The sequence below is a fragment of the Vibrio sp. 1180_3 genome, assembly GCF_029478545.1.
Lineage (GTDB): Bacteria > Pseudomonadota > Gammaproteobacteria > Enterobacterales > Vibrionaceae > Vibrio > Vibrio aestuarianus.
Window position 1 is genome coordinate 1 of record NZ_SJFM01000014.1, and the last position, 56837, is coordinate 56837.

At 43.3% G+C, this 56837-nt stretch carries 62 protein-coding genes and 1 pseudogene (1 of these 63 running past the window's edge); 43 read left to right on the forward strand and 20 right to left on the reverse strand.

Going from position 1 to position 56837, the window contains the following annotated elements:
* Positions 1–114: 114 nt before the first annotated feature.
* The 5 genes and pseudogenes from EYW48_RS10350 to EYW48_RS10370 all read right to left on the reverse strand — a co-directional run bounded on the left by EYW48_RS10350 (position 115) and on the right by EYW48_RS10370 (position 4529).
* Positions 115–633 (reverse strand): hypothetical protein, encoded by a 519-nt coding sequence (locus EYW48_RS10350; protein WP_277432382.1) that lies wholly within the window; start codon positions 631–633, stop codon positions 115–117.
* Between the two features lie 299 nt (positions 634–932).
* Positions 933–2150, reverse strand: a complete 1218-nt coding sequence (locus EYW48_RS10355; protein WP_277432383.1) for a hypothetical protein — start codon at positions 2148–2150, stop codon at positions 933–935.
* Complete coding sequence (locus EYW48_RS10360) at positions 2140–3546, reverse strand: site-specific integrase (protein ID WP_277432384.1); 1407 nt, start codon at positions 3544–3546, stop codon at positions 2140–2142. The genes EYW48_RS10355 and EYW48_RS10360 overlap by 11 nt, the downstream gene beginning before the upstream one ends.
* Positions 3547–3624: 78 nt before the next feature.
* Positions 3625–3969, reverse strand: a pseudogene (gene bcp, locus EYW48_RS10365) (thioredoxin-dependent thiol peroxidase); the annotation flags it as partial.
* Between the two features lie 17 nt (positions 3970–3986).
* Positions 3987–4529, reverse strand: coding sequence for a glycine cleavage system protein R (locus tag EYW48_RS10370; RefSeq protein WP_261926932.1), 543 nt, complete (start codon positions 4527–4529; stop codon positions 3987–3989).
* Between the two features lie 283 nt (positions 4530–4812).
* On the opposite strand from EYW48_RS10370, the gene dapA reads away from it, so the two are divergent.
* Both dapA and bamC read left to right on the forward strand, forming a co-directional pair.
* Positions 4813–5691, forward strand: coding sequence for a 4-hydroxy-tetrahydrodipicolinate synthase (gene dapA / locus EYW48_RS10375; RefSeq protein ID WP_261926931.1), 879 nt, complete (start codon positions 4813–4815; stop codon positions 5689–5691).
* 52 nt (positions 5692–5743) lie between these two features.
* Complete coding sequence (gene bamC / locus EYW48_RS10380; protein WP_053311879.1) at positions 5744–6763, forward strand: outer membrane protein assembly factor BamC; 1020 nt, start codon at positions 5744–5746, stop codon at positions 6761–6763.
* A gap of 38 nt (positions 6764–6801) precedes the next feature.
* Here the strand turns inward: bamC and EYW48_RS10385 are convergent, their stop codons facing one another.
* From EYW48_RS10385 to EYW48_RS10400, 4 genes are read right to left on the reverse strand one after another with little or no spacing between them, the layout of a single operon-like run.
* A complete protein-coding gene (locus EYW48_RS10385; RefSeq protein ID WP_080996419.1) occupies positions 6802–6975 on the reverse strand; it encodes a DUF2897 family protein in 174 nt (57 codons plus the stop codon).
* 1 nt (position 6976) lies between these two features.
* Positions 6977–7660 (reverse strand): M15 family metallopeptidase, encoded by a 684-nt coding sequence (locus EYW48_RS10390; protein WP_261917483.1) that lies wholly within the window; start codon positions 7658–7660, stop codon positions 6977–6979.
* 3 nt (positions 7661–7663) lie between these two features.
* Positions 7664–8797 carry a succinyl-diaminopimelate desuccinylase gene (gene dapE, locus EYW48_RS10395; protein WP_053311877.1) on the reverse strand — a complete coding sequence of 378 codons (1134 nt, stop codon included), beginning with the start codon at positions 8795–8797 and terminating at the stop codon, positions 7664–7666.
* Positions 8798–8813: 16 nt separating this feature from the next.
* On the reverse strand, positions 8814–9161 hold the full coding sequence (locus tag EYW48_RS10400; protein ID WP_053311876.1) for an ArsC family reductase: 348 nt from the start codon (positions 9159–9161) through the stop codon (positions 8814–8816).
* Positions 9162–9364: 203 nt separating this feature from the next.
* Between EYW48_RS10400 and EYW48_RS10405 the strand changes: the two genes are divergently transcribed.
* A complete protein-coding gene (locus EYW48_RS10405; RefSeq protein WP_053311875.1) occupies positions 9365–9652 on the forward strand; it encodes a helix-turn-helix domain-containing protein in 288 nt (95 codons plus the stop codon).
* Between the two features lie 40 nt (positions 9653–9692).
* Here the strand turns inward: EYW48_RS10405 and EYW48_RS10410 are convergent, their stop codons facing one another.
* Positions 9693–10025: a DUF4156 domain-containing protein gene (locus tag EYW48_RS10410; RefSeq protein WP_309221707.1), complete on the reverse strand. Its 333-nt coding sequence runs from the start codon at positions 10023–10025 to the stop codon at positions 9693–9695.
* Positions 10026–10030: 5 nt separating this feature from the next.
* Complete coding sequence (locus EYW48_RS10415) at positions 10031–10375, reverse strand: DUF2956 domain-containing protein (RefSeq protein WP_053311873.1); 345 nt, start codon at positions 10373–10375, stop codon at positions 10031–10033.
* A 365-nt stretch (positions 10376–10740) separates the two neighbouring features.
* Between EYW48_RS10415 and EYW48_RS10420 the strand changes: the two genes are divergently transcribed.
* From EYW48_RS10420 to flhB, 27 genes are all read left to right on the forward strand, one after another.
* The gene (locus tag EYW48_RS10420) at positions 10741–11205 is read left to right on the forward strand and encodes a DUF2919 domain-containing protein (protein ID WP_053311872.1); all 465 of its coding nucleotides are present in this window, start codon (positions 10741–10743) and stop codon (positions 11203–11205) included.
* 63 nt (positions 11206–11268) lie between these two features.
* Entirely contained in the window at positions 11269–12171 is a 903-nt protein-coding gene (locus EYW48_RS10425; protein ID WP_053311871.1) for a Dyp-type peroxidase, read from the forward strand.
* 137 nt (positions 12172–12308) lie between these two features.
* Positions 12309–13442, forward strand: a complete 1134-nt coding sequence (locus tag EYW48_RS10430; RefSeq protein ID WP_261926928.1) for a flagellin — start codon at positions 12309–12311, stop codon at positions 13440–13442.
* Between the two features lie 243 nt (positions 13443–13685).
* Positions 13686–14831, forward strand: a complete 1146-nt coding sequence (locus EYW48_RS10435) for a flagellin (protein WP_274679525.1) — start codon at positions 13686–13688, stop codon at positions 14829–14831.
* 296 nt (positions 14832–15127) lie between these two features.
* Positions 15128–16258, forward strand: a complete 1131-nt coding sequence (locus tag EYW48_RS10440) for a flagellin (protein ID WP_168780574.1) — start codon at positions 15128–15130, stop codon at positions 16256–16258.
* A gap of 74 nt (positions 16259–16332) precedes the next feature.
* Positions 16333–16761 carry a flagellar protein FlaG gene (gene flaG, locus EYW48_RS10445; RefSeq protein WP_168521433.1) on the forward strand — a complete coding sequence of 143 codons (429 nt, stop codon included), beginning with the start codon at positions 16333–16335 and terminating at the stop codon, positions 16759–16761.
* Positions 16762–16783: 22 nt separating this feature from the next.
* Entirely contained in the window at positions 16784–18766 is a 1983-nt protein-coding gene (fliD, locus tag EYW48_RS10450; protein ID WP_277432385.1) for a flagellar filament capping protein FliD, read from the forward strand.
* 1 nt (position 18767) lies between these two features.
* On the forward strand, positions 18768–19073 hold the full coding sequence (locus EYW48_RS10455; RefSeq protein WP_277432386.1) for a flagellar protein FliT: 306 nt from the start codon (positions 18768–18770) through the stop codon (positions 19071–19073).
* Between the two features lie 10 nt (positions 19074–19083).
* The gene (fliS, locus tag EYW48_RS10460) at positions 19084–19494 is read left to right on the forward strand and encodes a flagellar export chaperone FliS (RefSeq protein ID WP_176245498.1); all 411 of its coding nucleotides are present in this window, start codon (positions 19084–19086) and stop codon (positions 19492–19494) included.
* 236 nt (positions 19495–19730) lie between these two features.
* Positions 19731–21197: a sigma-54 dependent transcriptional regulator gene (locus EYW48_RS10465; RefSeq protein ID WP_277432387.1), complete on the forward strand. Its 1467-nt coding sequence runs from the start codon at positions 19731–19733 to the stop codon at positions 21195–21197.
* A 130-nt stretch (positions 21198–21327) separates the two neighbouring features.
* Positions 21328–22383 carry an ATP-binding protein gene (locus EYW48_RS10470; protein ID WP_053311862.1) on the forward strand — a complete coding sequence of 352 codons (1056 nt, stop codon included), beginning with the start codon at positions 21328–21330 and terminating at the stop codon, positions 22381–22383.
* 2 nt (positions 22384–22385) lie between these two features.
* Entirely contained in the window at positions 22386–23795 is a 1410-nt protein-coding gene (locus EYW48_RS10475; RefSeq protein ID WP_171980674.1) for a sigma-54 dependent transcriptional regulator, read from the forward strand.
* A gap of 81 nt (positions 23796–23876) precedes the next feature.
* Complete coding sequence (gene fliE, locus EYW48_RS10480; protein WP_053311860.1) at positions 23877–24188, forward strand: flagellar hook-basal body complex protein FliE; 312 nt, start codon at positions 23877–23879, stop codon at positions 24186–24188.
* 15 nt (positions 24189–24203) lie between these two features.
* A complete protein-coding gene (gene fliF / locus EYW48_RS10485) occupies positions 24204–25946 on the forward strand; it encodes a flagellar basal-body MS-ring/collar protein FliF (protein ID WP_053311859.1) in 1743 nt (580 codons plus the stop codon).
* Positions 25939–26997 carry a flagellar motor switch protein FliG gene (gene fliG / locus EYW48_RS10490; RefSeq protein WP_053311858.1) on the forward strand — a complete coding sequence of 353 codons (1059 nt, stop codon included), beginning with the start codon at positions 25939–25941 and terminating at the stop codon, positions 26995–26997. Before fliF ends, fliG begins: the two co-directional genes overlap by 8 nt.
* Positions 26998–27027: 30 nt before the next feature.
* A complete protein-coding gene (fliH, locus tag EYW48_RS10495) occupies positions 27028–27831 on the forward strand; it encodes a flagellar assembly protein FliH (RefSeq protein ID WP_171980675.1) in 804 nt (267 codons plus the stop codon).
* Entirely contained in the window at positions 27831–29153 is a 1323-nt protein-coding gene (gene fliI / locus EYW48_RS10500; RefSeq protein ID WP_053311856.1) for a flagellar protein export ATPase FliI, read from the forward strand. Before fliH ends, fliI begins: the two co-directional genes overlap by 1 nt.
* A gap of 6 nt (positions 29154–29159) precedes the next feature.
* Positions 29160–29612 carry a flagellar export protein FliJ gene (gene fliJ, locus EYW48_RS10505; protein ID WP_053311855.1) on the forward strand — a complete coding sequence of 151 codons (453 nt, stop codon included), beginning with the start codon at positions 29160–29162 and terminating at the stop codon, positions 29610–29612.
* Between the two features lie 130 nt (positions 29613–29742).
* Positions 29743–31638, forward strand: a complete 1896-nt coding sequence (locus EYW48_RS10510) for a flagellar hook-length control protein FliK (RefSeq protein WP_277432388.1) — start codon at positions 29743–29745, stop codon at positions 31636–31638.
* Between the two features lie 32 nt (positions 31639–31670).
* The gene (fliL, locus tag EYW48_RS10515; RefSeq protein WP_172532325.1) at positions 31671–32168 is read left to right on the forward strand and encodes a flagellar basal body-associated protein FliL; all 498 of its coding nucleotides are present in this window, start codon (positions 31671–31673) and stop codon (positions 32166–32168) included.
* A gap of 7 nt (positions 32169–32175) precedes the next feature.
* Positions 32176–33234 (forward strand): flagellar motor switch protein FliM, encoded by a 1059-nt coding sequence (gene fliM, locus EYW48_RS10520; RefSeq protein ID WP_168780575.1) that lies wholly within the window; start codon positions 32176–32178, stop codon positions 33232–33234.
* Positions 33235–33248: 14 nt separating this feature from the next.
* Positions 33249–33659 carry a flagellar motor switch protein FliN gene (gene fliN, locus EYW48_RS10525; RefSeq protein ID WP_053311852.1) on the forward strand — a complete coding sequence of 137 codons (411 nt, stop codon included), beginning with the start codon at positions 33249–33251 and terminating at the stop codon, positions 33657–33659.
* 33 nt (positions 33660–33692) lie between these two features.
* Positions 33693–34073 (forward strand): flagellar biosynthetic protein FliO, encoded by a 381-nt coding sequence (gene fliO / locus EYW48_RS10530; RefSeq protein ID WP_053311851.1) that lies wholly within the window; start codon positions 33693–33695, stop codon positions 34071–34073.
* Positions 34074–34107: 34 nt separating this feature from the next.
* Positions 34108–34956 (forward strand): flagellar type III secretion system pore protein FliP, encoded by an 849-nt coding sequence (gene fliP / locus EYW48_RS10535; protein WP_171375476.1) that lies wholly within the window; start codon positions 34108–34110, stop codon positions 34954–34956.
* A gap of 11 nt (positions 34957–34967) precedes the next feature.
* On the forward strand, positions 34968–35237 hold the full coding sequence (gene fliQ, locus EYW48_RS10540; RefSeq protein ID WP_053311849.1) for a flagellar biosynthesis protein FliQ: 270 nt from the start codon (positions 34968–34970) through the stop codon (positions 35235–35237).
* Between the two features lie 8 nt (positions 35238–35245).
* Positions 35246–36028 carry a flagellar biosynthetic protein FliR gene (gene fliR / locus EYW48_RS10545; protein WP_053311848.1) on the forward strand — a complete coding sequence of 261 codons (783 nt, stop codon included), beginning with the start codon at positions 35246–35248 and terminating at the stop codon, positions 36026–36028.
* Between the two features lie 9 nt (positions 36029–36037).
* Entirely contained in the window at positions 36038–37168 is a 1131-nt protein-coding gene (gene flhB / locus EYW48_RS10550) for a flagellar biosynthesis protein FlhB (protein ID WP_053311847.1), read from the forward strand.
* Between the two features lie 96 nt (positions 37169–37264).
* Here the strand turns inward: flhB and smrB are convergent, their stop codons facing one another.
* Positions 37265–37795 (reverse strand): endonuclease SmrB, encoded by a 531-nt coding sequence (gene smrB, locus EYW48_RS10555; protein ID WP_053311846.1) that lies wholly within the window; start codon positions 37793–37795, stop codon positions 37265–37267.
* A 63-nt stretch (positions 37796–37858) separates the two neighbouring features.
* Between smrB and prmB the strand changes: the two genes are divergently transcribed.
* Together prmB and aroC are read left to right on the forward strand one after the other, a co-directional pair.
* Positions 37859–38791 (forward strand): 50S ribosomal protein L3 N(5)-glutamine methyltransferase, encoded by a 933-nt coding sequence (gene prmB / locus EYW48_RS10560; RefSeq protein WP_053311845.1) that lies wholly within the window; start codon positions 37859–37861, stop codon positions 38789–38791.
* A gap of 195 nt (positions 38792–38986) precedes the next feature.
* Complete coding sequence (gene aroC / locus EYW48_RS10565; RefSeq protein ID WP_168523958.1) at positions 38987–40072, forward strand: chorismate synthase; 1086 nt, start codon at positions 38987–38989, stop codon at positions 40070–40072.
* Between the two features lie 57 nt (positions 40073–40129).
* Here the strand turns inward: aroC and EYW48_RS10570 are convergent, their stop codons facing one another.
* Positions 40130–40753 (reverse strand): trimeric intracellular cation channel family protein, encoded by a 624-nt coding sequence (locus EYW48_RS10570; RefSeq protein WP_053311843.1) that lies wholly within the window; start codon positions 40751–40753, stop codon positions 40130–40132.
* A 244-nt stretch (positions 40754–40997) separates the two neighbouring features.
* Between EYW48_RS10570 and EYW48_RS10575 the strand changes: the two genes are divergently transcribed.
* Both EYW48_RS10575 and EYW48_RS10580 read left to right on the forward strand, forming a co-directional pair.
* Entirely contained in the window at positions 40998–41528 is a 531-nt protein-coding gene (locus EYW48_RS10575; protein WP_053311842.1) for an elongation factor P hydroxylase, read from the forward strand.
* A gap of 43 nt (positions 41529–41571) precedes the next feature.
* Positions 41572–41835 (forward strand): YfcL family protein, encoded by a 264-nt coding sequence (locus EYW48_RS10580; RefSeq protein ID WP_053311841.1) that lies wholly within the window; start codon positions 41572–41574, stop codon positions 41833–41835.
* 46 nt (positions 41836–41881) lie between these two features.
* Here EYW48_RS10580 and mnmC read toward each other — a convergent pair whose 3' ends face one another.
* Positions 41882–43897, reverse strand: a complete 2016-nt coding sequence (gene mnmC, locus EYW48_RS10585) for a bifunctional tRNA (5-methylaminomethyl-2-thiouridine)(34)-methyltransferase MnmD/FAD-dependent 5-carboxymethylaminomethyl-2-thiouridine(34) oxidoreductase MnmC (protein WP_277432389.1) — start codon at positions 43895–43897, stop codon at positions 41882–41884.
* Between the two features lie 127 nt (positions 43898–44024).
* Between mnmC and fabB the strand changes: the two genes are divergently transcribed.
* From fabB to EYW48_RS10600, 3 genes are all read left to right on the forward strand, one after another.
* Complete coding sequence (fabB, locus tag EYW48_RS10590) at positions 44025–45236, forward strand: beta-ketoacyl-ACP synthase I (RefSeq protein WP_053311839.1); 1212 nt, start codon at positions 44025–44027, stop codon at positions 45234–45236.
* Between the two features lie 240 nt (positions 45237–45476).
* A complete protein-coding gene (locus tag EYW48_RS10595; protein ID WP_168521463.1) occupies positions 45477–46622 on the forward strand; it encodes a 4-phosphoerythronate dehydrogenase in 1146 nt (381 codons plus the stop codon).
* Positions 46606–47619 carry an aspartate-semialdehyde dehydrogenase gene (locus EYW48_RS10600; protein WP_171980672.1) on the forward strand — a complete coding sequence of 338 codons (1014 nt, stop codon included), beginning with the start codon at positions 46606–46608 and terminating at the stop codon, positions 47617–47619. The genes EYW48_RS10595 and EYW48_RS10600 overlap by 17 nt, the downstream gene beginning before the upstream one ends.
* Positions 47620–47684: 65 nt before the next feature.
* Here the strand turns inward: EYW48_RS10600 and fcrX are convergent, their stop codons facing one another.
* Positions 47685–48134, reverse strand: a complete 450-nt coding sequence (fcrX, locus tag EYW48_RS10605) for a ferric iron uptake transcriptional regulator FcrX (RefSeq protein ID WP_053311836.1) — start codon at positions 48132–48134, stop codon at positions 47685–47687.
* A 374-nt stretch (positions 48135–48508) separates the two neighbouring features.
* On the opposite strand from fcrX, the gene EYW48_RS10610 reads away from it, so the two are divergent.
* Positions 48509–49024 carry a DUF4442 domain-containing protein gene (locus EYW48_RS10610; RefSeq protein WP_171980673.1) on the forward strand — a complete coding sequence of 172 codons (516 nt, stop codon included), beginning with the start codon at positions 48509–48511 and terminating at the stop codon, positions 49022–49024.
* Positions 49025–49052: 28 nt separating this feature from the next.
* Here the strand turns inward: EYW48_RS10610 and EYW48_RS10615 are convergent, their stop codons facing one another.
* Positions 49053–49931: a LysR family transcriptional regulator gene (locus tag EYW48_RS10615; RefSeq protein WP_053311834.1), complete on the reverse strand. Its 879-nt coding sequence runs from the start codon at positions 49929–49931 to the stop codon at positions 49053–49055.
* Between the two features lie 125 nt (positions 49932–50056).
* Here EYW48_RS10615 and EYW48_RS10620 point away from each other — a divergent pair, with 125 nt between their 5' ends.
* Positions 50057–50488 carry a CidA/LrgA family protein gene (locus EYW48_RS10620; RefSeq protein ID WP_277432390.1) on the forward strand — a complete coding sequence of 144 codons (432 nt, stop codon included), beginning with the start codon at positions 50057–50059 and terminating at the stop codon, positions 50486–50488.
* A gap of 3 nt (positions 50489–50491) precedes the next feature.
* Positions 50492–51193 carry an LrgB family protein gene (locus EYW48_RS10625; RefSeq protein WP_261926919.1) on the forward strand — a complete coding sequence of 234 codons (702 nt, stop codon included), beginning with the start codon at positions 50492–50494 and terminating at the stop codon, positions 51191–51193.
* A 54-nt stretch (positions 51194–51247) separates the two neighbouring features.
* Here the strand turns inward: EYW48_RS10625 and fldA are convergent, their stop codons facing one another.
* From fldA to EYW48_RS10640, 3 genes are all read right to left on the reverse strand, one after another.
* Positions 51248–51781: a flavodoxin FldA gene (gene fldA, locus EYW48_RS10630; protein WP_053311831.1), complete on the reverse strand. Its 534-nt coding sequence runs from the start codon at positions 51779–51781 to the stop codon at positions 51248–51250.
* Between the two features lie 48 nt (positions 51782–51829).
* Positions 51830–52051, reverse strand: a complete 222-nt coding sequence (locus EYW48_RS10635; protein ID WP_053311830.1) for a DUF2788 domain-containing protein — start codon at positions 52049–52051, stop codon at positions 51830–51832.
* 109 nt (positions 52052–52160) lie between these two features.
* The gene (locus EYW48_RS10640) at positions 52161–52928 is read right to left on the reverse strand and encodes an alpha/beta fold hydrolase (protein WP_171980351.1); all 768 of its coding nucleotides are present in this window, start codon (positions 52926–52928) and stop codon (positions 52161–52163) included.
* Positions 52929–53020: 92 nt separating this feature from the next.
* Between EYW48_RS10640 and seqA the strand changes: the two genes are divergently transcribed.
* Positions 53021–53569 carry a replication initiation negative regulator SeqA gene (gene seqA, locus EYW48_RS10645; protein ID WP_053311828.1) on the forward strand — a complete coding sequence of 183 codons (549 nt, stop codon included), beginning with the start codon at positions 53021–53023 and terminating at the stop codon, positions 53567–53569.
* A gap of 118 nt (positions 53570–53687) precedes the next feature.
* The gene (pgm, locus tag EYW48_RS10650) at positions 53688–55334 is read left to right on the forward strand and encodes a phosphoglucomutase (alpha-D-glucose-1,6-bisphosphate-dependent) (RefSeq protein WP_171980350.1); all 1647 of its coding nucleotides are present in this window, start codon (positions 53688–53690) and stop codon (positions 55332–55334) included.
* Positions 55335–55427: 93 nt separating this feature from the next.
* On the opposite strand, the gene EYW48_RS10655 is transcribed toward pgm, so the two are convergent.
* Positions 55428–56192, reverse strand: coding sequence for a DUF1853 family protein (locus EYW48_RS10655; RefSeq protein WP_176313122.1), 765 nt, complete (start codon positions 56190–56192; stop codon positions 55428–55430).
* Positions 56193–56276: 84 nt separating this feature from the next.
* Here EYW48_RS10655 and EYW48_RS10660 point away from each other — a divergent pair, with 84 nt between their 5' ends.
* Positions 56277–56837, forward strand: partial view of a Nif3-like dinuclear metal center hexameric protein gene (locus EYW48_RS10660; protein ID WP_053311825.1) — the 5' portion only. 198 nt of this gene lie beyond the right edge of the window; only the first 561 of its 759 coding nucleotides appear in the window; the start codon lies at positions 56277–56279; the stop codon falls past the right edge of the window.

Genomic DNA, 56837 nt, shown 5'->3' on the forward strand with positions numbered 1-56837 from the left:
GATACTCTACGATTACATGGTCAAATGTATGAAAGAACTGGCAAAGCCAGAGCCTGATATTAACTCTCTTCTGCCTTGGAACGTCTCACACTGAAATTAAAACGCCCCGTGGGATTATGGGGCGCATCCAAACTTTTGTGTTGAGCCTCCCCCTCTTAGTATCTGTTGGCCATCACATGTTATTCCATTTGGGTTAGCCGGCTTTCTATTTTTTTGCCACTCATCATGCGTTAGCATCTCAACAACTAGCTTTTCTTTAACTGTGTCTTTTGCTTTTGTCAGTGAGTTGCCTTTCGCTATGTTCTCGAGTACCTCTATTGCTTCGGAGAGAATTTTTCTATTAGTGTTTGGGTGTCCATTTGAGTAATGCCTACGTAATGTTGCTATGCTATTTTGTAGTAGGTTTGTTAAGTGAGACAAGTCACCTTCGCGGTATTCGCTATTACTTGTTGACTCTCTAAAGCGACTTGACTGTAGAGTTAGAAAGAAGTCATCAGGCGCTATGCCCCATTTAGAAATTTGAGCTGCAGTTATAGGGTTAATGCCTGACCATTGTTTTGGCTTTTGCCCTGAATGGCCAAAACGTAGTAAATAAACAGGAGCTGAGTCTTTAGTGTAAGCAGCTCTACGCATCGCCCAAGACTCAATATCTTTTATTAATTGAACGATGTTGCTTGGGATAGTTATTGTTGAAGACTTACCGTCATCATATGAAAAAGTAACATTGGCACTATGCTTACTGTTATTGCAGGAGTATGACAAAGGTAAAACAATACCTTTCAATGAATTGTCGGTAAGGCACGCTAAGATACAGTAGCTAATTCGAAGTAAATTCCTTGTTACTTTTGTTTTTGCTAACGGATAGGTGGATTTTTTAACCACCCTTCGTCCGATTTCGTTTGTGGTAACACTATATTTAATGCCGGTCCCTTCTAGTGTGTGATAGAAGAGATCACTAAGCATAGGAAGGTTGAGAGAGCGGTATACCGGGTTAAATGTAGAGTTGTAACTAAATGCGTGTTAACGGTCCTAACGTCAAATTTATTTGATATCTCCCCATTTTCGTCGAGTAAGTAGAGAAGTTCTTTGTTGCTTCCATATGATAGAGAAAGTTCAGACAATAACTTAATAAATTCAACCCCTGTTCTCTTTTTCAGATTAAATGTTGAGTGGTTACCAACCTCATTAGTCAATGTTGCACTAACAGTTTTGTTTGCTCGAGCTTTATAACACTTAACTTTAACCGTTTCGAGTGACTTATCTCTGATGTCTTTTTCGACTATTAAAGGGTGGTGTATTTCTTTTATCGGTGTTGAGTTTAATGATGTGAAGTAGGATATTAAATAATAAGCAGCACCCATTGCCATATTAAAGGCACACGCTTTATTTACATGCCCTACATGAGTTTTTAGTGAGGTTGGGATTTTAAGTAATTCTATCTGGCTCCCAATTTTAATGCTTAAGCAGATATTTTCTGGTGTGGCAATCTCATCTTTTTTTATAGCAACGAGTTGAGAAGCTAGCCCAAAAAATAAATTGCTTAACCTTGATACTATTAACTTTTCTTCTTCTTCTTCAGAGTAAGAGGGATACGAGTCATTTCGGTCTCTAAAGATACGATGTTGATATTTCCAACTTTCATTAAATGTATCACACCACTTTAAGGCTTTGATAGTGTTTGACATTTTGCTATTGCAGGTTGATTCTTTGAGGCCTAACTCTTCACCATTACTTCTTTGCCAAAGACGTAATGAAGGCATATATAGCTTAATCTGGTGGCGCATCTCGCCATCATTTCCAAAGTAACGTAGATAACCTTCCCTTGAAAAAGGATCTATCGTTTGGCAATCACAAAAGAAAATGAAAGAACGTAAGCAATCATACACAGCACTTATAGTTTGTTGTGATTTGTACCTTTCTGCATATTTTCGTGCATTCTTTGCGAACTTACGTATATGAGGAACTCGAGTCGTTATTACATCTTGTTTTGAATCACACTTAAAATGGGTGAGGTGCTCAATGTTAAAATCGTGACTTGACCTTGATGATGTGTTTTCTATGGGAATACTCAGTTTTAAAGGAGTTATATTACTCCTGTAATGAGAAACTTTCTTAGGTGAACCTTTTGCTAATGGACTCTTACCCATCATATTCACCCAGCAAGCTGAGCTTATTGTTTTTACGTTTAGCTGCTGACCTTTGGGAAGCTCCTTCTTGCATGAATTTGATATACTTTTGAGTTGTTAACGTACTAACGTGCCCCATCAAGCTTGCTAACTCATCTAAGAGAAATTCAAAACTAACGCCTCGTTCACTCGCCTCTATTAATAGCCAGTTGGTTGCGAAAGTAGCGCGCAAGTCATGAACTCGGTAGTACCATGTAGGGTCAATCTTCGTAAGGTGTTGTCGTAAATCAGCAAACTGCTTTTCAAGTGTATTAAGTGAGTACACGGTGCCTTTATTTGAGAGGAAGAGAATGCCCGAACTGGTAAGCTTTTTTTCTGTATCCTGAAACGTGTTGTGTTTTGTTGTGTTTTTAAGGCGTTGCTTGCTGTACTTATAGATTTCAAGTTCTTCGTAAATAGCGTTAGGTACTTCAATTATTCGCGGTTTATTGAATTTGGTCACAGTGATTTGTATTGGGACAACATCTAGCCCAGTAGTGTTTATTTCCCCCACTTGATGTGACGGGAAGTGACGGAGTTCATCAATCCTAGTACCTGTTTCAACGGCAAGTCTGAACATTAACGAGAAAGGCTTTGGTAAGTGTTCTATGTGCTGGTAGAACAGAGCTTGGTCTTTTACCTTCATAGGTTTAAGCTTTTTATGGGAAGGCGTTGAGTCTGAGCGAGGAAACATTTTCATAATATTAGATATATCAGCCTCATGAGGTTTGTTTGTTCTCATGTGGGCTAATATATCGTGCTGTTCACTACCTTGATCATATCTTAGAGTTACTTTTGAGTAATGAGTAACAACGTGCTCGCAGTTATTTTTTATATACCCCGAATTTTGCAGCCACTTATAAAAAGCAAGCACGGAATTCATATAACTTTTTGCTGTTGCTAGCGATAAAGCCTCATCGCCCTCTGAGTTTCTGTGTCGGCAGTTTGACAATAAAAGCTCTGCAAAGCGCCAGGGGGCACCTTCTTCTTCGTATTGTGTTAGCTTTTTATAAGTCAGATACTCAGGCGGAACCACATCCCCATTTTGATCGTATTGTTCCGAATGGGATGCATCGAGAAAGCGAGTAAAAAGGAGGAGGGCTTTAGCGATACTGTTCGTGTCCTTTACTTTTCCTTCACCTCTTAACTTGGAAATGAGATAGAGAGATTGTGGGTAAACGACCGAACCATCTGGAGCTAGAATTATCTTTGTTTTTCTTTTGTATTTTTTGAGGTTTGAAGGTGAAAGGTGCGGGGTTAAGACTATTTCATCAGTGTTTTGGGTTGTGTACGATTTTATTTTGAGTTTGGCTAAAGTGTCAACTTCGATTTCGAGCAATCGAAAATCATCGTAGGGATACTCTTCTGGAACGTTTGACATTCTTCATTCCCTTCATATCTGCCATTAAATTAAACTTAGGCGATCAAAAATAATTATCAAGGTTTTCCGTCAAACTTATTTTCCAAGGGTAAATTTCTTTTCTCCCCATACTCCAAATTGTTCAGCAACGGCATGGTCTTCATCTGATAGTAGTGTGAAATTCAAATTGTCACGCTCAATAAACTTCCCTAGTCGTTTAACTGGGTCAACACTCACACCTAATACCACTACATTGTGAGCATCTAATTCAAGTTTAACATCACGAAGCCCTTGCGCTTGAACGGTGCAGCCTGGTGTCATTGCTTTTGGATAAAAATAAAACAACACTTTTTTACCTGAAAAATCCGCAAGGGATACGGTATTTCCATCTTGATCTAGAAGCGAGAAGGCTGGTGCTGGTGTGCCTGCTGTGAGCGTTTTCATTGTTCTTCCTTTTTATTTTATTGGCTATTTTTTATAAAGTTAAGAGAACCTTGTACATCAAGAGTGGTGCATAAACTGTCAAACTCTTCTTGAAGGTGCATCAAGTTACATTCTGAATCGACACTAGCAGTAATCGCAATATGAAATTGGTCATGATCGAGATGCAATTTCGACTTACTGATTGTTTGTGCGCTCAGTGATGCCATACCAATCCCACGTTCTGCAAAGAATTGGGTGAATTTTTCCGTGAGACCGACTTTATCTTCTGATTCAACAAACACTTCGAGGGTATAGGCATTATCTTGATAGTCATGGGGAGAAGTACGTTTCATGATGGTGATCAGATCATGTTGCTGGCCTAATAATGGCAGTGTTGTTTCTACACGCGTTATATTACTGGTGCTGCCAGACACCAACATAATGAGCGTAAATTCTTTGCCGAAGAGTGCAATTCTGCTATCAATGATATTACCACCTGACTGGGTGACTAATCGTACGATTTCATTACAGATTCCGGGGCGGTCTGTACCTACGGCTGTGATCACTAGGTGTTGATTCATAATATCGCTTCACTTTTATCATTTTGGGCATGGTATCACAGTTAAATTATAGAAAAATGGTGATTAATTGCCTTTTTAAACGTTCTTTTATTGAAAATGACCTACTGTTGACATCTGCTTATCGCGCTGCGCTATAAGGTTCGCTCTTTCAAGATGTTCTTTGCTAGACGTCTAACATCTGATAAATATTCACCCAAATGGACTGATTAAGCGTATTTAATCCCTTGTGTTTTTCAATCGCCTTACAGTACCATGCAGAAAGTAACAATTTAGGGAGATGGACATGTTTTCAGGAAGTATTGTAGCGTTAATTACACCGTTCAATCATGATGGTGAGGTAGATTTTGTTAGTCTGAAAAAGCTTGTGGATTTCCACGTAGCGGCAGGAACAGATGCGATTGTTGCTGTAGGAACAACAGGTGAATCATCCACGCTAACCGTTGAAGAGCATGTCAAGGTTGTCGCGAAAACTGTTGAGTTTTCTGAAGGTCGAATTCCTGTGATTGCGGGCACTGGTGCTAACGCAACGCATGAATCGGTTACTTTTAGTCGTTTGCTGAATAACATTGGTATTGCTGGGTGCTTAAGCGTCACTCCTTATTACAATAAACCCACTCAAGAAGGTTTGTTTCAGCACTATAAAGCGATTTCTCAAGAAACCGATATTCCACAAATTCTTTATAATGTACCGGGTCGAACGGCTGTTGATTTGCATCCAGAAACGGTTGCTCGCCTTGCGGAAATCAGTAACATCGTTGCACTAAAAGATGCAACAGGTGATTTAAGCCGAGTCGCATTACACCGAGAGCTCTGTGGTAACGACTTCGTTTTACTAAGTGGTGATGATGCTACCGGGTTAGAATTCGTGAAACTTGGTGGTCAAGGTGTGATTTCTGTTACGAATAACATTGCAGCCGAAGATATGGCTAAAATGATGCATTTGGCGTTAGCTGGTAAATTTGACGAAGCGGAAATCATTAACCAACGATTAATGCCATTACACAAAGGTTTATTTGTTGAATCAAGCCCAATTCCAGTAAAATGGGCAGCGCATAAATTAGGATTGATCACAAATGGTGATCTACGTCTACCTTTGACAGAACTGTCTGAACAAGCGCGACCAACTGTTGCCCAAGCCATGACAGAAGCTTGTATCTATTAAAACTATTCAATATTGTGCCGAGGTATTTCTCCTCGGCAGTCTAGGAGTTTGAATGAAATTTACCCATCAGCTAGTTATCAGTTCACTAGCTGTTTTTGTTTTAAGCGCATGTTCTGGTGGAGCGTCTCAGCGCCGCCAAGCTAAAGATGATTTCGAATATTTAGAAACCCCAGCGCTGAAAGAATGGCAATTACCTCAAGGTGCAACACCACAGTTTTATCCTAATTATGAGATCCCTAATGGTGATTTTTCAGGAGGGGTTGGACCTATTGTTGATATTCGTCCGCCTCAACAGGTACTAGAGTTGATCCCCGGAGCTCGCGTTGAACGCCAAAATGGTGAAGTCACCTTATGGTTGATTAGGCAAGATGAAGCGAACAAGGTGTGGCAAACAGCACTTACCATGTTGGATGAACGAAATATTGGTATCGTTTCTCAAACTGATACCGTTTTAGAGACTGATTGGGTTAGTTGGACTTCTGAAGATGAAGTGGTTGAACTGGGTAGCCGTTATCTGATTTCACGTATCGAGGCGAATAACCGTTTTGGTTTTAAAATATCACTGATTGATTGGCGTGAAGATGGCAAAGAGCTCCCTGTCAGCATGACAAATAAAGAGCGCTATAATGTCTTTATGACCAATTTGGTGACTTCTCGCTATGACACTGACCTACGTGAAGAAGCGGCGCGTAAGGCTCAAGAGTTAGTGAAACAAATCCCAATCACTATGGGGACAGACCGTAGTGGTTTCCCTGTGATTATTGCGCGTACATCCTACGATGTACTGTGGCAACGTTTGCCTGACTTATTGCCAAAGATGGGTTTTACATTAGAAGAGCGTAATCAGTCTCAAGGTACGATTAAAGCAAAATATGCAGCCTCTGATGACGCCTTCTGGGAAAAGGTAGGGGTTAAGCCGATCGAGCTCAAAGATGGCACTTACACTTTCTTATTTGGAGATTTAGGCAACCGAACTTCGATCAATATAACTAACTCCGCCGGTAAGCCGGTAGAGGAAGCGTTACTTAAAGATATGGTACCGATGCTGTCTGCTATTGTTGAGCAGCAGTAATATCAGGAAAAAATAAAGGGATGAAAGTCCCTTTATTTTTATTTTGAATCGGTTTTTTTGTCTTTATCCATCTCATTTAATTTGTCTAAATCGCTTTTTTTATCCATCTGGCCAAACTTCATTTTGGCGGTGTATTTTAGTGCTGCAATATTGCCGACAAAAACCGCTAAGATAACAATGCTTATAACCCAAGGGTTGGTGATAAATTCCATATTAGAACTCTGGTTGGCTGATATTAGTGATGTATTGATTGTAGACCTGAGTTAAGTGTGCTTGCACTGCCTGTTTACCCAAAAGAGGGGTTTGATCGAGTTGTTTGGCTAATTGTTCGCAAGTCAGTTGTTCAAGGCAGAGTTGAGCGGTAGTTTTATGGCTAATATGCCAAGGCTCACACGCTACGCCACCTTTATCTTGTTGGTAAGGAAAAAAGAAACCAAATTCAGCGAGGTGTACTGTCAACCATTGATAAAAATGAGCTTGATGACCCGTCAAATATTCCCAAGGCTCTAATTTTAGTGTCATTCCTGTAGGTAAAGCACTGCGATCAAAGACATCAAAGTCAGTTCCCCAGTGGTGGCGACTGCCACCTGGTAATGCCGACCAGCGTAAAATCGCAAATATCTTTTGCTCTTCAGTTAGTGAATCTAGATTTAGCGGGGTGCTGTCGTCACCCAATACTTCAGCTTGACCTGACATTTTACGATTCCATATGTCGAGCTGACGTTCAAAATCGCGAAAGCCACTGGTAATGTTAAAATTAAAACCCGCGCCATCGGCGGCTTGCTTGAGAGCAAGCAAATCCTGGCTCACCAGAGGGTGAACCAAGAACGCTTTTTGTCCAACCGTAACACTTTCAAGATGAGTATCGGTTTGTCCCGTTAGCTGTTTGGGGGTCATCGGTTAGGCCAATATATTTTCAAGTGTCTTTTGGTACATGTCGGTGAGTTTTTCAAGGTCGGCAACACTGACGCACTCGTTTACTTTATGAATGGTCGCATTTACAGGCCCAAGCTCGACCACTTGCGCACCCATTTGAGCGATAAAGCGCCCATCAGATGTACCGCCAGTCGTTAGTAGCTCTGGTGTTTTGTGGTTAACTTCATCAACCGCTTTAACCACGGCATCAAGTAAAGTTCCTGCATCGGTTAAAAACGGTTGGCCGCTAAGAGTCCACTCCAACTCGTAATCTAAACCGTGCGCGTCTAAGGTTGAATGTACGCGTCGTTTAATTTCTTGATCGGTTAATTCAGTGCTAAAGCGGAAGTTAAATTGCACATCAAACTCTCCTGGGATCACATTTGATGCCCCAGTTCCGGAATGTAAATTCGGTATTTGAAAGCTGGTGGGTGGGAAATAGGCGTTACCTTCATCCCATTTCGTTGCCGCGAGTTCCGCTAATGCTGGTAACGATTGGTGGATAGGGTTATTTGCTAAATGGGGATAAGCAACATGACCTTGCGTGCCTTTAATGCGCAAGTCTCCTGTAATCGATCCACGGCGACCGTTTTTGACCACATCACCCACGCTTAATGTACTTGAAGGTTCACCCACAATACACATGTCAATTTTTTCATTACGTGCCATTAATGTATCGACCACTCGTGTGGTGCCATTGATAAATGGACCTTCTTCATCGGATGTGATCAAAAAGGCAATTGAGCCTTGATGGTCTGGATATTGAGCAATAAAGCGCTCGACAGCCACAACCATGCAGGCCAAAGAACCTTTCATATCTGCAGCGCCACGACCATGTAGGTGACCATCAATGACAGTTGGTTCAAATGGTGGCGTTCGCCATTGAGTCAGAGGACCAGCAGGAACCACATCAGTGTGACCCGCGAAGGCAAACAGTGGTGATTGAGTCCCACGGCGTGCCCAGAAATTTGTCGTGTCTTCAAACACCATCATCTCTACGGTAAAACCGAGCGCTTGGAGGCGTTCAATCATTACCTCTTGGCAGCCGGCATCTTCGGGAGTCACTGACTTACGGCTAATGAGGTCTTTTGCGAGAGCCAGTACAGGGCTATCTGTCATCCTTGAAATCCTTGTATTAAGAAAAAATAGAAGCGTATTGTTCAGCTTTAAAGCCAATATAATATTGATTATCTACCATTAAAATGGGTCGTTTAATCATGGCAGGATTTTCAACTAATAAATCAACAGCCGTTTCTGCATTAAGAGCTTCCTTTTGCAAGGCCGATAGTTGACGGAACGTCGTACCACGTTTGTTCACAACCACTTCCCAGCCCAGTGCTTGGCAAAATTGGTTCACTAATTCAGGGGTGATCCCTTGCTTGCGATAATCGTGGAACTGATAATCAATGGTGGCGTTATCTAACCATTTTTTTGCTTTTTTTATGGTGTCGCAGTTTGGGATGCCATACATGATAATGGTCATAAAAATCCTTGTTGAGCGCGTTTATTTTTGTGTTTGCCAAATCCTATCAGGAAGCGCGTTACCTTACAAAATAGAGATGGTTTTATTTCATAGCTAAAAAAAATAGTGCTTCCATCGGTGACTATTGGACAGTTATTGATCGAACGCAACATTCTTTATGCGAAAAAAGAAATAATGAAGCTGCACAGTTATAGGAGGTGTCAATGGAATTGAGTCCTGTTTTTGCAAGGCGACTGTATTTAGCTTTGTTAGTAGAAAGCCTTGAAAGACCAAATGTACCCAAACTCATCGAGAAAACGGGCTGGCCTCGACGTACTATTCAAGATGTACTGAAAGCGCTGCCGGGGATAGGGATTGAACTGATGTTCGTTCAAGATGGGAGACGTCACAACGACGGTTACTATCAACTGTCCGATTGGGGGCCGTTTGATAGTCAATGGGTGTTAGATCGTCATAGTGATATTGCGATTAGCCTTGGATTTAGTGCATAAGCCAGCGTTTGCTGGCTTTTTCTTTGGTTTACTCTCAGGTTTAGTAGCAGCGGTAGACGCTACCGAACAGAGTTACAGATGTTTGAAAATGATGAGGAACCGCGACAAAGATGGTATCTCCTCCTAATTGATAGGCACGATTTTTTAAGTCAGAGATAGCACCTGCAATAAGGATATCGTTAGGATATAGCCATGAGCTGTACCACGATCCTTCAGTGCCAGTTGCCTCGCCCAGCCATTCACATTGAGTGGCATCAAATCCAGAATCCATTCTAATATGCACCTGTTGTGCGTTATCTAGTAATTGATGGTTAGGCGTTGTGCAACCAACAATAAATGCCGCGAGCAAGGTAATCAGTAATATTCTCATCATGCATCCTAGCGAATTATATAGATAATAAAACCGAGCCAGCTAATGATCAGCAACCCCCAAGGCAACCATTTTAATGGGCCATTGACGGTTTCTGGCATGTCGCGATTTGCTACGGTAGGCGCTGGCCCAATCGATAATGATGGTTTTCGCTGTTGTGCTTTCTTTTTGGCTTTGTCGATTTGGCGATGCTTTTCCTTGTGTTGTTTTTTATATAAAGCGATACCTTTCTCAATGCCTTGAGCGATTAACTTTGTTTGTTCTTTGGTTTGTCCTGGTTTTTGAGTGGCCAAAGCAACTTTCATCGCTTCTTGTTGAGTTTGTTCTGACGGTACAATTTTTTTATTATGCATAATAGAAATAGACAAAATGGACAGACAATTAGCGTAACATTCTCACGAGCATACTTCACGTTGACGACGTGATAAATATGCATTTGTGACGGGTGGGGGTCAGTCATGGAAGAGTTGTATACCCTTCCGACTTGAAGTTGCAGCGGTGTTGGTTACGTTCGCTCACCCCAATCACATAGTTTATCTAAGCTCATAGGGATGAACTCACTTTCCGCCTACCTGCAACTTCAAGTGGCTTGGGTATAGAGTAGAGCCGGAATAAAAAGAAAATCAATAAACTCGCTATTTCAAATCCATACGTTAAAGTTTGGTGATTTTGATAGAAAGCAATTTTTTAAATCCTATTTTTGTAGAGTATAGTAGTGATGCGTTACGCGTTAGACCAGTATGACCAGCATGGCTTTTTGAGAGCGCCTAAATTTATTTGGCTTGGTTGGTTATTTTTAGCCAAAGCATGGGTTGTGTTTGTGGTCGCTGGGGCCAGTAGAGAAAGTGGCTCAAAAATTTTAGATATTGTTTACCCGGATCATTCGATGCTTTATCTAGGCTTAGCAATGGGTTTACCAAGTATCATCATGATGTGGTTGGTGGGGTTGCGTAGCCCAGAGCGAGCATGGGTTAATCAGATTGTTCGTCGTGGCAAACTCATAACGTTGGTTATGATCGTACTGCAGTTTACTCAAACGTTTTATCATATCTATTTAGAGCAGGGGCTCTTCAACTGGGCAAATGCTAGCACGTTGTTAATATTATTGTGGTTTGGTTTGTACCTTATTAATAGTAAAAGTGTGCGAGACTGTTTTTCGATTCCACCATTAGACAAGCAGTGATCAACATCAATATTAAACTCAACAACTGCATTACACTGAGCAAAAAATAAGTGAGGATTTCTTATGTCACAACCTCAAACAGCGATCTTGCCTGAAGCAGGTCCGTTTGCGCTGTATAGTCTTTTAAAAATTAACCAAAATCATGCTCAAGTTCTTTCTCAACTTAAGGCGCTACCGAGTTTGGTTGATGAAATTAATCAGAACCAACCTGAAGCGGCATTAACCATTTCAATTGCATTTACTAAAGCCTTTTGGCAAAACGTAAATCAAGCCATGCCAGAAGAGTTGGACGATTTCGCAGTACTTGGTGAAGGCGATACCGTGGCGCCTAGTACAGATGTTGATGTACTGATTCATTGCCATTCTCAGCGTCACGATCTGTTGTTTTATCTATTACGTAAATTCATGACGTCAATCGCTGATAGCGTTACGGTTGTCGATGAAACTTACGGCTTTCGTTATTTAGATTCCCGTGATATGACTGATTTCATTGATGGCACAGAAAATCCGAAAGATGAGAGACGCAAAGAAGTGGCCATTATTGAGCAAGGCGAATTGGCGGGTGGTAGTTATGTCATGCTGCAACGTTTTGTTCATCGTTTGCCTGCATGGAATCGTTTGAATGTTGCAGCACAAGAGAAAGTGATTGGGCGAACTAAAGCCGACTCAGTTGAACTTGATAATGTCCCTGCGGCTTCGCATGTTGGTCGAGTCGATCTTAAAGAAGAAGGCAAAGGCTTAAAAATTGTTCGTCATAGCTTGCCATACGGTAGTGTCAGTGGTGAGCACGGTTTATTGTTCATTGCTTATTGCAATACGCTGCATAACTTTAAGGCGATGTTAGACAGTATGTATGGAGTAGCGGATGGTAAAACCGATCAGCTGCTGCGTTTTACCCAGGCAGTGACAGGCGCTTACTTCTTCGCACCTTCTGCCGATATGTTGCAGAGTCTTGAGCTGAAATAAACTCATATGTTCTTTATTTAGCCTGTCTATTTATTTAGAAAACAGAGCCACAGGCTCTGTTTTTCCTTTCCTTTCGATTAAAGAAAACCATCACTTGTCCGATAAAGAAGTAATTCTATTTCTATTGCGGACTGACTATGGCCATTACGGTTAATACCAATGTTTCAGCACTTGTTGCACAGCGTCACTTGAGCTCAGCAAGCAACCTGTTGAATCAATCTCTGGAGCGTCTCGCTTCAGGGAAGCGTATTAATAGTGCAAAAGATGACGCTGCAGGCCTACAGATATCGAACCGCCTTGAATCTCAGATGCATGGATTAGACGTTGCTGTACGTAATGCTAATGATGGTATTTCGATCATGCAGACCGCTGAAGGCGCAATGCAAGAAACTACTAATTTGTTGCAACGCATGCGTGATCTCTCTTTGCAATCGGCCAATGGTGCAAATAGTAAAGCAGACAGACAAGCTTTACAGGAGGAAATGGGCGCTTTGAATGATGAATTGAACCGAATAGCTGAAACCACCTCTTTTGGTGGGCGAAAGTTGCTCAATGGTTCATTTGGTCAATCGGCATTTCAAATTGGTGCGAGCTCAGGTGAAGCGGTTCAAGTCTCTTTGAAAAATCTGCGTTCCGATGGAATTGAGATGGGGGGCTTTAGCTATATTGCCACTGTTAAGGCTGATAGTGATTGGAAAGTGACCCAAGGCAATAACCAACTGGTGGTGAGTTATACCGATGCACAAGGTAAGCAAGAAAGTATTCAAATTAAGGCCAATGTGGGTGACGACATTGAAGAGCTTGCCACATATATCAACGGTCAAACTGATAGCGTATCGGCATCGGTTAATGAAGAAGGGCAGTTGCAAGTTTTCATGGCAGGAAAAGAAACAGCAGGAACCATTGAATTCAAGGGAAGCCTAGCCAACCAGTTGCAACTGAACTTAGCCGGGTATGAAACGGTTAATAATCTTAATATTACTGATGTGGGCGGTGCTCAGAGAGCAGTATCCGTGATAGACACTGCACTGCAGTACGTCGATAGTCATCGTGCGGAATTAGGAGCGTTACAAAATCGTTTTGGCCACGCCATTAATAACCTTGATAACGTGCATGAAAATCTGGCTTCATCTAATAGTCGCATTAAAGATGCCGACTATGCGAAAGAAACAACGCAAATGATAAAGCAGCAAATTCTTCAGCAAGTCAGTACATCTATTCTCGCTCAGGCTAAAAAACAGCCGAACCTAGCGCTCACCTTGCTTAGCTAAAGATAAAAAAGAAAGCTTTATCGACATTCCATCTTAAAGCTTTAGCAAAAAAATGTACTTTTCCGCATTTTTTTGTCTTTTCGTCACATTTAGCTCTTCAACGGTGTTTTTTTTCAAAAAAACAAAAAAATTACTCAAGGTTTGGAAAATAGCGCCGTTATTAATAGTAACTTTGAGAGAACTACTTGGTTTTCCGAATTATCGGAAACCGGAACTATCGGAAAATCAATTGGAGTAATTACCATGGCAGTAAATGTAAATACCAACGTATCAGCAATGACAGCACAGCGTTACCTAAACAGCGCTAGCAATGCACAACAAACATCAATGGAACGTCTATCTTCTGGCTTTAAAATCAACAGCGCGAAAGATGATGCTGCGGGCCTACAGATTTCGAACCGCTTGAATGTACAAAGTCGCGGTCTTGATGTAGCAGTACGCAATGCGAATGACGGTATTTCTATTGCACAAACTGCTGAAGGTGCAATGAATGAAACCACCAACATTCTGCAACGTATGCGTGACTTGTCACTACAATCAGCAAACGGCTCAAACTCGAAATCTGAACGTGTTGCGATTCAGGAAGAAGTAACAGCGCTAAACGATGAATTAAACCGTATCGCAGAAACGACTTCTTTTGGTGGTAACAAGCTACTAAACGGTACATTTGCAACCAAATCGTTCCAAATTGGTGCCGATAACGGTGAAGCTGTGATGCTGACGCTAAACAATATGCGCAGTGATGACCAAGCCATGGGTGGTGCAAGCTTTATTGCTGCGAATGGTAAAGATAAAGACTGGTCTGTAGACGCGACGTCAGGCAACGATATCACTATTGCTTTAACTGACTCTGCAGGTGTTGCGCAAACTATTAATATCGTAGCAAAAGAAGGTGATGATATTGAACAGTTGGCGACTTACATCAATGGTCAAACCGATATGGTTAAAGCCTCTGTTGATGAAGAAGGTAAACTGCAAGTTTTCGCTGATGGCAATGACATTGACACCTCAACAGTTGCATTTAGTGGTGCTCTAGCTACTGATATCGGTTTAGCTGGGGCGACTGCGACAGCGGTAACGGTGAACAGCATTGATGTAACAACGGTTGGTGGTTCACAAGAGTCAGTTGCGATTCTAGATGCGGCGCTAAAAAATGTAGATAGCCACCGCGCAGAGTTAGGTGCTTTCCAAAACCGTTTCAACCACGCAATCAATAACTTGGATAACATTAACGAGAACGTTAATGCCTCTAAGAGCCGAATCAAAGATACTGACTTTGCGAAAGAAACAACAGCACTAACTAAGTCTCAAATTCTATCACAGGCATCAAGCTCTGTACTGGCACAAGCAAAACAAGCGCCACAAGCAGCCCTAAGCCTACTAGGCTAATAAATAGAGATTTACTCTCTTGGTATAGAATGTTGACCTAATAAAAATCCAGCTTCGGCTGGATTTTTTGCGCTAGTCGCACATGTAAATTAATGCCAGTTAGCATTGCCCTAGTTTTACGATATTTAGGATGCGGATCACACTTCAATATCGAATGGAATTAATTTTAAAAAAATGCCGATTTTTTTCTAAAGGATATAAATTTCTCGCCGTTAAAGGATACGAGAGAAATGAGATGTACCGAAGTGAGGTGAGAGACACTGAGGTACATCAACACAATGCCTAAGGAGATCAACATGGCAATTAATGTAAGCACCAATGTGTCTGCAATGACCGCACAGCGCTATCTTAATAGTGCTGCTGACGGAACGCAGAAATCGATGGAGCGTCTATCATCCGGCTATAAAATCAATAGTGCACGTGATGATGCGGCGGGTCTGCAAATTTCTAATCGTTTAACCGCACAAAGCCGTGGCCTTGATATGGCGGTAAAAAACGCTAATGATGGTATTTCTATTGCACAGACAGCGGAAGGTGCAATGAACGAAACAACCAACATCTTGCAACGTATGCGCGATCTATCGCTACAATCATCAAACGGTTCTAACTCTCGCTCTGAGCGCCAAGCGATTCAGGAAGAGGTTTCTGCGTTAAATGATGAGCTAAACCGTATTGCAGAAACGACCTCATTTGGTGGTAACAAGCTGCTTAATGGCTCATTTGGTGATAAATCCTTCCAAATCGGTGCGGATTCTGGTGAAGCGGTGATGCTTTCTATGGGCAACATGCGCTCTGATACCGCAGAGATGGGCGGGAAAAGCTATGTTGCTGTAACAGGCCAAGCGCCAGACTGGAAAGTGAGCACGGCGACCAACTTGACACTGGACTATACTGATCAACAAGGTGTGGCTCGTAACGTCAGCATTGATGCTAAAGTTGGTGATGATTTAGAAGAAGTAGCGACTTACATTAACGGCCAGAATGGTGATATCAAAGCTTCTGTTGGAGAAGAAGGCAAACTGCAATTATTTGCTTCAACGCAAAAAGTAACTGGTGATGTGACGATTGGTGGTGACCTAGGTACTGAGATAGGCTTTGGTGCAGGACAAGACGTGACAGTGAAAGACATCGATGTCACCACAGTTGGTGGTTCGCAACAAGCAGTAGCATTGATTGATGGGGCATTGAAGGCGGTTGATAGCCAACGTGCTTCTTTAGGTGCGTTCCAAAACCGTTTCGGTCATGCGATCAGCAACCTTGATAATATTAATGAAAATGTTAACGCCTCTCGTAGCCGTATCAGAGATACAGACTACGCGCGCGAAACAACCCAAATGACGAAGTCGCAAATTCTACAACAAGCGAGTACTTCGGTTTTGGCACAGGCGAAGCAGTCACCATCTGCAGCTCTTAGTTTGTTGGGTTAACCCAATGATTAAATGGAGCTTAGTAGGAAAGTAGTGCTTGCACTGCTAACCTATGAGGTGGAAGGGAGATTGTTATGGAAATACCATCCTACACATCGAACATCCAGCCTTACGGCTCACAAAGTGGCATTAAATTTGCTTCAGAAAACGATGGTGCAACACGCACTTCTTCGCAAAGAAATGAGGTCAATCGTTCTGAGCAGCTAAGGGAAAGGCAAAACCAATCGGTTGAGGCTGTCATCGAGCTTGCAAAACAGCGAGAGCAGACCAACAAAGCGGAAAGAGCCAAAATGATGGAGCAGATGAATGATTTTATCTCTTCTATCAATAAGGACTTAGCGTTTAGGGTCGATGAAGAATCAGGTCGGGATGTGGTAACGATTTACGAAGCCAGTACTGGTGATATCATTCGCCAGATCCCGAACGAAGAAATGTTAGAGGTGTTGCGACGCCTTGCTAGACAAAGAGACCACAATTCTGGTCTGTTGGTTACCAAGGTGTAATCGTATTTTTTGAGGTGAATTAATGAGTCTAGGCCCGATGGGTATGAATACTGGCATGGATATCAATTCCTTGGTCAGCAAAATTGTTAATGCGGAGCGCGTACCTAAGCAGCAACGTATCGACAATGAGCTTGGCCAAATTGATGCCAGTATTAGTGCCTATGGCCGACTCAAAGAGTCGCTGGATACGATGAAAAATCTAATGACGAATTTTCGTCAGGAGAAAGCTTTTGCTCTGCGAAAAGTGGATACGACTGATGAAAATATCGTCTCAGCGACAGCAACAACGGATGCCATTGCCGGGAAATATGCTATCGATGTGTTGCAGCTTGCCCAGAGTCATAAAGTAGCGTCGGATGTATTAGACAAAGACGCAAAATTTGGCCCTGGTAAGCTGCAGATTTCGCTTGGTAACAAGAAATTTGATATTGATGTCCAAGCCAATTCTAAGCTGATTGATATTGTACGCGGCATCAATGGTAGTAAAACTAACCCGGGTGTTAGAGCGGCGATTATTAACGATGTCGAAGGCCCACGCCTGATTGTCGCTTCCAATCTCTCTGGTAAAGATAATGCCATTAAAATTAATGCGCAGTCAGAAACTGGCAACCCTCTTAAAAACCTAGAATATAAAACGCTTGAAGAGCGGGTCAAAGATCTCGAAAAAGCCCGTTCAGTCGCACAACAAATAATTTCCCCATTAACACCAGCCCAGCAAAAAATCGCGGCCAGAGTTGCGGAAAAAATTGGTGAAGCCGCGCGTGAAGTTGACCAAAGTATGGTCAATGAGGTGCAGCAGGCGGCGGGTATTGCCGATGATAGTGTAGGCGAGCTGCCTGATAGCGCGGTAAAAACAGCCGCTGCGGTGGGTGTGGCAGCTAATAAATATCTCAAACCTTCCGAACGCATCCCTGGCTGGACAGAAACTGCGTCTGGTACTTTGCTTGACTCTTATTACGAACCGGAACCAGAGCTCGACGCGAAAGCGTTAGAGAAGTCTGCAGATGTTCCTGGTTGGAGTAATACTGCCTCTGGCACTTTAGTTGACTCTTACGTTACTCCTAAAGAAGCACAAGCAAAGCTTGAGCAACAACTTGCCGCTGAAAAGTCGGCCATCGCAAAGGCGATTCAAAGTGGAGAGATTTCCCCCGAACAAGCTAAACAAATGGAGCGCGCCAAGCTTGAGCCAGAAGAGCGTGCTTATTTAGAAAAAGTCGACCAAGCAGAAGCAGACCTAAAAGCGGCGCAAGATTCTTTTGATGCTTATCAAGGCATGATTCAGGTACAAGCTAACCAAGACTCGATGGTGGTTTTAGATGGTGTTGCTACGCTTTCGAGCAACAACAATGTTATCGAAGATGCGATTGAAGGAGTCGATCTCACCCTGAAAGGCAAAAGCCCTCAAGGAAAAGCACCCGCTGAAATTGGTGTAGAATATGATCGTCAGAGTGTACGTAATGATATAGAGCAATTTGTTGCAGCGTATAATCAGTTTCATCAAGTATCGCAGGACCTTGCTGGTGTAGACCCAAGAACAGGGCAAGCGGGTCCATTAGCGGGTGACAGTATTGTTCGGAGTGCTGATTCGCGGCTTCGAACTGTTTTTTCAACGAAAATAGAACAAGCACCTGAAGAGATAAAAAGTCTAACCGAATTTGGGATTACGACCACCCGCCAAGGTACCCTCGAAATTAACTACAGCATGTTAGATCGTCAGCTCAATAATAACTTCAACAAGTTAGGTGATTTCTTTGGTGGCAATCAAGGTTTTGCTAAACGTGTTGAGGATGCTATACAAAGCATGACGGGAGTGACTGGCTCAATAAGAACTCGTGAAAAAAGTTTGGTGGAACGTAATTACCGTATCGCGGATGACCAAGCGGCACTTGATCGCCGCATGGACAGTCTAGAGAAGCGAACGCATTCCAAATTTAGTGCGATGCAAGATGCAACAAGTAAAATGCAGAATCAACTGGCTGGTATGATGAATGCGTTAGGTGGTTGATATGGAACAGTTGCTACTTACATTAAGTGATCTGAATCACCAAATTAAAGCAATACTTGCAATTGAAGAAATAAATACTGAAGAAATCAATCATCTCGTCGATAAAAGGGAACGGATATTGCAAAACTTACTGATGTACGCGTCAGAAAATCCACAGTTTGCAAATTCGATGCAATGGCATAATGCGATTGATGAGACCAAACACCTTGTTGAACTGATGCAGTCAAAAACGGTAGAAATCGGTAAAACGCTTCAAAAATTCCGACACGGTAATAAATCCGTTCAGCAATACAAAAAGTTTTTATAAGAGGAAGACTATGCGTGGTTCTTTACAGGCTTACAAAAAGGTATCAGTGGATAGCCAGCTCAGTGCGGCCTCCCCGCATAAAGTCGTGCAGATGTTAATGGCGGGTGCGATTGAGCGTCTTATTCAAGCTAAAGCCGCTATGCTGCAAGGTAACATTCCAGTGAAAGGTGAGCGCCTAGGTAAAGCGTTAGACATTATCATTAGCTTACGCAGCTGTTTGTCGATGAGCGATGGTGGTGATATTGCCTCAAATCTCGATCAGCTTTATGAATTCATGATCACGCAGATTACAGAAGCGAATCACCTCAATAATCCACAGCCTTTAGATGATGTAATAGATATTATTCGTGAAATAAAATCAGCATGGGATCAGATTCCTGCCGAATACCATAACCTTACCGCTTCGGAAGTTGGGTTATAAAACTTTAAAGAGTTATTTTTAAAAGTTTTAACTGATGTCACAGCAACTCATTGCCTGGTTGCCTTATTTTTTTTATTCCATAGAATAGAAGCCATTACTAGCTTAATGGCTTTTTTGTTGCTGAATACCACATATTGTCTATCTTTTAATCAAGCGTTTATGGAAAAACAAAGCTTGGTAATCATTTTCATGAGTGCAGCGACAATTTCTCTGATTTAAGGCAAATATTCTCACCTATGCAAGGTTTAGCAAAACTGCTTGTGATCGAAGACGATCCTCAGATCCGTCTTAATCTAAGTAACATTTTAGAATTTGTTGGAGAGCACTGCGAGGCGATCGAGTCTTCCCAAATCAATGATAATGATTGTTCAGGATTATGGGCAGGATGCATCATTGGATCGCTGAAAGGTGGAACGTTAACTAATGAGATGCTTCAATGGTTAACTAAAGCTAATCATATTCCACTATTAATGGCTGCCAAACAGCCCTATTCATTAGAAGAATTTCCTCAGTATGTTGGTGAGTTAGAGTTTCCTCTTAATTATCCACAGCTCAGTGAAGCACTACGTCATTGCAAAGAATTCTTAGGACGTAAAGGCATTCAACTGCTATCAACTTCTCGTAAAAATACCTTGTTTCGCAGCCTTGTTGGACAAAGCCATGGCATTCAAGAAGTGCGGCATTTGATTGAGCAAGTTTCTGGTACTGAAGCAAACGTACTGATCCTTGGTGAATCAGGTACAGGTAAGGAAGTGGTTGCCCGTAATATTCATTATCATTCAACGCGTCGTAATGGCCCATTTGTGCCGATTAACTGTGGTGCTATTCCTGCAGACTTATTAGAAAGTGAACTGTTTGGCCATGAAAAAGGTGCTTTCACTGGTGCGATTACAGCTCGTAAAGGGCGTTTTGAACTTGCAGAAGGCGGAACGCTTTTCTTAGATGAAATTGGCGATATGCCAATGCCGATGCAGGTGAAATTGCTCCGAGTATTACAAGAACGCTGCTTTGAACGAGTGGGCGGTAACGCCACCATCAAAGTCAACGTTCGTGTTGTCGCAGCAACGCATCGTAATCTTGATAGTATGATTGATAAGCAATCTTTCCGTGAAGATCTCTACTATCGATTGAATGTCTTTCCGATTGAAATGCCAGCACTTAAAGATCGTAAAGATGATATTCCTCTGCTGCTACAAGAATTAATGACCCGTATGGAAGCTGAAGGTGGTCAGCCTATTTGCTTTACACCGCGAGCTATCAATTCTTTGATGGAGCATGATTGGCCAGGCAATGTTCGTGAGTTGGCAAACTTAGTCGAGCGTATGATTATTCTCTACCCAAATAGTTTGGTGGACGTTAATCATTTACCGACCAAATATCGTTACAGTGATATTCCTGAGTTTCAACCAGAGCATAGCTCGTATGGTTCGATAGAAGAGCAAGAGCGTGATGTGCTAGCTGGTATCTTTTCCGACGATTTTAATTTGGGTGATGCGCAAGATTTACATGAAAATCTTAATGCTCCTCAGTCGCTGCCACCGGAAGGTGTAAATTTGAAAGAGTTGCTTGCCGATCTTGAGGTCAATATGATCAACCAAGCACTCGAAGCTCAAGCTGGTGTCGTTGCTCGCGCTGCCGACATGCTAGGTATGCGTCGTACCACTTTAGTTGAGAAAATGCGCAAGTATAATATGCAACGTTAATAGAGCTAAAGGTAAAACTAAACTTTAGTCAATATATTGGCGATCAGTTAATGCATTGATTTTTAATGAAAATAGCCTGGCATGTATTTTGCGTGTTAGGCTATTGTTGTTTTATAGGCAGAATATCGACATGCAGGCACCTGAAATTCCAGTTAATCAATCTCACTTGGATTCTTTAGAAGACCAAGTTGAACGTTATAAGCAGGTTCTTGATGTGATGCCTGCCGGGGTGATTTTGTTGGATACGCAAGGTGTGGTGCGGGAAGCTAACCCAGAAGCGCAACGCATATTACAAGTTCCACTATCTGGCGAAAAATGGTATTCGATCATCCAAAGTGCGTTTGCACCAAAGGAAGACGATGGCCATGAAATATCGTTACGTAATGGCCGTAAAGTTAGGTTAGCGATTTCCGCCTCAACAACGGGACAACTGATATTAATTACTGATCTGACCGAAACGCGTTTATTGCAATCACGAATCAGCGATTTACAGCGTTTATCTTCTCTTGGGCGAATGGTGGCATCATTAGCCCACCAGGTGCGAACGCCATTATCCAGTGCCATGCTTTATGCCTCAAATTTAGGTGCGCCTAATCTACCAACCGCTACAAGAGAGCGTTTTCAGTCTAAGCTAGTAGACAGGCTTCATGACTTAGAAAAACAAGTTAATGATATGCTGTTGTTTGCAAAAGGTGGCGATAACAAGGTTATCAAGCCTTTTAGTATTGATGAATTAGTTAGCGAATTTGCACCGATGATTGAAACTGCATTGAAAAATAATGCAATTGATTATCACCAAGAAGTCGAACAAGACGAAACCGTGGTGCTTGGTAATGCCAACGCCATTGCATCAGCGCTTAGTAATTTGGTGATGAATGCTATCCAAATCTCGGGTAAAGCATCGCAAATTGATGTGTTTTTTCGTCCCGTTAATGGTGAACTACGAATTTCAGTTCAAGATAATGGCCCCGGTGTGCCAGCTGAGCTGCAAAGTAAAATTATGGAACCGTTTTTTACCACTCGTTCACAAGGAACGGGCTTAGGGCTGGCGGTTGTGCAGATGGTCTGTCGGGCTCATGATGGCCGATTAGAATTAATTTCTGAAGAAGGGGATGGTGCCTGCTTTACCATGTGCATCCCATTAAAGAGAGACGCCTCTTCTTCACAAACAGAGACTGGAGAATGATGATGGCTCAAAGCAAAGTCTTAATCGTTGAAGATGATGAAGGTCTACGCGAAGCATTAGTAGATACGCTGGCGCTGGCAGGTTATGAATGGCTAGAAGCCGATTGTGCTGAAGATGCGTTGATTAAACTGAAATCAAACCCTGTTGATATCGTTGTCTCTGATGTACAAATGGCTGGCATGGGAGGGTTAGCACTACTGCGAAATATCAAGCAGCATTGGCCTAACTTACCCGTACTGCTAATGACCGCCTACGCCAATATTGAAGATGCCGTTTCGGCGATGAAGGAAGGCGCCATCGACTATATGGCCAAGCCTTTTGCCCCGGAAGTGTTACTCAATATGGTCAGTCGCTACGCTCCAGTTAAATCGGATGATAATGGCGATGCGGTCGTTGCTGATGAAAAAAGCCTGCGTTTACTTGCTCTGGCAGACAAAGTGGCTAAAACCGATGCCAATGTGATGATCCTTGGTCCTAGTGGTTCGGGAAAAGAGGTGATGTCTCGCTATATCCACAATGCTTCATCACGAAAAGATGGTCCATTTGTTGCCATCAACTGTGCCGCGATTCCTGACAATATGTTAGAAGCTACCTTATTCGGTTATGAAAAAGGTGCATTTACTGGGGCGGTTCAAGCGTGTCCAGGTAAGTTTGAGCAAGCACAAGGCGGAACCATTTTACTTGATGAGATCAGTGAAATGGATTTAAACCTGCAAGCTAAATTACTGCGCGTACTACAAGAGCGCGAAGTCGAACGTCTTGGTGGCCGTAAAAGCATTAAATTAGACGTAAGGGTCTTAGCCACCAGTAACCGTGACCTAAAACAGTATGTACAAGAAGGGAATTTTCGTGATGACCTATACTATCGTTTGAACGTTTTCCCGATTTCTTGGCCGGCGCTGCGTGATAGAAAAGGTGATATAGAGCCTTTAGCCAATCATTTGGTTGAGCGTCATTGTACAAAACTAGGTTTGCCAGTGCCTAATATTGCTCCTGAAGCTATCGCTAAACTATTGAGTTACACTTGGCCTGGTAATGTCCGAGAACTGGATAATGTAGTCCAGCGAGCACTCATCCTTAGTGAGCAAAGTCATATTTCTGGCGAGCATATACTGCTTGAAGGCGTTGATTGGCAAGATGCGAGTAGCTTGCAGCAAATGGTGGAAAACACCGAGCTAGCAACACCGGATATTATGCCTATCGCCCAAGCTGAACCAAACAAATTATCCACCACCAATGGTGCTGCATTGGGTGATGAACTTCGAGACCAAGAATATACCATCATCATGGAAACCTTGGTTGAGTGCCAAGGACGTCGCAAAGAGATGGCGGAAAAATTAGGCGTTAGCCCACGTACATTGCGTTATAAATTAGCCAAAATGCGCGATGCAGGGATTGAAATTCCCAATTAGGTTAAACATTGGTGATGGCATATAAATTGCTCTATCCCTTTTATTCGGACATTGGTCAAAGATTTGGCGTTAGAGGTAGCAATGAGACTTGATGGTTTACACAGTGAAATGCAAACGATGATGTTGGAAGCAACCAATGCTCGTCCGGCAGCGACAGGTCAAAGTGTCAGTTCTGATTTTGGCGATATGCTGTCTAATGCGATTAACAATGTGAACGGTTTGCAAAAGGCATCAGGTAATTTGCAAACGCGCTTTGATCGTGGGGATGAAGATGTCTCATTATCGGATGTCATGATTGCACGCAACAAATCCAGCGTGGCCTTTGAAGCAACAATACAAGTGAGAAACAAACTTGTTGAAGCTTACAAAGAACTCATGAACATGCCTGTATAAATTAGGTAGTAGACAGTGGCAGATGATAAGCAAACAACCGACCTAGCCGTGAGTGGTGGTTCTGAACATGCATTAATGGCTGGTTCAGATTTAGATCTAGATACACAGAACCCAGATTTAGAAGAGAAGAGCTCTTCTAAATCGGATTTTGCAATGGGTGATTTAGACTTACTGCGTCAAGTAGTGCTTGTCTTGTCGATCTCCATCTGCGTTGCTCTCATTGTGATGCTGTTTTTCTGGGTTAAAGAGCCAGAAATGCGCCCACTCGGTGCGTATGAAACAGAAGAACTTATCCCTGTTCTAGACTACCTTGATCAGCAGAAACTCGACTACAAGCTCGATGGCAATACCATTTTAGTACCTTCCAGTGAATACAACAGTTTAAAACTGAATATGGTTCGCGCGGGCTTAAATCAAAACAAACAAGCGGGCGATGAAATTCTCATGCAAGACATGGGGTTTGGTGTTTCGCAACGTCTTGAGCAAGAGCGACTCAAACTCAGTCGTGAGCGACAACTTGCTAAAGCCATTGAAGAGATGAAACAAGTCAATAAAGCCCGAGTGTTATTGGCTTTACCAAAACAAAGTGTATTTGTTCGTCACAACCAAGAAGCCTCTGCCTCAGTGTTTCTTACCTTACGTACTGGCGCAAACCTCAAACAAGAAGAAGTCGACTCTATTGTCGATATGGTGGCCAGTGCCGTACCGGCAATGAAACCAAATCGCATTACCGTGACCGATCAACACGGTCGCTTGCTCAGTTCTGGTTCTCAAGACCCAATTTCATCAGCACGTCGTAAAGAACAAGAGCTTGAACGCAAACAAGAGCAAGCGTTACGAGACAAAATTGACTCCGTACTTATTCCTATTCTTGGTCTTGGTAATTATACCGCGCAAGTGGATATCCAATTAGACTTTAGCGCCGTTGAGCAAACCCGTAAGCGTTTTGATCCCAATACGCCCGCAACGCGCAGTGAGTACACTTTAGAAGATTACAACAATGGTAACGTGGTTGCCGGTGTTCCAGGAGCCTTGAGTAACCAACCCCCTGCTGATGCTTCTATCCCGCAAGATGTCGCACAAATGAAAGATGGCTCTTTGCTTGGGCAAGGTTCGGTTCATAAAGAAGCCACGCGCAATTTTGAATTGGACACCACCATTAGCCATGAACGAAAACAGTCCGGTGTGGTTGACCGCCAAACGGTAGCGGTTGCGATTAAGAACCGTTCTTCTGTCAATCCAGAAACCGGTGAAGTGACTTATACGCCACTTAGTGAGGGAGAAATTAATGCAATTCGTCAGGTGTTGGTTGGTACGGTAGGATTTAATGAAAATCGTGGTGATTTACTTAATGTCTTGAGCATGCAGTTTGCTGAACCTGAAATTGAAACCATTGCCGATGTACCCATTTGGGAGCATCCGAACTTTAATGACTGGATTCGTTGGTTCGCCAGTGCGTTGGTTATTGTGGTCGTGATTCTTGTTTTAGTTCGACCTGCGTTGAAAAAACTGCTTAATCCTGCTGCGGATGACGATGACCCAATGTATGGACCTGATGGCTTACCAATTGGTGCCAACGGTGAGACAAGCCTTATTGGTAGCGATATTGATGGCGGCGATCTATTCGAGTTTGGTTCAGGGATTGATTTACCAAACTTACATAAAGATGAAGACGTGCTGAAAGCGGTGCGTGCTCTTGTAGCGAATGAACCGGAACTTGCGGCTCAAGTAGTGAAGAATTGGATGCAAAATGCCTAACGAAATCATAGCTAAAGACCAAAGTGGTGGAGAAGTGACAGAATCGACCGTTGATATTTCAGCGATTTCCGGTGATGAAAAAGCGGCTATTTTGCTGTTGAGTTTAAACGAAGAAGATGCGGCGGGAATCATTCGCCATCTTGAGCCTAAACAGGTTCAACGAGTGGGGAGTGCCATGGCTAAAGCTAAGGAGCTTAGCCAAGAGAAGGTCGGTGCAGTTCATCGTGCTTTCCTTGAAGACATCCAAAAATACACCAACATCGGTATGGGCAGCGAAGACTTTATGCGTAATGCGCTTGTCGCTGCGCTAGGTGCTGATAAAGCCAATAACCTTGTTGACCAAATTCTATTAGGGACTGGATCGAAAGGCTTAGACTCTTTGAAATGGATGGACCCACGCCAAGTGGCGAGCATTATTGTCAACGAGCACCCGCAAATTCAGACCATTGTATTATCTTACTTAGAGCCTGATCAATCCGCAGAGATCTTGGCGCAGTTTGCAGAGCGAGACCGCTTGGATCTCTTGATGCGTATTGCCAACCTTGAAGAAGTTCAACCATCGGCACTGGCTGAATTGAACGAAATCATGGAGAAACAATTTGCAGGTCAAGCTGGTGCTCAAGCGGCGAAAATTGGTGGCTTGAAAGCTGCTGCTGACATCATGAACTACCTTGATAACAATATTGAAGGTATTCTCATGGATCAAATGCGTGAGCAAGACGAAGATATGGCTACTCAAATTGAAGACCTCATGTTTGTGTTTGAGAACTTGGTTGAAGTGGATGACCAAGGTATTCAGAAATTGCTGCGTGATGTACCACAAGATATCCTACAGAAAGCACTTAAAGGTGCTGATGATGCACTACGTGAAAAAGTCTTCAAAAACATGTCGAAGCGTGCTGCTGATATGATGAAAGATGACATTGAAGCCATGCCGCCAATCAAAGTTTCTGATGTTGAAACCGCACAGAAAGAAATTCTGGCCATTGCTCGTCGTATGGCTGACAACGGTGAAATTATGTTGTCTGGTGGTGCTGACGAATTCTTATAATCCATCCTTTACTGAATAATAGGTAGCATGATGTCTGGAGAAAGAAAACGCGGATTTTTACGTTTAGATACAGACGCTAATGTAGAGCAACCCAAAAAATGGGGGCTGCCAGACTACGGTGCTGAGGCGAATAAAAAAGCCAAAGAAACCGCGCTGAACTATGACCCAGGTTGGATGCCTAGCTTTGACGAACCTGAAGTAGAAGAACCATTACAACTGACCGAAGAAGAGATCGAACAGATCAAGCGAGGTGCTTATCAAGATGGTCTGCATCAAGGTCAGGAAGCGGGTTTTAAGCAAGGTTACGAAAAAGGAAAAGAAGAAGGGTTAGCGGCTGGGCATGAAGAAGGACGAGCGCAAGGCAAGGAAGAAGGGATTGCTGAAGGGCAATCCTTTATCGAACAACAAGTTGAAGTATTTGTTGGCTTAGCAAATCAATTTGCTCAACCTCTTGAATTGATGAACGCCCAAGTCGAAAAACAGTTGGTTGATATGGTATTGACGTTAGTTAAAGAGGTCGTCCATGTTGAAGTCCAAACTAATCCTCAAGTCATTCTTGATACGGTGAAATCTTCCGTTGAAGCACTCCCTGTTTCAGGCCATGCTATTACCTTAAAGCTGCACCCTGAAGACGTTGAAATCATTCGTTCGGCTTATGGTGAGAAAGAACTTGATTTTCGCAATTGGACGCTGGTCGGTGAACCTGCATTGAATCGTGCTGATGTGCAAATTGAAGCGGGTGAGTCGAGCGTCAACTACCGAATGGAAGATCGCATTCGCAGTGTACTGAAAAGTTTCTGTGGCACCAATCGTCATCAACAAGGTGAACACTAGTGTTAGCGCTTGCTGAACGTCTCAGTCAATACAAGACTGAAGGGTTAACCTGTAGGCCGATTGCGTCTGGCAAATTAGTGCGTGTCGTTGGGTTAACGCTTGAAGCCACAGGGTGTAAAGCACCGATTGGTAGCTTGTGTACGGTTGAAACCATGTCTGGTGAAATGGAAGCCGAAGTGGTTGGCTTTTCTGGAGACAATCTATACTTGATGCCAAGCGAGCAGATCACCGGTGTTTTGCCGGGGGCTAAAGTAACGCCGCTTACTGGTGATACAGGTTTGCCTGTTGGAATGGAATTACTCGGTCGTGTGATTGATGGTGTGGGTAATCCTCTTGATGGCCTTGGCCCTATCTATACCGAAAAGCGAGCCTCATTTAATGCTGAACCCATTAACCCTCTAGCGCGTAAGCCGATCACAGAGCCACTTGATGTGGGACTTAAAGCGATTAATGGTTTACTAACGGTTGGTAAGGGGCAGCGTATTGGTCTGTTTGCCGGTTCTGGTGTTGGTAAATCGGTTACTTTGGGCATGATGACGCGAGGCACTACCGCACAAGTGGTCGTGGTCGGTTTGATTGGTGAGCGTGGTCGAGAAGTTAAAGAATTTATCGAAGAGATTTTAGGTCTTGATGGGCGTCAACGTTCTGTAGTAGTTGCAGCGCCTGCTGACTCATCGCCGTTAATGCGACTTAAAGGTTGTCAAACAGCCCTGGCTATTGCCGAATATTTTCGTGACCAAGGCTTAGATGTTTTACTGCTAATGGACTCTCTGACTCGTTTCGCGCAAGCGCAGCGTGAAATTGCCTTATCGGTAGGTGAACCACCTGCAACTAAAGGTTATCCGCCTTCTGTGTTTGCGAAACTACCCGCGCTTGTTGAGCGCGCTGGTAATGGTGGGCCTACACAAGGTTCCATTACCGCATTTTTCACTGTTTTAACCGAAGGTGATGATTTACAAGATCCGATAGCCGATGCCTCTCGTGCTATTCTCGATGGTCACATAGTCTTGTCGCGTGAGATGGCTGATGCTGGGCATTACCCTGCCATTGATGTCGAAAAATCAGTTAGCCGTGTTATGCCACAGATTACAACTGACGAGCATATGCTAATGTCTAAAGCTGTGCGTCAAATACTCTCTATTTGTCGTAAAAATCAAGACTTGGTTTCGATTGGAGCTTACAAACCAGGGACCGATCCTGCTATCGATAGCGCTTTCACTCTCAAACCCAAACTTGATGAATATTTACAGCAAGGTATGAAGGATTCAGTGCCTTATGATATGTGCGTTAATATGCTTAAGCATGTGTTGCAGGTTGGGTAATAGTGAATGGATAACGCATTAGAATTTTTGTTAGAACAAGCGAAAGACAAAGAAGAAAAAGCGGCCATGGCGCTTAGTAAATCGCGCAGTGAATTGGATAGTTACTACAAACAACTATCACAGATTGAGCAATATCGCCTCGATTATTGCCAGCAGTTAGTTGATCGCGGTATGTCTGGACTTAGCGCAAGTGAATATGGTCATTTGAATCGGTTTCTTACTCAGTTAGATGAAACATTATCCAAGCAAAGAGATGCGGAACAGCACTTCAAAACACAAGTTGAGAACTGCCAAGATCATTGGTTGGAAGTGAGAAAGCAACGACGCTCTTACGAATGGCTGATAGATAAAAAGCAGACTGAAGCACAGCGCTTGCAGGAAAAGCGTGAGCAGAAACAAATGGATGAATTTTCAACATTATTGTTTAGCCGTAAGCGTTCTAACAACAACCCATTTTAACTGCCTCATTCATTCTCACATTGGCGCATTTCTTGCTTTGTTTTACTCCACTATCGGTGAAAAATGAATGAGAGGTTCGTTATCAACCTCTCATTGATTCACTTCATTCTCTGTTTCTAGTGCGAGCATCATGGATATGAATGTAAATATTACAACACCATCCGATACATCAAAAATAGCCAGTGTCAGCAAAGCAAGTACGGATTCTGCTAGTGAAGGCTCTGAATCGAAAGGCTTTTTCGAAAAGCTTACTGCGATCATTACGGGTTCCGATGCAAAAGAAGCGGCAGAGGCTAAATCTACTGAAGTTAAAGCGAGCATCCCCGTTGAGGTGGAAGCTGCCATTGATACTGAAGACGAGGCAGAAGTTGCCCCGCTAGATTCAAAGAATGCAAATGTAGAACAAGCGGCAGGTAAAAGTAGCGATGCTTTATTAGCTCAAAAACTTGATGGTGAAGAGCTAAGTGAAGAGGCTGAAATTTCACTCGGAGCAGATAAACGCTCCAAATCAAAATTGTCATCAGAGTCTGATGACGTTGCAATACAACAAAAAACAGCGCAAGTGATGAGTGATGGTGATGAAATTTTAGGTCGCCTCAACAGTGCAAATCAAGCTCTTACTGATGCGAACGGCAAAACTTTGCCACAAGAAAAAAGTCAACCACTTGAGGGGGCTAAAATCCAAATAGCCGATAGTATCGACCCTAAAATGGTGGCAGTTATTCCATCCTCTCCACTCAATGAAAATATGCATGCTAACAGCGTGATAAATGATGTTCAGCTCAGCCAGGCTGATAATCTTCAGCTTCAACAGGGTGAGCCTAAAGCAGACATTCCAGCGTCAGTCCAAAAATTCATTCAACAGCCAACCTCTGAACTCGCGCCGATAGAACAAGAATTATCACAGCGGGTACCTTTGACTGCGAGGGGAGAAGAGGAAGCGCAAAGCTATGAAGCTTCAGAGCAACATGCTATTGGTGCGCAGGCATTGATAGCCGCCTCTACAGTCGATACTCAACAAGTGGTTCAACCTCAATCAGCAGTGACTCCTACTAATGTCTTAGAAGTACAAGGCGAAACGGTTATTGCAAGTGATGCTGTACTGGCGGCAGCCATTCCTTGGGCTGGCGCAGCGGCGATAGAAGGGCAAGTTATCCCACTCGACGGTAGCGATAGTGCTGCTACATTAAAAGGCAAAAGTCAGGCGACCCCAGTAGCGAATTCGGTTCATCAAGCCTTAGTTCAGCAGCAGTCACAAACAATGCAAGCGTCAGTTGCGGCTGATAAAGCCGCATTGGCGAACTCAACACTTTCGGCTGCAGGAAGTGATGTCACTAACGCGCAGGTGCAGCAAATGATTAACACTATGCCTATGCAGACAGCAATCACACCAGAGCAACCTATAAGTCAGGCTGCACTGAAGGCGGCGTTAGGTGCAAAAGCGCTTGCCGGGCTTGGCGACAGTGGAACAGCCCAAGAGCACAAAGATAGCTCGCTTGCTCATCAAATATCGACTGCAGCAGGCCAGCAAGGCATCACGTCAGCGCAAAATCGTGCTGAGAACTTGCAGCAAGCAGCGCCTCAACCTCCTTTGCATCTCAATAAAGAGATGGCGAGTGATCAAATGGCAGAGCGTGTGCAAATGATGATGTCGAAAAATTTAAAGCATGTTGATATTCGTCTTGATCCACCTGAGCTAGGCCGTTTGCAAATTCGCATGAATATGAATGGTGATGGCGCGACGGTGCACTTCACTGTCGCTAACCATCAAGCTCGTGATGCGATAGAACAATCTATGCCGCGACTGCGAGAAATGCTTGCCCAGCAAGGAGTGCAATTGGGTGATACTTCGGTACAACAGCAAAATGCTGGACAGCAGCAGTCACGCTATGCATCAAGTGGTGATGGCCAACCTGGTCAATTATCACGCAATGAAAACTATTTGGGCGAAGAAAACCTTGATACGGACGTCAAACTTGATTTGAATGTCGCATCAAAGCGTGATGGAATCAGTTATTACGCTTAAACTAAATTAAAAATAACGACATAGAGAATATTATGGCTGATGAAGAGTTACAAACGGATGCTCCTAAAGGGAAGAAAAAGCTGCTCATTATCATTATTGCGGTCGTTGTATTATTGTTAGGCGGTGGTGGCGCGGCTTTCTTTTTAATGGGAAGTGATGATGGTGCTACAAGTAGTGAAGAAGCATCGACGCAAGTGGTTTTACCGGTCGATCCTGTGGCCTATGTTAATATCCCTCAACCGTTCGTGTTTAATGTTACCGGCGATAAAAGAGACCGCTTAGTTCAAATTAAAGTACAACTGATGGTCAGAGGATCAGAAAACGAAAATCTAGCTCGTTATCATTCACCATTGGTTGAGAGTTCACTGTTAGCAACGTTTGCTTCCGCTACGGTTGAGCAGCTTCGCAGTGCAACTGGTCGGGTTGAACTTAGAGATAAAGCAACTGATGATATTAAATCGGCGTTGACGAAAGCGGTTGGACAACCTGTTATCGAGAAAGTGTTATTTACCGATTTTGTAATTCAATAGGTGAAGCGTGACTGACTTATTAAGCCAAGACGAAATTGATGCGCTACTGCATGGCGTAGATACGGTTGATGAAGTTGAAGAAGAATTAGATCCCTCAGAAAACAGTGCGATCAATTTTGACTTCTCTTCTCAGGACCGTATCGTTCGTGGGCGAATGCCGACGCTAGAGCTGATCAATGAGCGCTTTGCGCGTCACATGCGTATTAGTTTATTTAACATGCTGCGTAAAACAGCCGAAGTATCAATCAACGGCGTACAGATGATGAAATTTGGTGAATACCAAAATACTCTTTATGTACCAACCAGCTTGAATATGGTGCGTTTTCGTCCTCTTAAAGGAACGGCATTGGTCACAATGGAAGCACGTTTAGTGTTTATCTTGGTGGAGAACTTCTTTGGTGGTGATGGGCGTTTTCACGCTCGTATTGAAGGGCGTGAATTTACACCAACAGAACGCCGTGTTATCCAACTGCTGTTGAAAATTGTATTCGGTGATTACAAAGAAGCGTGGTCGCCTGTAATGGGTGTTGAGTTTGAATACTTAGACTCTGAAGTGAACCCAAGCATGGCGAACATTGTGAGCCCAACAGAAGTCATCGTCGTTAGCTCATTCCATATTGAAGTTGATGGGGGAGGCGGTGATTTCCACGTGGTTATGCCATATTCAATGGTAGAGCCTATTCGCGAATTGCTCGATGCTGGTGTCCAGTCCGATAAAATGGAAACGGATGTCCGCTGGAGTTCAGCTTTGCGCGAAGAAATTATGGATGTTCCGGTTAATTTCAGAGTGAACTTGTTAGAACAAGACATCTCATTGCGAGATCTCATGGATCTACAAGTGGGCGATATCATACCGATTAAAATGCCTAAACATGCCACTATGTTTGTGGAAGAACTTCCTACTTACCGCGTGAAGATGGGGCGTTCTGGGGAGAAAATGGCGGTCCAAGTATCAGAGAAAATTAAACGTCCTGATGTAGTGAAAACCGACCTTGCCTTTTTAGGTAAAGACATCATGTCTGAATTTGAAGATGATGATGGCGAACAAGACAACGAAGAATTATAAAATAGGTAACGAAGATGGAACCAAGTGACGACCAAAAACTGGCGGATGAATGGGCTGCAGCCCTTGGTGAAGACCCGTCTGCACCGAATATTGATGTTGATGAAATACTTGCCGCGCCCCTTGATGAACTCAAAGACACGTCGCCACCGATCACAGAAGATGAGCGCCGTAAACTAGACACTATCATGGATATTCCCGTGACCATTTCGATGGAGGTCGGGCGTTCGAAAATCAGTATCCGTAACTTACTGCAATTGAACCAAGGCTCTGTTGTTGAACTTGATCGAATTGCCGGTGAGTCATTAGATGTGATGGTTAACGGTACCTTGATTGCGCACGGAGAAGTGGTGGTCGTGAACGATAAATTTGGTATTCGTTTAACGGATGTGATCAGCCAAACTGAGCGTATTAAAAAGTTGCGTTAAACCTATGCTGTTCATCGACAAAGAAGTGTTCTGATGAAGAAACTTACCAGTTTATTACTGTTCTCTGGCCAAGCGATGGCCGCTGCTAGTGAGCAATTAGATTTAGCGACCACCTTAGGGTCGCTTTTGTTCGTTATCGCCTTAATCTTCTTTTTAGCTTGGGTGCTAAAACGCATGCGGGTTCCTACTTTTGGCAACCAAAAAGGACTGAGCATTGTGCGCCAGCTTCCGCTTGGCACCAAAGAGCGTATCGTTATTGTCCAAGCTGGTGAAGAACAATTCTTAGTCGGTGTCACGACACAGTCCATTCAACTGATCGCGAAATTAGATACTCCACTGAAACAGGAGGAGCTAGAGGCCAGTCCTTTTGCCAGTCAACTGACTCAGCTATTGAATAAAAATGATAAGAAATAATCGCATAACCTTTTCAGGTTTATCTTCTCATCCGATGCATCTGTTTATTTTGATGATGACGTTGCTGTTTGCTCCAATCGCATTTTCACAGCAAGAACTAGCAACGCCAATTCCAAATACGGCTGCTGGTGCTGAGAGTATGACCGTCACCGCGATGAGCCGAGACAGCGGTGCTTCTCAAACTACCGCGTCTGGTTTTAGTGGTGGCGGTGGAATCCCCGCATTCACTGTGACCACCAACGCCAATGGTGGCGAAGATTATTCGATTAACCTACAGATATTAGCGTTGATGACCATGCTGGGCTTTTTGCCTGCCATGGTTATTTTAATGACATCCTTTACGCGCATCGTGATTGTGATGTCGATTTTACGTCAAGCGATGGGTTTGCAACAAACTCCGTCTAACCAAGTGATCATCGGCATTGCCATTTTCTTAACCTTTTTTATTATGTCTCCGGTGATTAATCAGATAAACGAACAAGCGGTACAGCCCTATCTCAACGAGCAGATAACAGCGCGGCAAGCGTTTGATACGGCGCAAGGGCCAATTAAAGCCTTTATGCTTAAACAAACACGGGTTAAAGACTTAGAAACCTTTGTCGAAATTTCAGGCTCTCAAGCTAATAATCCTGAAGATGTATCGATGGCGGTGCTGATCCCCGCTTTTATTACTTCTGAGCTGAAAACCGCGTTCCAAATTGGTTTTATGCTATTTTTGCCATTTTTGATCATCGACTTAGTAGTGGCATCTGTGCTGATGGCAATGGGTATGATGATGCTCTCGCCGATGATTGTTTCTCTACCTTTTAAACTGATGCTGTTTGTGCTGGTGGATGGATGGAATCTCATTCTTTCCACCCTTGCCGGCAGTTTTGCTTTGTAGCGGGAGGACGTATGACTCCTGAAATATTTGTCGAACTGTTCAGATCTGCATTGTGGATGGTGCTTATCATGGTATGCGCCATCATCATTCCAAGTTTGTTGATAGGTTTAGTGGTTGCTATTTTTCAGGCGGCCACTTCAATCAACGAACAAACGTTGAGTTTTCTACCACGTCTAATTGTGACGTTGCTAGCCCTAATGCTTTTCGCACACTGGATGACACAAATGCTGATGGAATTCTTTTTTTCCATCATTGAACGGCTACCACAGGTACTGTACTAGGAGCTTGAATGGAGTATCCAACAAGCGTCATTTTAGAATGGATTGCCAATTATTTTTGGCCATACACCCGTATTTCGGCCATGTTAATGGTAATGACGGTGACTGGGGCACGTTTTGTTTCAACTCGTATTCGCTTGTATTTGGGGTTGGCAATCACTTTCGCGGTTATGCCCGCGATTCCGGCTGTTCCTGAAAACATTCAACTGCTTTCATTTCAAGGTTTTCTTACTACTCTCGAGCAAATCATTATTGGTGTGGCGATGGGGATGGTCACACAATTTCTCATTCAAACCTTCGTTATGCTTGGTCAAATATTGGGTATGCAGGCGAGCTTAGGTTTCGCTTCGATGGTTGACCCTGCCAATGGTCAAAATACGCCACTGCTTGGCCAATTGTTTATGTTTTTAGCTACCATGTTCTTTTTGGCCACCGATGGCCATTTGAAGATGATTCAGCTATTGGTCTTTAGTTTTAAAACATTGCCGATCGGTAGTGGTTCATTGACTACGGTTGATTTTCGAGAAATAGCGTTATGGTTAGGCACGATGTTTAAAGTGGCTTTGAGTATGTCGTTGTCAGGTATTATTGCGTTATTGACGGTCAACTTATCCTTCGGGGTGATGACTCGTGCGGCACCTCAACTGAATATATTCTCGCTCGGTTTTGCTTTTGCCTTGTTGGTCGGTTTATTGCTGTGTTGGTATATTTTGGGCGGCCTGTATAGTCATTATGAACTATTCTGGTTAGAAGGTGAGCAGCAAGTTTGCCGCCTTATTCGTATGAACTGTTAGGAGGCGCGTTTGGCAGAGTCAGACGGTCAAGAACGTACCGAAGACGCCACGCCCAAACGGTTGGACGAGGCGCGAAAGAAAGGGCAGGTTGCAAGGTCTAAAGAATTAGCCTCTGTATCAGTATTGGTGATGGGGGCGATATCGTTAATGTGGTTTGGAGAATCACTGGCGAGAGCGTTGTATTCGTCAATGGGGCGCATTTTTAGTTTGAGTCGCGAAGAGGTATTTGATACTGGCAAACTATTTGATATTGCGCTCGGCTCACTCTCCTCGTTGTTATTGCCCTTAATTTTGATCTTAGTGACGCTTTTTATTGCTGCATTAATTGGCGCTGCTGGAGTAGGTGGCATTAATTTCTCGGCCGAAGCGGCAATGCCTAAGCCGTCAAAAATGAACCCCTTGAGCGGCATTAAAAGAATGTTTGGTTTGCAAAGTTGGGTTGAACTGTTTAAGTCCATCCTTAAAGTCTTGCTCGTTTCTGGGGTGGCGTTTTATTTAATTGAGGCTTCTAAAGAAGATTTATTCCAATTGAGCACGGATGTTTACCCACAAAATATTTTCCATGCGTTGGATATTTTACTCAACTTTGTGCTGCTTATCAGTTGTTCACTACTGGTGGTGGTGGCAATAGATATTCCATTTCAGATTTGGCAGCATGCTGATCAGTTGAAAATGACGAAGCAAGAGGTTAAAGACGAATACAAAGATACCGAAGGTAAACCAGAAGTTAAGGGGCGTATTCGAATGCTGCAACGTGAGGCAGCACAGCGCCGCATGATGGCTGATGTTCCACAAGCCGATGTTATTATCACCAACCCAGAGCACTTTTCGGTGGCTTTGCGTTATAAACAAGATAAAGACAAAGCACCTATCGTAGTAGCCAAGGGTGTTGATCACATGGCAATGAAAATTCGCGAAGTGGCACGTGAGCATGATATTTACATCATCCCAGCGCCACCACTGGCTCGGGCGTTGTATCACACCACTGAGTTAGAGCAAGAGATCCCCGATGGGTTGTTCGTTGCTGTAGCTCAAGTGCTGGCTTATGTTTTTCAGCTTAAGCAGTACCGTAAGCGCGGTGGGCAAAGGCCTAAACTGGAAGAGCAAAATATGCCCATTCCCCCAGATTTACGCCATTAATTTTAATTTGATAAACATTTGAGAAATTACCACACTGGCGTATTTATCTATAGATATGCCACATACTATGATGTGGCATTTTTAGTGATGATGACGTTATTTGTCCGGTATGGATAGTAAGACGAGTACCGCACCACCACCACCAAACTCTAGGGGCGCTTGATGGAAAGCCATCACGTCAGGGTGCTGAGCTAGCCAAAGCGGCACTTTTTGCTTAAGGATATGCTTACCAATGCCGTGTTGAACACAAGCACAGTGGACATTTTCTTTTACGCAGTAGGCAATCATAGCGCCAAGTTCTCGTTTTGCTTCTTGCTGTGTCATGCCATGCATGTCTAAGAAAACATCCGGTACATACACACCACGCCTTAATCGCTTCACTTCGTATTTAGACACATCATCACGTGCATAACGTGTTGGTCCGTCTTCACTGAGTAAAGGCATAAACTCATCAGAGAAATAAAATTCTGTATCGCTGGCTTCACGCGCTACACGGCGGATTTCTTTTTGTTTGGGGTTTCTGTTTGGCTGCTGGATTATGGTATCCTGTCGCAACTTTTTGACGCCCTGTACTGCATCCCGGAACAAGTCGAAATCGTCATCGTGTTCGGTGTCTTTTTGGCTCATTGGGTCTGGTCATTTTCTAACTGATCGAAATTGGCAGTATTGTAGCGCTTTTTGGAGGCAATTTTGGATAAGATTTTTGTAGATGAGGCGGTTTCTGAACTTCACACGCTTCAAGATATGATTCGCTGGACTGTGAGTCGCTTTAACGCTGCCAACTTATTTTATGGTCATGGCACAGATAACGCGTGGGATGAAGCGGTGCAGTTAATCTTGCCAACGCTCTATCTTCCGATTGATGTTCCTCCCCACGTATTGAATTCTCGTTTAACCAGCAGTGAACGTCTGCGCATCGTTGAACGTGTAATCAAACGTATTAATGAACGTACACCAACTGCTTACTTAACCAATAAAGCGTGGTTCTGTGGGTTAGAGTTTTATGTTGATGAGCGCGTATTAGTACCACGTTCACCAATTGGCGAGCTTATCGAAGCACAATTTCAACCTTGGTTGATCGAAGAGCCAGTGCGCATTATGGACTTGTGTACGGGCAGCGGTTGTATTGCGATTGCTTGTGCTCATGCTTTCCCGGAAGCTGAAGTGGATGCGGTTGATATTTCAGTCGATGCGCTGCAAGTTGCTGAGCAAAATATTCAGGATCACGGAATGGAGCAGCAAGTATTTCCAATTCGTTCTGATTTATTGCGTGATCTACCTAAAGAAAAATATAACTTGATCGTATCCAATCCACCTTATGTGGACCAAGAAGATATGAGCAACTTACCGAAAGAATTCACCCATGAGCCTGAACTTGGTTTGGCGGCGGGTACTGACGGTTTAAAATTAGTTCGTCGTATTTTAGCAAATGCACCGGATTACCTGACAGATGACGGTATTTTGATCTGTGAAGTGGGCAATTCGATGGTCCATATGATGGAACAATATCCAAATATTCCATTTACTTGGATCGAGTTTGCCAACGGTGGTCATGGCGTATTTATGCTGACTCGTCAGCAGTTGCTCGATTGTGCTGACGAATTCTCGCTGTACATCGATTAAATAGCGCTCAATGCTTTAAATAGAACGCCAGCTGACATGCTGGCGTTTTTTATGGCCTGAAAATGCAATTGGTTTATTTTGGGGCTTTACATCATTTCGTAATAAAGCGACTATGAAAATACGAACAATTGAATGAATCGGTGCTGCTCACCCAGCCTTAGGCTAGGTATGAGAGGTATCAATATTGAGGAAGTAATGGCAGGAAACAGTATCGGACAACATTTTCGAGTGATGACATTCGGAGAAAGTCACGGTATCGCACTAGGATGTATCGTCGACGGATGCCCTCCAGGGTTGGAAATTACAGAAGCTGACTTACAGAAAGACCTAGATCGTCGCCGTCCGGGCACATCTCGTTATACCACGCAACGTCGTGAACCTGATGAAGTCAAAATTCTCTCGGGTGTATTTGAGGGTAAAACCACAGGTACATCGATTGGTCTGTTGATTGAAAATACCGACCAACGTTCAAAAGATTACTCTGAAATTAAAGATAAATTTCGCCCAGGCCATGCCGATTACACCTACCATCAGAAATATGGTATCCGTGATTATCGTGGTGGTGGTCGATCTTCTGCGCGTGAAACGGCCATGCGTGTTGCGGCAGGGGCTATTGCTAAAAAATATCTTAAACAAGAATTCGGTGTTGAAGTCCGTGCCTATCTGTCACAGATGGGTGATGTATCGATTGATAAAGTCGATTGGGATGAAATCGAAAATAACGCTTTTTTCTGTCCTGATGTCGACAAAGTCGATGCCTTTGACCAACTTATCCGTGACTTGAAAAAGGAAGGGGATTCTATTGGTGCTAAGCTGCAAGTTGTTGCAACGAATGTGCCTGTTGGTCTTGGCGAGCCAGTATTTGATCGCCTAGATGCAGATATTGCTCATGCATTAATGAGTATTAATGCGGTGAAAGGGGTAGAAATTGGTGATGGTTTTGACGTTGTGCAGCAAAAAGGCAGCCAACATCGTGACCCTCTGACTCCGCAAGGTTTTGCGAGTAACCACGCTGGTGGTATTTTGGGCGGTATTTCGACTGGTCAAGATATTGTGGCTAATATTGCACTCAAACCAACCTCAAGCATTACCGTGCCGGGCGATACTATTACCCGCGCTGGAGAGTCGACGCAACTGATTACCAAAGGCCGCCATGATCCGTGTGTTGGGATCCGAGCGGTGCCGATTGCTGAAGCAATGCTTGCTATCGTTTTAATGGATCATTTACTGCGTCATCGCGGTCAAAACTTTGGTGTGCAAACTGAAACACCTAAAATCTAACATGCCCGGTTAAAATGCAAAAATGCCCTCAATATGAGGGCATTTGTTTATCTAAAATTAATGGATTTGGCTTTCTGTATCGAGCTGGAAAGAGGGTAAGCGCCACTTAAAACGAACCGCGGCCATACGCAGTACATAACCAACCACTAGGGTAATGATGGTACTGGTCACATCATTCACGCCAAATTCCAGTAATGTCAAATACAGTCCAGATGCGACAAGCGATACAGATGCATACAACTCTTCATGCAGAACTAGCGGTGTTTGACGACAGATAAGGTCACGCAGTAACCCGCCAAACACACCGGTTACTAACGCCGCTACCATACAAATCATCGCATGATGACCCATGCTCATTGCCACTTTGGTGCCGATAATACTAAACACAATCAACCCTAATGCATCTAAGCGAATAAATAGGCCTTTTAGCTTGATGACCCATTTTGCAAGCCCGGTCGTTAAGACACCCGCTAAACAAGTAATGGCTAAAAACTCGGGGTTTTTAACCCAACCTAGTGGATAATGTCCGAGTAAAATATCTCTTACAGTACCCCCACCAATCGCGGTAGCGCTGGCCACTAACATCACACCAAACCAATCCATTTTACGGCGACCTGCACTCAATGCTCCGGTCATCGCTTCGGCGGTAATTCCAATAATATATAAAACGCTGAGCAACATACGTGTGATACCCCGGCAAACGTAAATAGCACCCATATTGCATATGGGGATGAAAATGAAGGCGCAAGTGTAGTGGGAAATGCTACAGCTGACGAATGAGTTTTTATAACGAGAAACCGTTTGCTCGATAAATAAAACTAATCACATGCAAGGCGAAACCAGCACATTGATGCGGTTAGGCTTTACCTAAAAGTGAAAAAACGCGAGAATGTGCAGCGAAAATTATTTGATACTTAAATTCACTATGACCCACCACTATTCAGACCTTATCTCTATCTTCAACCTGACTTTTTTTGAGCCGTTTAATACGCGTTTAGAACTAGGTGGTGATGAGCCTATTTATCTTCCTGCTGATGAGCACACCGATTACCACCGTATTATTTTTGCTCATGGTTTCTTTGCGTCCGCATTACATGAGATAGCACATTGGTGTGTCGCCGGGCCAAAACGTCGCTTATTGGAAGACTTTGGTTATTGGTATGAGCCAGATGGTCGCACCGCGCAAGTTCAAGCTGAGTTTGAAAAAGTGGAAATTCGTCCACAAGCGTATGAATGGATTTTGTCTGTGAGTGCAGGCTTTCCTTTTAGTGTCAGTTGTGACAACCTACACGGCGATTTTGAGCCTGATCGCATCGTGTTTATGACCAAAGTACACCAAGAAGTGATGTCGATTTTGCAGCTCGGCTTACCACCGCGAGTAAAAATGTTGTCTGATGCATTGCGTGCTTTTTATGGTACGCCAGAGTTAACTTCAGAACTTTTTATCGTCAAATAACTCGCCAAATAACAAGATAAAAATAGAGAGAAATGAGAAGGTTATGATTATTGAATTTGAAGAAAAATTGCTAGAAATGATTGATGTACGTATTGCAACGGCATCGGATGATGAATTATTTGCTGGCGGTTATTTACGTGGTCATATTTCTCTTTCTGCGGCTTCTTGCGAAGAGGAAGGTATCGATGATGTTACGATTTTCAAAGCACGTATAGAACAGAGCCTAGAACAAGCTCGTTCTGAATTGAGCCCTGCTGACCGTGTAATTGTGTTTGATCTGTGGACAGAGCTACATAACCAAGCGTAACGCCTCACTGCGCTATGAGGCGTTTTACTGGTGCCTTGTATGATGGCTATTCGGTAATCGCCTTTCCTTTTCTCAGCTTTCTTACCCACATGCGACTTGGGTGAAGCATTTCTAGAACGTCAACCGGTAAAGGCAGAGGATCGCCACTTATCTGTGAAGCTAATAATTCAGCCATCAGCGGCGCAGAACTCAGCCCACGAGAACCTAAACCTAACAAGCAATACAAATTAGGGTATTGAGCGACAGGCTCGACATCTTGCTCGTTTTGAGTATGCAGCCGTTGATAATTAGTTTTAATTTGTTCAAAGTCTCCCACCGCGCCAACAAAGGGAAGATGATCTCGGCTGACACAACGAACCCCTTGGCGAGCTTGATTGCCAGATGTATCGACATCCTTCGGCCAGCTTTGGTTTGCAATGCAATTTATTAAACGCTGACCATTTTCTTGTTGCGTGATTGGGTCAAACGCTTGATTAATTTGGCTTCGGTCATAGCTCGCCCCGATACAATGCTGTTGATTAAGCGGGTTGTGTGGTGTCATATAGCCGTCATAGCACAATACGCTGCTGAGTTTTTGTAAGTTATCCGTGGTAGGAATATGGCTGACTTGTCCTTTCACTTTGCCTAATGGCACATAACGAGTTTGGTCGAACTGGTCGAATTGATGACCATTAGCAATAATGATGGATTGATGAGGCTTTTCTATGCCATTGATACTTAATATCCACTGTTGCTGTGTTTCATCCCAACGTAATTTTTCCACTCGGTGATTAAAGTAGGCGTTAAAGGAATCGTTTTTTTCTAAAGTCTCAATTAGCCCTTGAGTCAGCTGAGCAGGGCATAGCCATCCGCCTAATGGATAGTAAATACTTTCCATTGTATTAGGCAGTCCGATATTGAGTTCAGTTTGTTGTGGATTACAGTGGTGCATCAGTTGTGAGTTAAAGCTCCCATCAAGCATGGCGTTTTGCTTTTTGGTTGATTTTTCATCCCACATGAGCTGAGTGACACCGCACCAGTCGTGATCAAATGCGGTTTGTGTAGACATCTGCTCAACAAATTGTCGAGCGAATAAAAAAGCCGGAGCAAAGACACGAGAAACTCCAGTGTGGTTGCCATTAAGCAGTGGGTATATTGCCCCTTGACGATTTCCTGATGCTCCTTGAGCAGGCTTTTCGTCTGCACAATACAAGCTGACATTAATATCGCGGCGAGTGAGCGTTTTTGCTAAGGTGGCACTGGCAATTCCGCCACCAATGATCGCTACGTCGGTTACATGGTTTGATGACGTGGTTGCAAACCAAGGTTTGATGTTGCTATAAGGCTGCTTACTGTCCAGTTTGCCGGCGATCATCTCTCGTTTAGTACCAAAACCTTTGACTTTTTGCATGGCAAAACCGGCATCAATTAGCCCTCGGCGTACAAAGCCTGCTGCGGTAAAGGTAGCACAAGTGCAATCTTGCTTGGCGAGCTTAGCCATGCCATCAAATAGGGTTTGATTCCACATTTCTGGGTTTTTGCTCGGTGCAAAACCATCTAAAAACCAAGCATCAATTAAGCCATGTTCAGGGGTCGGAACTTGGGGCATGCAATCTTTGATATCACCAAACCAAAGATCAAGGGTGACCGCACCATCATCCAAAACAATACGATGACATTCAGGGACTGCAATCGGATAGTGTGCATGAAGTTTTCTTGCATATTCAGCTAATTCTGGCCAAGCTTGGTGGGCTTTTATTAAGTCTTGTTGGTTGAGCGGATACTTTTCGAAACTGATAAAATGCAGTGTTTGCAAAGTGGCGTCTGGGTTTTGCTGCTTAAATGCATCAAACCATTGCCAAACAGCAAGAAAGTTTAAGCCTGTACCAAAACCAGTTTCTGCTATCACAAAACGTTTTTGGTCATAGGTATGCCATCTTTGAGGGAGATGATTCTGTTTAAGAAACACGTAACGTGTCTCTTCGAGACCATTTACGTTAGAGAAATAGACATCATCAAATTGGTCAGAAACAGGCGTACCTGCTTCATTCCAACCGAGTTCTGCATTGGTAATGGTAGTCATAATGTTTGAATTCTGTGAAATCAGGCGATATATAGGGTTAGATTGTACGAATTTCTGGGAAAGCTGACCACTTTTGTTATCCTTCTTAGTTATCATCTAGCGGAATTTTGAATTATAGGAATGTCACATGAAACGAGTCGTAATCACCGGTATGGGTATTGTTTCAAGTATCGGTAACAACGTCGAAGAAGTTTTAGCGTCTTTAAAAGCAGGAAAGTCGGGTATCACAGCTTCTGAGCAGTTCAAAGAGAACGGTTTGCGCTCTCAAGTTTGGGGTAACCTAAAAATGAACCCTGCCGACCATATCGATCGCAAACAAATGCGCTTTATGGGTGATGCGGCAGCGTTTGCATACCTATCGATGGAACAAGCGATTGCTGATTCTGGCCTAGCACCAGAGCAAGTATCTAACGATCGTACTGGCATTGTCGCTGGTTCAGGCGGAGCTTCGTCTTATAACCAAGTGATTGCTGTTGATACATTACGCACAAAAGGCGTGAAGCGTGTTGGCCCTTATATGGTTCCACGTACTATGTCTTCAACAGTGTCTGCATGTCTTGCAACGCCGTTTAAAATCCGTGGCGTAAACTACACCATGAGCTCAGCGTGTGCGACTTCTGCACACTGTATTGGTCATGCGATGGAGCTTATCCAACTAGGTAAGCAAGATGTTGTATTTGCTGGTGGTGGTGAAGAGCTAGATTGGTCACTGACCATGATGTTTGATGCCATGGGTGCACTCTCTACTAAATACAATGAAACACCAGAGAAAGCATCACGTACTTACGATGCTGATCGTGATGGTTTCGTCATTTCAGGTGGCGGCGGTATGGTTGTTGTCGAAGAACTTGAGCACGCTTTGGCTCGCGGCGCAAAAATCTACGGTGAAATTGTTGGTTACGGTGCGACATCCGATGGCTACGACATGGTTGCTCCATCAGGTGAAGGCGCAGTACGTTGTATGAAGATGGCAATGCAAAGCGTAGAAAGTGTTGATTATGTGAATACTCACGGCACTTCCACCCCGGTTGGTGATGTGAAAGAGCTAGGTGCAATTCAAGAAGTCTTTGGTGGTAACAGCCCTGCAATTTCTGCAACTAAAGCGATGACAGGTCACGCATTAGGCGCGGCGGGCGTACACGAAGCTATCTATTCCACTTTAATGCTTCACCATGGCTTTATCGCACCGAGCATCAATATTGATAATCTAGATGCAGCGGCAGAAGGTCTTGATATTGTTACTGAAGGTCGCGAGCAGGAATTGACTACTGTGATGTCGAATAGCTTTGGTTTTGGTGGTACTAACGCAACATTAGTCATCAAAAAATACCAAGCCTAATCACATCAGGTACTTAGTACCTTACGTGTGATAGGTATCAGGTTTCCAGAGCGGATCAGCCTAGCTGATCCACAGACGCAGACTTTGTCCCCTGGAGAGCGGGACAAGATCCTTTTGTTCTGGATGTTTGCCCGGTTTCCAATAGGAGCCGGGCATTTTTATTGAAAGCGGGATTTCTTCTCGACAGCTAGTGCGCTTTTCTGCACAATCCCTTCAATTTCCAATAATGTGAACTCCGCTATGAAAATCCTTATTGATGAAAACATGCCTTACGCTGAAGCGCTGTTTAGCCAGCTTGGTGAGGTGGTGTTGAAACCGGGTAGAACCTTAACGGCTGATGATCTGATTGATGTTGATGCGTTAATGATTCGTTCTGTAACGAAAGTGAACCATGCGCTACTCACTAAGGCAAACAAACTTAAGTTTGTCGGAACGGCTACGGCTGGTATGGATCACGTTGATCAGCCACTATTGGCTGAAAAAGGTATCTTTTTTACCGCCGCCCCGGGGTGTAATAAGGTAGGGGTCGCAGAATATGTATTCAGTGTCTTGATGGTGTTAGCGCAGCAACATGGTTTTTCTGCTTTGGGCAAAACCGTCGGTATTATTGGTGCGGGTCAAGTGGGCAGTTACCTAGCGGATTGTTTAACTGGCATTGGTATGAAAGTATTGATCAATGATCCACCTAAGCAGGCACAAGGTGATAGCCGTCAATTTACTCATCTTGATGTGTTACTAGATAAGGCAGATGTTATTACTCTGCATACGCCAATCACGACAGAAGGTGAGTGGCCAACCCATCATCTGATGAATGAACAACGATTAGCGGCACTGCGAAGTGATCAAATTTTAATTAATGCCGCACGGGGGCCAATTGTTGACAACCAAGCACTAAAACGAAGGTTATTGGAAAAAGATGGTTTTATTGCAGCGTTAGATGTTTTTGAATTTGAGCCTCAAGTTGATATGGAATTGTTGCCGTTATTAGCTTTTGCTACGCCGCATGTGGCTGGCTACGGCCTAGAGGGAAAAGCGCGCGGAACTACGATGATTTTTAATAGTTTTTGCGAATATCTCGACAATGAGCATTGTGCCAATGCAAGCAGTTTATTGCCCGCAGCCCCTATTCCTGAACTGTATTTAGAACGTGAGTGGGATGAAGCCACTCTGCATAGTCTGACGCAACTAATTTATGATGTGCGTAAAGATGACGCTGTATTTCGTCGCGAAATTAGTACTCCAGGCGCATTTGATCATATGCGTAAAGTGTATTGGGATAGAAGAGAGTACAGCGCGATAACCATTAAAGGGAGTGAGTCATGTAACCTCGCTCCGTTAGCCAAATTAGGTTTTAAAACAGAGGTAACAAATGAGCCAAGAATTTAATATCGCCATCTTTGGCGCAACCGGCGCTGTTGGCGAAACCATGCTAGAAGTACTAAAAGATCGAAATTTTCCGGTCGGTGAGCTGTATTTGCTTGCAAGTGAACGTAGTGAAGGCAAAGCTTATCGCTTTAACGGTAAAACGGTACAAGTGCAAAATGTAGAAGATTTCGATTGGTCATTAGCTCACATCGCGCTGTTTTCAGCTGGTGGTGAACTTTCAGCGAAATGGGCACCTATTGCGGCTGAAGAAGGTGTAGTGGTGATCGACAATACCTCTCACTTCCGTTATGAATATGACATTCCATTGGTTGTGCCTGAAGTTAACCCAGAGGCGATTGCTGATTTTCGTAATCGTAACATCATTGCTAACCCAAACTGCTCGACTATCCAAATGTTGGTCGCGCTTAAACCGATCCATGATGCGGTGGGCATTGAGCGTATTAATGTTTCGACTTACCAATCAGTTTCTGGTGCAGGAAAGTCAGGTATTGATGAGCTAGCTGGTCAAACAGCAAGACTTCTCAATGGTATGCCTGCAGAACCTGAAGCGTTCAGCCAGCAAATTGCTTTTAACTGTATTCCACAAATTGATCAGTTTATGGACAACGGATACACTAAAGAAGAAATGAAGATGGTGTGGGAAACACAAAAAATCTTTAATGACTCAACCATCATGGTGAACCCGACTTGTGTTCGTGTGCCAGTATTTTATGGTCATGCTGAATCATTACATATCGAAACCCGTGCCCCTATCGATGCTGAGCAGGTAGTTGAATTGCTTGAACAAACGGCCGGAATTACGGTTTTCCAAGGTACAGATTTCCCAACTCAAGTTCGTGACGCTGGCGGTAAAGATGATGTATTGGTTGGACGTATCCGTAATGATATCAGCCACCACAGTGGGATTAATATGTGGGTAGTTGCTGACAACGTTCGTAAAGGTGCAGCAACGAACGCAGTGCAAATTGCAGAAGTACTGATTCGTGACTACTTCTAATACCATATTTGGTATTAGTTGCGAATGAATAAAAAAAACCACCGAGATTTCGGTGGTTTTTTTTGCTATTTATTTGGCTTGTGCGCACTAGGGTTTTGTTTGCAGTTACCATCCGCACATTTCCCATAAAGGTAAAGGCTGTGGTTAGTTAGTTTAACGTTATACTTTGCTGCGATTTCTTTTTGACGCAATTCAATAACGTCATCAGAGAACTCAATCACCTCACCACAGTCAAGACAGACTAGGTGGTCATGATGATGTTGTGTTGAAAGTTCAAATACTGATTTTCCACCTTCAAAGTGGTGACGAGTGACAATACCTGCATCATCAAATTGGTTTAATACTCGATAAACCGTCGCAAGACCGATTTCTTCACCAAGATCAATCAATTTCTTATACAGTTCTTCAGCACTGATATGTTGGCAGTCAGGCTGCTGTAATACTTCTAAAATTTTTAGCCTTGGAAGGGTAACTTTAAGGCCTGCATCCTTCAGCGCTTGGTTATTATCTGACATATACTTTCCTGTTGATGATCTGCAGCAGTTAACAGAATACATAATTCTGAGCATTATAGGGCACTGACCGCTAACAATAAACCACGAACTTCAAAGGGTTACTCTGTATTTTCCATAAAGTCGCTCAATATCACTGATATTACAGCCCTGACCAGTTACAATTGTGTAACATTTGTTGGGGCGTGCCGACTTTCAAAGGCTAGCACGTCCTTGTGGTTAAGTAGATATACCCTTCCTACTTGAAGTTACAGCGGTGTTGGCTACGTTCGCTAACCCCAATCACATAGTTTATCTATGCTCATGGGGATGAACGCACTTGCCGCCTACCTGCAACTTCAAGTTGTTTGGGTATAGATTGGAAAGGCGAGCACGGAATGAATCAGTCTTTAGCGAAATTTTATAAACCAAATATAGTCAAATGGGCGTTAAATAGCTGGCCTCCTTTCTGGGGGGCTGGGATCCATATTGATGAAATCAGTGAAGATTTTCGCCAAGTTAAGATGCGCTTGAAGCTAAGATGGTGGAATAAAAACGCTAATCGTACCCAGTATGGAGGCAGTATTTTTTCATTAACCGATCCCGTTTATTCTTTAATGTTGATGGGTATTTTGGGTGAGAAATACTACGTATGGGATAAAGAAGCGAGTATCAATTTTATTAAACCTGGTCAGTCAGATCTCTATGCTGACTTTGAGATCACTCAAGACCAGCTTGATACAATATTTGCCAGTACAGTGAATGGAGATAAGTGTTTTCCTGAGTTCATCATACATGTGAAAAATGCTCAAGGAGACGTGGTCTCGGAAGTACAGCGAAAATTGTATGTGCGTAAAAAGCCTAAGTATCGTGAAGTGCTGGACTCTGAGCAAGATATGACATTCTCTGAATAGTAATGGCATCAATTATTGATATCGAGGCTTAGCCTCTATATTGCTTACATAGGTTAATCCAAGCATCGGCTGTGCGAGATACATAACGTTCAGCGTGCCAAATAACGCCTAAGTGCCAATCAATATTTGGCGTTATTGGTTTCACTAAAATGCCTTGTTCTTGAATTTTTTGGCAAAGTGGTTCAGGAAGAAACGCAACGCCGACACCACTTTTAACCAGTGCGACTAAAAAATCCCATTGGCTACTGCGCGCAGAAACTTGTGGAGTAAATCCATGTTGCTCGCAAAGTGAACCTATATAGTCACTCAGGGTAAACTCATGTGTATAAAGATAAAATGGTTCATGTTGTAGCTCAGACCAAGTAATCTTTTTACGACGTCGCCAAGGCTCGGTATCTGGTAATACGGCATAAATTAAATAACAGTCTAAAGGCAAAGAGGTTAGGCTGTCGGGAGTATGTGGCGTGAGCATGGTTATTGCCACATCAATTTCTCCATTAAGTACGGCCTGTTCTATTTTTCTCCCTCCATATTCGACGATGGTCAGTTCTACGTTTGGGTGGGCCTGGCGATATTGACGAATAAGCCCGGCATATAAGTGGCCAACCATCGGTGGGATACCAAGACGCAAGTGCCCACGTTCAAGTGTGTTTAAGTCGATTAATTCAGATTCTAATTGCGCCATTTGTGCAAGAATATCTAACCCTCTTTGGTAGACAACTTCTCCCGCATCCGTTAACCAGAAACGTCTTCCTTCACGCTGTATTAGCGGTTGATTGATCTCTTGCTCAAGGCTACGAATCATCTTACTGATGGTTGGTTGTGTAACGAAAAGTTTTTCGGATGCACGAGTGAAGCTTTGCTGATTAATTAATTCAACGAAGTAACGCAATGCTTTTATATTCATACTCAACTCATACCATCTCAATTTCATTCCATTTTGGCATAAATTTGATAATGAAAATTCATTTTGTGATGGTTTTGTGATGAATTATAGTGTGACTCAACTCACAAACTTATGCCAAAGCCATCATGAAAAAAGTAAGCACTGTCGCTCTGACTCTGTTGCAAATAGTTATACTGTCATTAATTTGGTTTGTTGCTCAGTATCTGGTTACGACTTTTCATCTGCCTTTACCGGCGAATTTGACTGGAATGCTATTGTTGCTTGCTCTAATTATGTTTCGCGTGGTTCGTGTTGACTGGTTACGAAAAGGCGCAACATGGCTACTCGCTGAAATGCTATTATTTTTTGTACCTGCAGTGGTTGCAGTGGTTGCAGTGGTTAATTACCAAGACATTGTGCAGCAAGATGGGTTAAGAATTCTGGCGGTATTAATAGCGAGTACTATGGTCGTGATTGCAGTGACTGCGTGGGTTGTCGACAAAGTGTATCGCATCGAGTTGAAACTGGCTCGTCGTAAAAGTAATCAAAGAAATCGTCTTGCTAGAGTGGAGTCTTAACTTATGGCTTCTATTTTCACTTCATCACAGCTTGGATCCCTTTGTTTAGTATTAACAGTGGTATTTTATTACCTTAGTAAGTTTCTCTATCAGCGTAGACGTTCAATCTTTTTAATGCCGTTGTTACTTGCCCCACTATTGTTGGTTGCGGTTGTGATGGGTTTTCACATCCCATACCCAGCTTATATGGAAGAGTCTCATTGGTTACTATGGATGTTAGGTCCGTCAACGGTTGCCTTTGCAATACCCGTTTATGATAACCGGGTGTTGATTAGACGGCACTGGTTATCCTTGTCGGTAGGGGTGTTAGTATCAGTCGTTACCGCTGTTGGTAGCTCGGTTCTTATGGCTCGTTGGCTTGATCTCCCAGAGATATTACAGCGTAGCTTAGCCATGCGCTCAATTACCACTCCGTTTGCTGTTGAAGCGACTAAATCAATCGGTGGTCAAAGTGATCTTACGGCGTTATTTGTGGTGTTAACTGGGGTTATCGGCATGGCGGTTGGTGAAGTGGTTTTGACAACCTTGTCTATTCGCTCGCGGTTAGGAAGGGGTGCCAGTCTTGGGGCGTCGGCTCACGGTGCAGGTACGGCTAAGGCTTATCAAATTGGTAATTCTGAAGGGGTTGTGTCAAGCGTGGTGATGATGCTAGCAGGCATGGTAACAGTACTGTTGGCGCCTTTCATAGGCCATCTACTTTGGTAAGTATTTAATTGGTTGATATAAAAAAGACCCCCAGCGTTCGCAGGGGGTCTTTTTTTAGTCTTCCAGCTCAGCTAAGCACATTTCATCGTAAATTTGCTTAACCCAGCTATTGACGCGTTGGTCGGTCAACTCAGGCTGACGGTCTTCATCAATACACAGACCGACAAAGTGGTCGTTATCACCGGCTACTAATGCTTTTGATGCTTCAAACTCGTAACCTTCGGTTGGCCAATGGCCAATGATGGTTGCGCCTTTACTTTCGATAATGTCGCGAACGGTACCCATTGCATCGCAGAAATACTCTGCGTAATCTTCTTGGTCACCACAACCGAAAATAGCAACCAGCTTGGTTGAGAAGTCGATCGCTTCCAATTCAGGGAAGAAGTCATCCCAGTCACACTGTGCTTCACCGTAGTACCAAGTCGGAATACCAAGAAGCAACAAGTCGAAATTATCAATATCTTCTTTGCTACTTTTAGCAATATCTTGAACGTGAACGAGCTGCTTACCCAGTTGCTTTTGAATCATCTTCGCAACCGCTTCAGTATTGCCTGTATCGCTACCAAAGAAGAGACCTACACTTGCCATAGAATCATTACCTTTAATTTGTCATTTTCTGGCGGATGAACCTGCTCTTTACCCAAGACCAGTGCCTTCCCAACTGAGTTGGATTAGCCCTTTAGTGATAAAGCCAGCACACCCTAAAAACAGAACTAGCCATACAATACGACGTCCAAATGGTGGAACATTGCCCTGCTTAAGGACATCTTTGATCGCCATACCAATAAGAAAGAATATAGCCGCAAAAAGAAGATCGAGTCCAATCGACTCAAGCATGTTCATGTAGTCGTACAGCATGGGAATCCTTTATGCCAATTTGCTTGCGCGCACTATACCACTGTTATTCGTCAAAGTTAATGCGTGCATGAGTACCTATTTCACACTTGTTTCAACAACAAACGGTGATTTAATCAGTGAATTTGCGGATAGCCCGCAACACTTCTACGGGCTTTTCAGCATGTAACCAGTGGCCAGTATTGGCAATGATATGCGCTTTAGCTTGGCTAAATTGTTGCTGAATCAAGGGTTGATGTTCAGTCATTAAATAATCTGACTCACTGCCTTTAATAAATAGCGTTGGAATGTTGGTAGTCGGAATAGTCTGCCACTCTAAAATATGCCAATAATTGTTTTCAATACTTGCAACATTGAAACGCCATTCCATGACGTTATCATCACGTTTTACGATTGATTTACTCAAAAACTGGCGTACACCTTCGAGTTCAATATGCTCGGCTAGAATCGACATTACTTGCGCGCGAGAGGTCGGTTGCTGGTCGATAACCGCCTTAAGCCCTGCAAGCACATTGTCATGTCGCCGTTGGTTATAGCTTACCGGTGCCATATCTAAAACAATAAGCTTGTTCATTTTATTCGGTGCAAATTCAGTCAGTTTCATGGCGACTTTACCGCCCATTGAATGTCCGATGACTATCGCTGAGTCAACGGCTAGATACTCAAGTAGATTGGCGACATCCTGCGCCATACTGGCGTAATCATGCTGCTGTGAATGGAATGATTGACCGTGGTTGCGCAAGTCAATACTCAGGACTTGATGGTCAGTTTTAAGATCTCGGGCGAGTAAGCCTAAGTTGTCGAGATTACCAAATAACCCATGGATCAAAACAACGGTGTGACCTTCACCTTCGAGTTTATAATTAAGAAGTGCTGACATTTTATCTTATTAGTGATTGGTTTAACGTAGAGTATCAGTGAAGATCTCGCTATAATCTCTCAGAGTTTAAACATTGAGATTGTGAAAAGCGAATGAAAACAATTGAGGTTGATGAGGATCTATACCGTTACATTGCAAGTCAAACCCAGCATATTGGTGAAAGCGCGTCTGACATTTTGCGTCGCTTGCTGAACGTTGATGGTAAGGTTTCTGCTGCAACGGTAATGACACAAGTAAACGTTGAACCTAAAGGCATTGTTGTGAGTAAAGATGCCGTTCGAGATACACAGATTGATAGCGTAAAAGAGATGCGTTCTTTGCTGATTTCTGATGAATTTGCGGGTCTGAAAAAAGCGATTGATCGCTTTATGTTGGTGCTTTCAACTTTATACCGCATTGATCCTGCAAGTTTTTCCGAAGCGACGTTAGTGAACAAAGGGCGTAAACGCGTTTACTTTGCAGATAATGAGCAAACCTTACTTGAAAGTGGTCAAACAACGAAACCAAAATCGATTCCAAATACGCCGTTTTGGGTGATCACTAACAATAATACCAGCCGTAAACAGCAGATGATTGAGCAATTGATGTCGCTGATGAATTTCCCGTCAGACATCATTGAGAAAGTAACAAACGCTATCTAACATTTTCTTTAGCTTGTTATTCAAAGATAAAAATCTGATTTAAGCCTCATACTGCGAGAAATAAATTTCGTATTATGAGGCTTTTTGTTTCGTCGTTATTTCAAGAAAGGATGTCAAAATGGCTATGCACCCACGCGCAGGACAGAAAGCGCTTCAGGAAGATCTACATAATATCCCTGCGCTTGTCGCAAACTATTTCTTACTTCAACCCGATCCAGCTTGCCCCGAGCATAAAGTACAGTTCGGTACGTCAGGTCATCGCGGTAGTGCAGATAAATCAACCTTCAACGAAAATCATATCTTAGCGATTACTCAGGCATTAGCTGAAGTACGTGCAGAACAAGGAACTCAAGGCCCTATTTTCGTCGGTAAAGACACGCACGCGCTATCAGAACCTGCATTTTCTAGCGTTGTTGAAGTACTGATTGGCAATGGTATTGAAGTAATTGTCCAAGAGAATAATGGCTATACACCAACGCCAGGCATCTCTCACGCGATTCTGACTTATAACTTAACTCATCAACAGAAAGCCGATGGTATTGTTATTACACCATCGCACAATCCACCACAAGACGGTGGAATTAAGTACAACCCAACACACGGTGGTCCAGCCGAAGGTGAACTAACGCAAGCAATAGAAGACCGAGCGAATGTAATTATTGCTGAGGGTATGCAAGGTGTTAAACGTGTAGCGATTACGCAAGCCAAACAGTCACCACTATTTAAACAGGTTGATCTCGTCAAACCGTATATTGATGACTTAGTCAATGTTATTGATATGCAAGCTATCCAAAAAGCCAATCTTAAGCTGGGCGTTGATCCATTGGGCGGCAGTGGCATCGATTATTGGCGTCAAATTGGTAAAGCTTACAAGCTGAACTTAACGCTAGTCAGTGAGGCGGTTGATCCTACTTTCCAATTTATGTCATTAGATAAAGATGGCGTGGTGCGTATGGACTGTTCTTCACCTTATGCTATGGCAGGGCTGCTGGCACTAAAAGACGAGTATGACTTAGCTTTTGGTAATGATCCTGATTATGACCGTCATGGTATTGTGACACCGAAAGGTTTAATGAATCCAAACCATTTCTTAGCGGTATGTATTGACTACCTATATCGTCATCGTCAGCAATGGCGTCAAGACGTTGCCGTCGGCAAAACCTTAGTATCAAGTGCTCTTATTGATCGTGTTGTCGCTGACCTTGGCCGAGAATTGTGTGAAGTACCTGTCGGCTTTAAATGGTTTGTTGATGGTTTATACAGTGGTCAATTTGGCTTTGGCGGTGAAGAAAGTGCGGGGGCATCGTTCCTACGCAAAGATGGCACGCCATGGTCAACAGATAAAGATGGCATCATTCTTTGTTTACTGGCTGCAGAGATCACCGCAGTGACAGGTAAAAATCCTCAACAGTATTATGAAGAGCTTGCTGCAAAACACGGTGAATCAAAGTACAGCCGTATCCAAGCTGTCGCTAATGGCCCTCAAAAAGCAGTACTTAGCAAACTATCACCAGAAATGGTCTCAGCGCAAACATTAGCGGGTGACGCAATTACTGCTCGTTTGACGCATGCTCCGGGTAATAGCGCGGCAATCGGTGGTCTTAAAGTGACGACCGATTTTGGTTGGTTTGCCGCTCGTCCTTCAGGTACGGAAGATATATACAAAATTTACTGTGAAAGCTTTAAAGGCGAAGAACACTTGAAACAGATTGAATCTGAAGCTCAGGATATCGTTAATCAAGTCTTTGCTGACGCAGGCTTATAATATTAAATCATTAATGAAAACGGGCGACCTTATGGGTCGCCCGTTCTGTTTTGAGCTACGTTTGTAACCGATATCAAAACGGTTATATATGATTTAAACGCTTTGATGTGGCCATTGATCTGGCACGATAAACCAAAATCGACCACTTTCACTTTGGCAATGAACAAAACCGTGTTCTGGGGCTGAGGTAAACACTGGGCTTGTGGTACTTTTCCCACTTATCCATTGTGGCTTGTCAAGTAAGAATAGCGTTTCGTTTATTTGCTCTGCTTGGCTTTGATAGCACCAATACCCGGCAATTTGTGACGAATTAATTGAGTAACCTAAACATTGTTCTGGAATGGTTTCGTTGGCAAAGGGGTTGGTATACAAACGGCCTTGCATTAACAAGTGGTGGCTGATATCACGCCAAAGTGGGTAGGTGGTTTGAAACGATTCAGATTGAGATAGCGTTAGTTGCTGGTGGAGCATATGGTCGAGCTTTATATCAAGACGATCTTGTGAGTTTGGTCCATACCAGAGCCCTTGATGGAGAAGGTAAAATTTAACCGCCACTTCCCAATGTTCATAGCGTTGCTGCCGTTTATTTTTCACAACGAAATCAAGTGACCCCAGTGTTGTTCCTGCATCATTTAACTGAATTTCCTCAGAAACGGCTGAATAGGTTGGGTCGAGTTTAAATAGTAGAGAGCATAGATGCTGATAGATAAAGCCTAATCTTGGGTTACCAGCATAACCCTCTTTAAGCTGCGGAATGTCCTGCATGAATGGATGCTGCGTGGCAACAACACCTTTGTGATGAAACAATGCAGGGGTGGTCGATACCCAGTTTGCCAGTGAGTTTAGGTCCATCTTCATTGATTTTCTCTTCTTCATTTTTCGACATCTTAGCTCGGAATTGTTATAACCACGCTAGTTAAAAATACAATCTTGGGATGAATAATGGATAATTTACAACTTGAAGCTTTAATCAATCAAAAGCTTACTCCTCAGTTAATTAAAGACTATTGCCCGAATGGTTTACAAGTCGAAGGTCGATCTGAAATCAAAAAGATTGTTACGGGTGTTACCGCCTCTCAAGCACTTATTGACAAGGCCGTTGAACTTAAAGCCGATGCTTTACTGGTTCACCATGGCTATTTTTGGAAAGGTGAATCTGAACCGATTCGAGGCATGAAGGGCAAACGTATCCGAACTTTAATTAAAAACGATATCAACCTGTTTGGTTACCACTTACCATTAGATATCCATCCAGAGTTAGGGAATAACGCCGAGCTTGCGCGTTTGCTCGACATTGAAGTTGAAGGTGGAATGGAAGGGCACCCTCAATCTGTTGCGATGTTTGGGCGTCTTAACAAACCGATGTCAGGTGTTGAGTTTGCGGCCAAAATCAACCAAGTTCTGAATCGTCAGCCTTTGCATATCGCGCCAACACAGACGGAGCAAATGATTGAAACCGTTGGTTGGTGTACGGGCGGTGGGCAAGATTACATCGAACTTGCG

Coding starts and splice junctions, on each gene's coding strand:
- EYW48_RS10625 (WP_261926919.1), top strand. CDS start 50,492: ATGGCTTCTATTTTCACTTCATCACAGCTTGGATCCCTTTGTTTAGTA.
- dapE (WP_053311877.1), bottom strand. CDS start 8,797: ATGACAGATAGCCCTGTACTGGCTCTCGCAAAAGACCTCATTAGCCGT.
- EYW48_RS10385 (WP_080996419.1), bottom strand. CDS start 6,975: ATGGAATTTATCACCAACCCTTGGGTTATAAGCATTGTTATCTTAGCG.
- EYW48_RS10400 (WP_053311876.1), bottom strand. CDS start 9,161: ATGACCATTATCATGTATGGCATCCCAAACTGCGACACCATAAAAAAA.
- EYW48_RS10620 (WP_277432390.1), top strand. CDS start 50,057: ATGAAAAAAGTAAGCACTGTCGCTCTGACTCTGTTGCAAATAGTTATA.
- smrB (WP_053311846.1), bottom strand. CDS start 37,795: ATGAGCCAAAAAGACACCGAACACGATGACGATTTCGACTTGTTCCGG.
- EYW48_RS10575 (WP_053311842.1), top strand. CDS start 40,998: ATGACCCACCACTATTCAGACCTTATCTCTATCTTCAACCTGACTTTT.
- EYW48_RS10635 (WP_053311830.1), bottom strand. CDS start 52,051: ATGCTGTACGACTACATGAACATGCTTGAGTCGATTGGACTCGATCTT.
- EYW48_RS10595 (WP_168521463.1), top strand. CDS start 45,477: ATGAAAATCCTTATTGATGAAAACATGCCTTACGCTGAAGCGCTGTTT.
- fliO (WP_053311851.1), top strand. CDS start 33,693: ATGAAGAAACTTACCAGTTTATTACTGTTCTCTGGCCAAGCGATGGCC.
- EYW48_RS10440 (WP_168780574.1), top strand. CDS start 15,128: ATGGCAATTAATGTAAGCACCAATGTGTCTGCAATGACCGCACAGCGC.
- seqA (WP_053311828.1), top strand. CDS start 53,021: ATGAAAACAATTGAGGTTGATGAGGATCTATACCGTTACATTGCAAGT.
- fliQ (WP_053311849.1), top strand. CDS start 34,968: ATGACTCCTGAAATATTTGTCGAACTGTTCAGATCTGCATTGTGGATG.
- EYW48_RS10435 (WP_274679525.1), top strand. CDS start 13,686: ATGGCAGTAAATGTAAATACCAACGTATCAGCAATGACAGCACAGCGT.
- EYW48_RS10350 (WP_277432382.1), bottom strand. CDS start 633: ATGCGTAGAGCTGCTTACACTAAAGACTCAGCTCCTGTTTATTTACTA.
- EYW48_RS10470 (WP_053311862.1), top strand. CDS start 21,328: ATGCAGGCACCTGAAATTCCAGTTAATCAATCTCACTTGGATTCTTTA.
- fliS (WP_176245498.1), top strand. CDS start 19,084: ATGCGTGGTTCTTTACAGGCTTACAAAAAGGTATCAGTGGATAGCCAG.
- dapA (WP_261926931.1), top strand. CDS start 4,813: ATGTTTTCAGGAAGTATTGTAGCGTTAATTACACCGTTCAATCATGAT.
- fliL (WP_172532325.1), top strand. CDS start 31,671: ATGGCTGATGAAGAGTTACAAACGGATGCTCCTAAAGGGAAGAAAAAG.
- fliD (WP_277432385.1), top strand. CDS start 16,784: ATGAGTCTAGGCCCGATGGGTATGAATACTGGCATGGATATCAATTCC.
- fliN (WP_053311852.1), top strand. CDS start 33,249: ATGGAACCAAGTGACGACCAAAAACTGGCGGATGAATGGGCTGCAGCC.
- fliG (WP_053311858.1), top strand. CDS start 25,939: ATGCCTAACGAAATCATAGCTAAAGACCAAAGTGGTGGAGAAGTGACA.
- EYW48_RS10410 (WP_309221707.1), bottom strand. CDS start 10,025: ATGATGAGAATATTACTGATTACCTTGCTCGCGGCATTTATTGTTGGT.
- fliR (WP_053311848.1), top strand. CDS start 35,246: ATGGAGTATCCAACAAGCGTCATTTTAGAATGGATTGCCAATTATTTT.
- EYW48_RS10370 (WP_261926932.1), bottom strand. CDS start 4,529: ATGAATCAACACCTAGTGATCACAGCCGTAGGTACAGACCGCCCCGGA.
- EYW48_RS10610 (WP_171980673.1), top strand. CDS start 48,509: ATGAATCAGTCTTTAGCGAAATTTTATAAACCAAATATAGTCAAATGG.
- EYW48_RS10360 (WP_277432384.1), bottom strand. CDS start 3,546: ATGTCAAACGTTCCAGAAGAGTATCCCTACGATGATTTTCGATTGCTC.
- EYW48_RS10570 (WP_053311843.1), bottom strand. CDS start 40,753: ATGTTGCTCAGCGTTTTATATATTATTGGAATTACCGCCGAAGCGATG.
- pgm (WP_171980350.1), top strand. CDS start 53,688: ATGGCTATGCACCCACGCGCAGGACAGAAAGCGCTTCAGGAAGATCTA.
- fliE (WP_053311860.1), top strand. CDS start 23,877: ATGAGACTTGATGGTTTACACAGTGAAATGCAAACGATGATGTTGGAA.
- fabB (WP_053311839.1), top strand. CDS start 44,025: ATGAAACGAGTCGTAATCACCGGTATGGGTATTGTTTCAAGTATCGGT.
- fldA (WP_053311831.1), bottom strand. CDS start 51,781: ATGGCAAGTGTAGGTCTCTTCTTTGGTAGCGATACAGGCAATACTGAA.
- EYW48_RS10655 (WP_176313122.1), bottom strand. CDS start 56,192: ATGAAGATGGACCTAAACTCACTGGCAAACTGGGTATCGACCACCCCT.
- EYW48_RS10420 (WP_053311872.1), top strand. CDS start 10,741: ATGCGTTACGCGTTAGACCAGTATGACCAGCATGGCTTTTTGAGAGCG.
- fliJ (WP_053311855.1), top strand. CDS start 29,160: ATGGATAACGCATTAGAATTTTTGTTAGAACAAGCGAAAGACAAAGAA.
- aroC (WP_168523958.1), top strand. CDS start 38,987: ATGGCAGGAAACAGTATCGGACAACATTTTCGAGTGATGACATTCGGA.
- EYW48_RS10415 (WP_053311873.1), bottom strand. CDS start 10,375: ATGCATAATAAAAAAATTGTACCGTCAGAACAAACTCAACAAGAAGCG.
- EYW48_RS10355 (WP_277432383.1), bottom strand. CDS start 2,150: ATGATGGGTAAGAGTCCATTAGCAAAAGGTTCACCTAAGAAAGTTTCT.
- EYW48_RS10640 (WP_171980351.1), bottom strand. CDS start 52,928: ATGTCAGCACTTCTTAATTATAAACTCGAAGGTGAAGGTCACACCGTT.
- EYW48_RS10475 (WP_171980674.1), top strand. CDS start 22,386: ATGGCTCAAAGCAAAGTCTTAATCGTTGAAGATGATGAAGGTCTACGC.
- EYW48_RS10510 (WP_277432388.1), top strand. CDS start 29,743: ATGGATATGAATGTAAATATTACAACACCATCCGATACATCAAAAATA.
- EYW48_RS10430 (WP_261926928.1), top strand. CDS start 12,309: ATGGCCATTACGGTTAATACCAATGTTTCAGCACTTGTTGCACAGCGT.
- bamC (WP_053311879.1), top strand. CDS start 5,744: ATGAAATTTACCCATCAGCTAGTTATCAGTTCACTAGCTGTTTTTGTT.
- EYW48_RS10580 (WP_053311841.1), top strand. CDS start 41,572: ATGATTATTGAATTTGAAGAAAAATTGCTAGAAATGATTGATGTACGT.
- EYW48_RS10455 (WP_277432386.1), top strand. CDS start 18,768: ATGGAACAGTTGCTACTTACATTAAGTGATCTGAATCACCAAATTAAA.
- fcrX (WP_053311836.1), bottom strand. CDS start 48,134: ATGTCAGATAATAACCAAGCGCTGAAGGATGCAGGCCTTAAAGTTACC.
- EYW48_RS10390 (WP_261917483.1), bottom strand. CDS start 7,660: ATGACCCCCAAACAGCTAACGGGACAAACCGATACTCATCTTGAAAGT.
- fliH (WP_171980675.1), top strand. CDS start 27,028: ATGTCTGGAGAAAGAAAACGCGGATTTTTACGTTTAGATACAGACGCT.
- EYW48_RS10615 (WP_053311834.1), bottom strand. CDS start 49,931: ATGAATATAAAAGCATTGCGTTACTTCGTTGAATTAATTAATCAGCAA.
- EYW48_RS10405 (WP_053311875.1), top strand. CDS start 9,365: ATGGAATTGAGTCCTGTTTTTGCAAGGCGACTGTATTTAGCTTTGTTA.
- fliP (WP_171375476.1), top strand. CDS start 34,108: ATGCATCTGTTTATTTTGATGATGACGTTGCTGTTTGCTCCAATCGCA.
- EYW48_RS10600 (WP_171980672.1), top strand. CDS start 46,606: ATGAGCCAAGAATTTAATATCGCCATCTTTGGCGCAACCGGCGCTGTT.
- mnmC (WP_277432389.1), bottom strand. CDS start 43,897: ATGACTACCATTACCAATGCAGAACTCGGTTGGAATGAAGCAGGTACG.
- EYW48_RS10465 (WP_277432387.1), top strand. CDS start 19,731: ATGCAAGGTTTAGCAAAACTGCTTGTGATCGAAGACGATCCTCAGATC.
- flaG (WP_168521433.1), top strand. CDS start 16,333: ATGGAAATACCATCCTACACATCGAACATCCAGCCTTACGGCTCACAA.
- EYW48_RS10425 (WP_053311871.1), top strand. CDS start 11,269: ATGTCACAACCTCAAACAGCGATCTTGCCTGAAGCAGGTCCGTTTGCG.